The 44,748-nt window shown below is 73.8% G+C and carries 45 protein-coding genes, 2 pseudogenes and 1 riboswitch; of the genes and pseudogenes, 25 read left to right on the forward strand and 22 right to left on the reverse strand.

All coding sequences use genetic code 11. The features are described from left to right. The first annotated feature begins 165 nt into the window (after positions 1-165). Positions 166-1,467 carry a ricin-type beta-trefoil lectin domain protein gene (locus tag ACRWND_RS20815; protein ID WP_431951561.1) on the forward strand — a complete coding sequence of 434 codons (1,302 nt, stop codon included), beginning with the start codon at positions 166-168 and terminating at the stop codon, positions 1,465-1,467. A 98-nt stretch (positions 1,468-1,565) separates the two neighbouring features. On the opposite strand, the gene ACRWND_RS20820 is transcribed toward ACRWND_RS20815, so the two are convergent. The 5 genes from ACRWND_RS20820 to ACRWND_RS20840 form a co-directional block, all read right to left on the reverse strand. Next, the gene (locus ACRWND_RS20820) at positions 1,566-2,156 is read right to left on the reverse strand and encodes a lytic polysaccharide monooxygenase auxiliary activity family 9 protein (protein ID WP_431951563.1); all 591 of its coding nucleotides are present in this window, start codon (positions 2,154-2,156) and stop codon (positions 1,566-1,568) included. A 268-nt stretch (positions 2,157-2,424) separates the two neighbouring features. Further along, entirely contained in the window at positions 2,425-3,438 is a 1,014-nt protein-coding gene (locus ACRWND_RS20825; protein ID WP_431951565.1) for an N-acetyltransferase family protein, read from the reverse strand. A gap of 50 nt (positions 3,439-3,488) precedes the next feature. After that, complete coding sequence (locus tag ACRWND_RS20830; protein WP_431951567.1) at positions 3,489-4,121, reverse strand: uridine kinase; 633 nt, start codon at positions 4,119-4,121, stop codon at positions 3,489-3,491. A 48-nt stretch (positions 4,122-4,169) separates the two neighbouring features. Beyond that, positions 4,170-5,228, reverse strand: coding sequence for a sensor histidine kinase (locus tag ACRWND_RS20835; protein WP_431951569.1), 1,059 nt, complete (start codon positions 5,226-5,228; stop codon positions 4,170-4,172). Continuing rightward, positions 5,225-5,896 (reverse strand): response regulator, encoded by a 672-nt coding sequence (locus tag ACRWND_RS20840; RefSeq protein WP_431951571.1) that lies wholly within the window; start codon positions 5,894-5,896, stop codon positions 5,225-5,227. The genes ACRWND_RS20835 and ACRWND_RS20840 overlap by 4 nt, the downstream gene beginning before the upstream one ends. A 203-nt stretch (positions 5,897-6,099) precedes the next feature. On the opposite strand from ACRWND_RS20840, the gene ACRWND_RS20845 reads away from it, so the two are divergent. Then, entirely contained in the window at positions 6,100-7,722 is a 1,623-nt protein-coding gene (locus tag ACRWND_RS20845; RefSeq protein ID WP_431951573.1) for an ATP-binding SpoIIE family protein phosphatase, read from the forward strand. Between the two features lie 69 nt (positions 7,723-7,791). Here the strand turns inward: ACRWND_RS20845 and gndA are convergent, their stop codons facing one another. The 5 genes from gndA to ACRWND_RS20870 form a co-directional block, all read right to left on the reverse strand. After that, complete coding sequence (gene gndA, locus ACRWND_RS20850) at positions 7,792-9,231, reverse strand: NADP-dependent phosphogluconate dehydrogenase (protein WP_431951575.1); 1,440 nt, start codon at positions 9,229-9,231, stop codon at positions 7,792-7,794. A gap of 90 nt (positions 9,232-9,321) precedes the next feature. Next, a complete protein-coding gene (locus ACRWND_RS20855) occupies positions 9,322-9,942 on the reverse strand; it encodes an SRPBCC family protein (RefSeq protein ID WP_431951577.1) in 621 nt (206 codons plus the stop codon). Positions 9,943-10,117: 175 nt separating this feature from the next. Continuing rightward, positions 10,118-12,274 carry a SpoIIE family protein phosphatase gene (locus ACRWND_RS20860; RefSeq protein WP_431951579.1) on the reverse strand — a complete coding sequence of 719 codons (2,157 nt, stop codon included), beginning with the start codon at positions 12,272-12,274 and terminating at the stop codon, positions 10,118-10,120. 173 nt (positions 12,275-12,447) lie between these two features. Next, entirely contained in the window at positions 12,448-13,002 is a 555-nt protein-coding gene (locus ACRWND_RS20865) for a winged helix-turn-helix domain-containing protein (protein ID WP_431951581.1), read from the reverse strand. A 289-nt stretch (positions 13,003-13,291) separates the two neighbouring features. After that, the gene (locus ACRWND_RS20870) at positions 13,292-13,483 is read right to left on the reverse strand and encodes a hypothetical protein (RefSeq protein WP_431951583.1); all 192 of its coding nucleotides are present in this window, start codon (positions 13,481-13,483) and stop codon (positions 13,292-13,294) included. 88 nt (positions 13,484-13,571) lie between these two features. Between ACRWND_RS20870 and ACRWND_RS20875 the strand changes: the two genes are divergently transcribed. Next, entirely contained in the window at positions 13,572-15,650 is a 2,079-nt protein-coding gene (locus tag ACRWND_RS20875) for an FUSC family protein (protein ID WP_431951585.1), read from the forward strand. Positions 15,651-15,699: 49 nt separating this feature from the next. Here ACRWND_RS20875 and ACRWND_RS20880 read toward each other — a convergent pair whose 3' ends face one another. Then, a complete protein-coding gene (locus tag ACRWND_RS20880; protein ID WP_431951587.1) occupies positions 15,700-16,923 on the reverse strand; it encodes an acyl-CoA dehydrogenase family protein in 1,224 nt (407 codons plus the stop codon). 127 nt (positions 16,924-17,050) lie between these two features. Here ACRWND_RS20880 and ACRWND_RS20885 point away from each other — a divergent pair, with 127 nt between their 5' ends. Together ACRWND_RS20885 and ACRWND_RS20890 are read left to right on the forward strand one after the other, a co-directional pair. Continuing rightward, complete coding sequence (locus ACRWND_RS20885) at positions 17,051-17,701, forward strand: TetR family transcriptional regulator (RefSeq protein ID WP_431951589.1); 651 nt, start codon at positions 17,051-17,053, stop codon at positions 17,699-17,701. A 29-nt stretch (positions 17,702-17,730) separates the two neighbouring features. Further along, positions 17,731-17,871: pseudogene (locus tag ACRWND_RS20890) on the forward strand (TetR/AcrR family transcriptional regulator); the annotation flags it as partial. Positions 17,872-17,911: 40 nt separating this feature from the next. On the opposite strand, the gene def reads toward ACRWND_RS20890, so the two are convergent. Beyond that, positions 17,912-18,478 carry a peptide deformylase gene (gene def, locus ACRWND_RS20895; protein ID WP_431951591.1) on the reverse strand — a complete coding sequence of 189 codons (567 nt, stop codon included), beginning with the start codon at positions 18,476-18,478 and terminating at the stop codon, positions 17,912-17,914. A gap of 160 nt (positions 18,479-18,638) precedes the next feature. Between def and ACRWND_RS20900 the strand changes: the two genes are divergently transcribed. The 11 genes and pseudogenes from ACRWND_RS20900 (at position 18,639) to ACRWND_RS20950 (ending at position 28,481) form a co-directional block, all read left to right on the forward strand. Beyond that, a complete protein-coding gene (locus tag ACRWND_RS20900; protein ID WP_431951593.1) occupies positions 18,639-19,877 on the forward strand; it encodes a MurT ligase domain-containing protein in 1,239 nt (412 codons plus the stop codon). 31 nt (positions 19,878-19,908) lie between these two features. Continuing rightward, positions 19,909-20,637: a type 1 glutamine amidotransferase gene (locus ACRWND_RS20905; RefSeq protein ID WP_431951595.1), complete on the forward strand. Its 729-nt coding sequence runs from the start codon at positions 19,909-19,911 to the stop codon at positions 20,635-20,637. Between the two features lie 189 nt (positions 20,638-20,826). Continuing rightward, positions 20,827-21,852, forward strand: coding sequence for a 6-phosphofructokinase (locus ACRWND_RS20910; RefSeq protein ID WP_431951597.1), 1,026 nt, complete (start codon positions 20,827-20,829; stop codon positions 21,850-21,852). 140 nt (positions 21,853-21,992) lie between these two features. Further along, entirely contained in the window at positions 21,993-22,946 is a 954-nt protein-coding gene (locus tag ACRWND_RS20915) for a cytochrome c oxidase assembly protein (protein ID WP_431951599.1), read from the forward strand. 31 nt (positions 22,947-22,977) lie between these two features. Beyond that, entirely contained in the window at positions 22,978-24,030 is a 1,053-nt protein-coding gene (locus ACRWND_RS20920) for a hypothetical protein (protein WP_431951601.1), read from the forward strand. Between the two features lie 72 nt (positions 24,031-24,102). Further along, entirely contained in the window at positions 24,103-24,264 is a 162-nt protein-coding gene (locus ACRWND_RS20925) for a hypothetical protein (protein ID WP_431951603.1), read from the forward strand. A 378-nt stretch (positions 24,265-24,642) separates the two neighbouring features. Next, the gene (locus ACRWND_RS20930) at positions 24,643-25,359 is read left to right on the forward strand and encodes a lysophospholipid acyltransferase family protein (RefSeq protein ID WP_431951605.1); all 717 of its coding nucleotides are present in this window, start codon (positions 24,643-24,645) and stop codon (positions 25,357-25,359) included. Positions 25,360-25,462: 103 nt separating this feature from the next. Beyond that, a pseudogene (locus tag ACRWND_RS20935) lies at positions 25,463-26,512 on the forward strand (NAD-dependent epimerase/dehydratase family protein); the annotation flags it as partial. 26 nt (positions 26,513-26,538) lie between these two features. Next, the gene (locus ACRWND_RS20940; protein ID WP_431951607.1) at positions 26,539-27,369 is read left to right on the forward strand and encodes a TIGR02452 family protein; all 831 of its coding nucleotides are present in this window, start codon (positions 26,539-26,541) and stop codon (positions 27,367-27,369) included. A 9-nt stretch (positions 27,370-27,378) separates the two neighbouring features. After that, the gene (locus ACRWND_RS20945) at positions 27,379-27,741 is read left to right on the forward strand and encodes a cupin domain-containing protein (protein ID WP_431951609.1); all 363 of its coding nucleotides are present in this window, start codon (positions 27,379-27,381) and stop codon (positions 27,739-27,741) included. A 428-nt stretch (positions 27,742-28,169) separates the two neighbouring features. After that, a complete protein-coding gene (locus tag ACRWND_RS20950; protein WP_431951611.1) occupies positions 28,170-28,481 on the forward strand; it encodes an antibiotic biosynthesis monooxygenase family protein in 312 nt (103 codons plus the stop codon). 66 nt (positions 28,482-28,547) lie between these two features. Here ACRWND_RS20950 and ACRWND_RS20955 read toward each other — a convergent pair whose 3' ends face one another. The 8 genes from ACRWND_RS20955 to ACRWND_RS20990 all read right to left on the reverse strand — a co-directional run bounded on the left by ACRWND_RS20955 (position 28,548) and on the right by ACRWND_RS20990 (position 35,046). After that, positions 28,548-28,991, reverse strand: coding sequence for a type II toxin-antitoxin system PemK/MazF family toxin (locus tag ACRWND_RS20955; RefSeq protein ID WP_431951613.1), 444 nt, complete (start codon positions 28,989-28,991; stop codon positions 28,548-28,550). After that, entirely contained in the window at positions 28,988-29,752 is a 765-nt protein-coding gene (locus ACRWND_RS20960) for an urease accessory protein UreD (protein ID WP_431951615.1), read from the reverse strand. Before ACRWND_RS20960 ends, ACRWND_RS20955 begins: the two co-directional genes overlap by 4 nt. Beyond that, entirely contained in the window at positions 29,749-30,444 is a 696-nt protein-coding gene (gene ureG / locus ACRWND_RS20965; protein ID WP_431951617.1) for an urease accessory protein UreG, read from the reverse strand. Before ureG ends, ACRWND_RS20960 begins: the two co-directional genes overlap by 4 nt. 11 nt (positions 30,445-30,455) lie before the next feature. Beyond that, the gene (locus ACRWND_RS20970) at positions 30,456-31,130 is read right to left on the reverse strand and encodes an urease accessory protein UreF (RefSeq protein WP_431951619.1); all 675 of its coding nucleotides are present in this window, start codon (positions 31,128-31,130) and stop codon (positions 30,456-30,458) included. A 15-nt stretch (positions 31,131-31,145) separates the two neighbouring features. Beyond that, positions 31,146-32,867, reverse strand: a complete 1,722-nt coding sequence (locus tag ACRWND_RS20975; RefSeq protein ID WP_431951621.1) for an urease subunit alpha — start codon at positions 32,865-32,867, stop codon at positions 31,146-31,148. After that, positions 32,860-33,261 carry an urease subunit beta gene (locus ACRWND_RS20980; protein ID WP_431951623.1) on the reverse strand — a complete coding sequence of 134 codons (402 nt, stop codon included), beginning with the start codon at positions 33,259-33,261 and terminating at the stop codon, positions 32,860-32,862. The genes ACRWND_RS20975 and ACRWND_RS20980 overlap by 8 nt, the downstream gene beginning before the upstream one ends. Before the next feature lie 10 nt (positions 33,262-33,271). After that, complete coding sequence (locus tag ACRWND_RS20985; RefSeq protein WP_431951625.1) at positions 33,272-33,574, reverse strand: urease subunit gamma; 303 nt, start codon at positions 33,572-33,574, stop codon at positions 33,272-33,274. 1,178 nt (positions 33,575-34,752) lie between these two features. Next, positions 34,753-35,046 (reverse strand): type II toxin-antitoxin system Phd/YefM family antitoxin, encoded by a 294-nt coding sequence (locus ACRWND_RS20990; RefSeq protein WP_431951627.1) that lies wholly within the window; start codon positions 35,044-35,046, stop codon positions 34,753-34,755. An 84-nt stretch (positions 35,047-35,130) separates the two neighbouring features. On the opposite strand from ACRWND_RS20990, the gene ACRWND_RS20995 reads away from it, so the two are divergent. From ACRWND_RS20995 to ACRWND_RS21010, 4 genes are all read left to right on the forward strand, one after another. Next, on the forward strand, positions 35,131-35,772 hold the full coding sequence (locus tag ACRWND_RS20995; RefSeq protein WP_431951629.1) for an ATP-dependent Clp protease proteolytic subunit: 642 nt from the start codon (positions 35,131-35,133) through the stop codon (positions 35,770-35,772). 5 nt (positions 35,773-35,777) lie between these two features. Then, positions 35,778-36,083: a hypothetical protein gene (locus ACRWND_RS21000; RefSeq protein WP_431951631.1), complete on the forward strand. Its 306-nt coding sequence runs from the start codon at positions 35,778-35,780 to the stop codon at positions 36,081-36,083. Between the two features lie 363 nt (positions 36,084-36,446). Beyond that, positions 36,447-36,600, forward strand: a riboswitch (cyclic di-AMP (ydaO/yuaA leader). A gap of 3 nt (positions 36,601-36,603) precedes the next feature. Next, entirely contained in the window at positions 36,604-37,077 is a 474-nt protein-coding gene (locus ACRWND_RS21005; RefSeq protein ID WP_431951633.1) for a C40 family peptidase, read from the forward strand. Positions 37,078-37,180: 103 nt separating this feature from the next. Beyond that, positions 37,181-37,810 carry a GNAT family N-acetyltransferase gene (locus tag ACRWND_RS21010; protein WP_431951648.1) on the forward strand — a complete coding sequence of 210 codons (630 nt, stop codon included), beginning with the start codon at positions 37,181-37,183 and terminating at the stop codon, positions 37,808-37,810. Between the two features lie 42 nt (positions 37,811-37,852). On the opposite strand, the gene ACRWND_RS21015 is transcribed toward ACRWND_RS21010, so the two are convergent. Continuing rightward, the gene (locus ACRWND_RS21015) at positions 37,853-38,284 is read right to left on the reverse strand and encodes an ATP-binding protein (protein WP_431951635.1); all 432 of its coding nucleotides are present in this window, start codon (positions 38,282-38,284) and stop codon (positions 37,853-37,855) included. 284 nt (positions 38,285-38,568) lie between these two features. On the opposite strand from ACRWND_RS21015, the gene ACRWND_RS21020 reads away from it, so the two are divergent. Both ACRWND_RS21020 and ACRWND_RS21025 read left to right on the forward strand, forming a co-directional pair. Next, a complete protein-coding gene (locus ACRWND_RS21020) occupies positions 38,569-39,432 on the forward strand; it encodes a helix-turn-helix domain-containing protein (protein WP_431951637.1) in 864 nt (287 codons plus the stop codon). Between the two features lie 14 nt (positions 39,433-39,446). Next, on the forward strand, positions 39,447-39,698 hold the full coding sequence (locus tag ACRWND_RS21025) for a DUF397 domain-containing protein (RefSeq protein ID WP_431951638.1): 252 nt from the start codon (positions 39,447-39,449) through the stop codon (positions 39,696-39,698). Positions 39,699-39,700: 2 nt separating this feature from the next. Here the strand turns inward: ACRWND_RS21025 and ACRWND_RS21030 are convergent, their stop codons facing one another. After that, positions 39,701-40,855 carry an 8-amino-7-oxononanoate synthase gene (locus ACRWND_RS21030; RefSeq protein ID WP_431951640.1) on the reverse strand — a complete coding sequence of 385 codons (1,155 nt, stop codon included), beginning with the start codon at positions 40,853-40,855 and terminating at the stop codon, positions 39,701-39,703. 145 nt (positions 40,856-41,000) lie between these two features. Between ACRWND_RS21030 and bioB the strand changes: the two genes are divergently transcribed. Genes bioB through bioD form a run of 3 tightly spaced genes read left to right on the forward strand, consistent with a single transcriptional unit; the run spans position 41,001 to position 44,249 of the window. Further along, complete coding sequence (bioB, locus tag ACRWND_RS21035; RefSeq protein WP_431951642.1) at positions 41,001-42,245, forward strand: biotin synthase BioB; 1,245 nt, start codon at positions 41,001-41,003, stop codon at positions 42,243-42,245. Continuing rightward, on the forward strand, positions 42,238-43,530 hold the full coding sequence (locus ACRWND_RS21040) for an adenosylmethionine--8-amino-7-oxononanoate transaminase (RefSeq protein ID WP_431951644.1): 1,293 nt from the start codon (positions 42,238-42,240) through the stop codon (positions 43,528-43,530). Before bioB ends, ACRWND_RS21040 begins: the two co-directional genes overlap by 8 nt. Next, on the forward strand, positions 43,527-44,249 hold the full coding sequence (gene bioD / locus ACRWND_RS21045; protein WP_431951646.1) for a dethiobiotin synthase: 723 nt from the start codon (positions 43,527-43,529) through the stop codon (positions 44,247-44,249). The genes ACRWND_RS21040 and bioD overlap by 4 nt, the downstream gene beginning before the upstream one ends. The last annotated feature ends 499 nt before the right edge of the window (positions 44,250-44,748 follow it).

Genomic DNA, 44,748 nt, shown 5'->3' on the forward strand with positions numbered 1-44,748 from the left:
GTCCAGACCTCTTGACGGGATCGGGGGGCGGCAGTTCAATCACGGCGTGAACAAAGCCTTCGACGAAGGCGGGCAGGAACCCTGCGCCCTCACATGAGAATTGTCAGGTTCACGCCAATCCTTTGTCGGTCCGCCCCCACAACCGCCCCGAAAGGCAGCGCCCTTGTGAAGGCACTCCCCCCACCCCCGCGCCCGCACCGGCTCCCGCGCGCCCGCGGCCTGCTCGCCGCCGGCGTCGCCGGACTCCTCGCCCTCGCCGCTCTCACCACCGCCGGCCCCACCGAACCCCCGCTTCCCGCCACCCCCGCCGCCGCGGCCGCCGTCACCACCTTCGCCGACGAGTTCGACGGCCCGGCCGGCGGCGCCGTCGACGGCGGCAAGTGGCAGATCGAGACCGGCGACAACGTCAACAACCACGAACGGCAGTACTACACCGCCGGGAACCGCAACGCGGCCCTCGACGGCCAGGGCCACCTCGTCATCACCGCCCGCAAGGAGAACCCGGCGAACTACCAGTGCTGGTACGGCACGTGCCAGTACACCTCCGCCCGGCTCAACACCGCCGGCCGTTTCAGCACCACGTACGGCCACGTCGAGGCCCGCATGAAGATCCCGCGCGGCCAGGGCATGTGGCCCGCGTTCTGGATGCTGGGCAACGACATCGGCAGCGGATGGCCCGCCAGCGGCGAGATCGACATCATGGAGAACGTCGGCTTCGAGCCCGGCACCGTCCACGGCACCATCCACGGCCCGGACTACTTCGGCTCCGGCGGCATCGGGGCCGGGTACACCCTGCCGGGCGGCCAGGCCTTCGCCGACGCGTTCCACACCTTCGCCGTCGACTGGGGTCCCGACTCCATCAGCTGGTCCGTCGACGGCACCGTCTACCAGCGGCGCACCCCGGCCGACCTCGGCGGACGCCGATGGGTGTTCAACAAACCGTTCTTCATCATCCTCAATCTCGCGGTGGGCGGTTACTGGCCGGGCGATCCCGACGGCAGCACCGCCTTCCCGCAGCAACTGGTCGTCGACTACGTCCGCGTCACCACCTCCGACGACGGCGGGGGCGGGGGCGGGGACGGTACGACCGGCCGCATCACGGGCCTGGCCGGCAAGTGCGTCGACGTCGCCGGCGCCAACCCCGCCAACGGCACCCCCGTCCAGCTCTACGACTGCAACGGCACCGCCGCACAGCAGTGGACCGCGGCCTCCGACGGCACCCTGCGCGCCCTGGGCAAGTGCCTGGACGTCAAGGACTTCGGCACGGCCGACGGCTCGCAGCTGCAGCTGTGGGACTGCGCGGGCAGCACCAACCAGAAGTGGGTCATCACCGGTGCGCGCGACATCGTCAACCCCCAGGCGGACAAGTGCCTGGACGTCACCGGCAACAGTTCCGCCAACGGCACCAGGCTCCAGCTGTGGACCTGCACCGGCGCGGCCAACCAGAAGTGGACGCACACGCCCTGAGCCTTCGGGGCACCGGCCCCGCACCGCACCCGTACCGCACCACACCGACGGCTCGTCGGCGGGACCGCCTCACGGCGGTCCCGCCCCTTCGCCGAAGGTCAGAACTGCACGTCGGAACAGGCGTAGAAGGCGTTGCCGGTGTCCGCGACGGACCAGACGGCCAGGATGATGTGCCGCCCGGACCGAGTGGGCATGGTGCCCTGGTGGGTGACGGTGGCGGGCGGCCTCGCACCGTTGTAGGGGACGGTGAGAAACGGCGTGAGGGTGAGCGCGGAGCGGGTGAGCGGGCGGCTGGGGTCGAAGCCCTGCTTGGTGATGTAGTAACGGAAGTCGCTGGTGGCGTGCGAGGCGGTGAACTGCCAGCGGAAGCTGTAGGCCTGACTGGCAGTCACCTTGGTGGCGGGCCAGCCGGTGCCGCCGCGCGGGTCGTCGAGCTGGGCGAACCGGCTGTTGCCGCCGGCGCAGAGCGTGCCGTCGGACGGGCCGGAGGACGGGAAGCCCTTGGGGCCCTCGACGCTCTGCGGCTCCCACTGGATGTCGCCGCAGCCCGTGACGGTGCCGTTGGCGCAGAGCTTCTGACGGCTGATGGGGGCGTCGGTGTAGCCGTGGCTCCAGGCGCTGCCGGTGCCGAGCGCGCAGAGCCCGACGAGGCCAAGGCCGATGACGGCGGCGCCGATTTTCCTGTGCATGCTTCGCTCCTCGGAGAACGTGGGGGAGTTCTGAGATGCGCAGCCCGCGAGCCGAGGTCTAGACCACAAGTGACGATACTCCCGACAAAATGGTCATGTCCATACCAAGAATGCGCCGAAAGCAAGAAGCCCCGGCCGGGACGGGGGGATCCAGCCGGGGCAGACAGAGAAGGCCGCCGCGGACACTCCTGGTCCGCGCAACCGACAGAATGATTTTAACAGCGGTCGAGTGGTGCTCCGCGCCGCTCACATGTGCTCCTCACACGTGTCAACGGTGTGCTGTCACAGAGATGCGCGGGTCCAGTATCCGCTGCAAGCGGTACGCCACCGGACGGAAGCCCACCGCCGGCCAGTGCCCGGCCGACACCGGTGAAGCGGCCGGCCAACTGGCCGTGATGTGCCGGTAGCCGCTGTCGTACGCCCAAGCCAGCGCAGTCGCGAGCAGCACCCGGCTGATGCCCTCGCCCCGGGCGGCCTGCGTCACGTACGCCTCGGCCAGTTCCACGCACCCGTCGGGCACGACCGGGCCCGACGCCGCCGGCGTCAGGACCACCATGCCGATCTCCTCACCGCGGCGGGCCGCGATCCACGCGCCGCTGCGCGCGTCGGCCAAGGCGTCCGCGTAGTGGGTCCGCAGCGCCGCGAGCGCCCGCTCGGGCTGCGGCCGGAACACCGCCGTACCGCGGTCCGCCCGTGCCGCCTCCACCGCCATCCGCCCGATCCGGTCCAGGTCGCCGGGGCCCGCACGGCGCACCGAGAGCGCCTCCACCCCGCGCGGCTGCCGCCCGCGCGGCCGCACCGCCATCAGGCCCCGCACCCGCTCCAGGCCGAAGCCACCCCTGAACCATGCGGCGGCCACCGCCTCGTCGGCCGGCAGGTCCACGTAGTGCACATGGCGGCGCTGCGCGACCAGGCGCTCGGCCACCGCCGCGTACAGCGCGCGCAGCACGTCCTCCCCGTCCCGGCCGCCGCGCAGCGCGTGAGCCCCGTACGGGACGAGCGCGGAGCGCGGGTGGGCGCGCAACGCGGCCAGGTCGTCGTCCGCCACGTCGAGCGGGGTGGCGACGAGATAACCGGCGAGCGTCCCGCCGCCGCGCGCGAGGACGGCCTCCGCTCCCGGCGCGGCCAGGACCCCGCCGAGCAGCCCCTCCCCCGCCGGCGGCGCGGTGGTTCGGCCCGACTGGTGGGGCAGCGACTTGCGGGCCCTGGCGTACCAGCGGTCGAGGAGGGCCGCCGACTCGGGGACGTGCTCGGTGGTCAGCGGGGAGATGGCGACAGTCATGGTGGTCCGCGACGGTAACGGTCCGGCGGGGCCGCGGCAAGGCCGGCGGGTCACCCGCTCCAGGCCGGATGCCGCGGGTCGTCGGTGTGCACCAGCACGTCGGCGGTGGCGCCGGGCGCGCACTCCTGCTCGTAGCGTGCGTACGCCGGGAGCGTCCAGCGCTCGTCCTGGGGCGTGCGGCGGGCCAGGGCCGCCTCCGACATCCGCAGGTGGACGCAGAGGTCGACGGGGAAGCCGTAGCCCTGCAGGAGCGCCCCCTCCAGCAACAGAACGCCCCCGGGCGGCAGTTCCTCATACGCGGTCCGCGTCGCGCGGTCGGTCGCCGGGTCGTACCGGGAGGGCAGCACCCGCCCGGTGCCGCCGGGCGCGAGCGGGTCGAAGACCTCACGCCACAGCGCCCCGCTGTCCAGCCAGCGCTCGTAGTAGGCGTCGGCGTCGTGGCGTCCCAGCTCGTAGCGCTGCGAGGCGGGCCGCCAGTAATTGCGCGCCTGTACCCGGACGACCGGCCGGCCCCTCAGCCGCAGCGCCTCGGCCAGCGCCTCGCCCAACACGTCCGGGCGCGTGGCCGGTGCTCCGTCCAACGCCACCCGGGGGCGCTCGCCGCCGTCGTCAGGCGTCAGGTCCAGCACGCGGTCCGCGACGGCGTCGGTCAGCCGTTCCCAGGTCACAGGCGTCAGTCGCACGCCCCCATACTGCCCGTCGCGGTCCGCGCCCGCGCAGGCGGCCCGTGCTCACCCCTCGTCGGAGACCTGGCCCGGTTCCCACGGCATCCCGAGGTCGACGGTCGTGCCCTCCCCCGGCGCGCTGCGGACGGTGAGCCGGGCGTCGATGAGGTCGGCGCGCTCGCGCATCGCGGACAGGCCCATGCCGGCCGGTGGCGACGACGGCCGCGTGGCGCGGCGGTCGTCCCGCCCGGCGGCGGTCGCCACGGCCATGCCGTGCCCGTTGTCGCTGATCGCCACGTGCACGCCCCGCTCGTCGCTGTCGAGGCTGACCACCACCCGGGTCGGGTCGGCGTGCTTCATCGCGTTGGTGACCGCCTCCTGGACGATCCGGTACAGGTGTGCCTTCGTCTCGACGCTGAGCCGGCCGCAGGCGGCGTCCGCCCGCGCGCCGATCCGCAACTCCGTGCGGATGCCGTACGTCTCGTAGAAGCGCCGGCACAGCGCCTGCAGGGCCGGACGCAGCCCGAGTTCGTCCAGGACCACGGGCCGCAGGTCGACGATCAGGTGCCGCAGCGAGGCGATCTGGTTGCCGACCAGGCCGCGCGCCTGGTCGATGGCCTCCCGCATCGCCTCCGGGCGGCCGTCCGCGGCGGCGGAGGACAGCACCACCTGCACCGCCCCCAGTTCCTGCAGGGTGTCGTCGTGCAGTTCGCGCGCCCAGCGGCGGCGCTCGCGCTCCGCACCGTCGTGCTGGGCCCGTACGCGCTCCCGGCGCAGTCTGGCCTCCCGGTGCGTCGAGGACCGGACGGCGTACAAGGCGTAGGCGACCAGCAGCAGGGGGAGCACGTGCAGCACGTTCAGCAGGGGCTGCTGGGCCACGCGCACCGTCCCGGCCACCGTCAGCATCAGCGCGAAGGCGATGGCCACCACCAGCCACAGCCGCTGCCGCGGCGCCACCAGCGGGGTGAGCAGCAGGTAGCACACGGCCGATGCCAGGGCCAGGTAGAGCTCCACGGTCTGGGAGCGGTCGGTCACCTCCATGACGGTCGCCGCGGCGAGCAGCAGAGTGCCCAGCCCCTCTAGGGCCAGGCGCGTCCCGGTCCTTCCGTGGCCGGACGGGGTCATGCCACCAGCCCGCGCTCTCTGGCCGCGGCGATCAGCTCGGCCCGGCTCTCCTTGCCGAGCTTGTCCCGCAGCCGCGACCGATGGGTCTCCACGGTCCGGATGGACACGAAGAGGCGCCGGGCGATCTCCTGGTTGGTGTGCCCCAGCGCCAGCAGGGTCAGCACCTGGGCCTCCCGGTCGGTGAGCGGCTCCTCGTGGTGCCGCTCCGCCAGGTCCAGGTCCTCGACGGCCAGCCGTGCCCCCAGCGAGGGCTGGACGTAGGTGGCGCCGCCGGCGACCTGGTGGGCGGCGGCGAGCAGTTCGTCCGCGGCGGCCTCCTTCAGCAGGTAGCCGGCCGCGCCGGTGCGCAGTGCCTCACGGGCGAACGCCGGGTCCTCCTGCATGGTCAGGACCAGGATGCGCGTCCTGGGCGACTCGGTCAGCAGGGCGGGGATCGTCGGCAGACTGGATCTGCCGGACATCGTCAGGTCCAGGACGAGTACCCTCGGGCGGTGGCGCCGTACGGCCTCCATGGTCTCGACGACCGTGGCCGTCTCGGCGACGATCTCGAAGGCCGGATCGGCGGCCATCAGCAGCCGCATGCCCGCGCGCACCACCAGGTGGTCGTCGGCCAGTACGACCGGGATGGCCTGGTGATGCCTGCCGTCTGGGCGGCTGCGCACGTCCATACCACACACGGTAGATCGCGCGCGCGCGAGGGGCAGCCCGTCGCGGCCGGGCTGCGGTAAACCCGCAGTCACATCTGCGGGCGAATCCTGATGTCCTCTGCGGACCCGAAGGGATGTCGCCGCCTCGGTGCGGAGGCAGGCTCGGTGCGAGTGCTGATGAGCCAGCCGACCGCCCACCCCGAACCTCATCCGAGGCGACCGCCATGCTTTGTGCCACCCTCCCGCCCCAGGCTGCCGACCACGCGGACCGGCCGTGGTCCTACGACACGGCCGAGCAGCTCGTGAACTCCGCCGTGCCGGCACTGGCCGACTTCGCCGCCGTCGAGGTGTCCGAGGCCACCGTCTCGGAGAGGGCCGCCGTCTCGGGGCTGCCGGCGACCGGGCTCGTCTTCCGCCGCGGGGCCTTCAAGGCGGCCCCGGGCACCGCGATCCCGCGTGCCTACGAGGTCGGTGAGATCAGCAGCGTGCCGGCCAGGACGCCGTACCACGCCTCGCTGACCGACCTGCGGCCGCACCTGGTGATGAACCTGCGCCCGCAGACGGGGTGGCTGACCCGCGACCCGGTGCGCGCCCCCCTGATGCGGATCACCGACGCCCACTCCCTGCTCGTGACACCGCTGGAGGTCGGCGGTGTCGTCCTCGGCATCGCGTCCTTCTACCGCAGGGGGGACTCCGCCGCCTTCTCCCGGTGCGACCTGCTGGCGGCCGGCCGGCTGGCGCGCGAGGCCGCCCGGCTGCTCGACGCCGCCCGCCGGCGCCTGGTCGAGTACGCCACCGGGCGGATCCTGCAGGAGGCCCTGCTCTCGACGCAGGGGCCGAGGATCAGCGCGATCGAGGACCCCCGCGGGCATGTGCCGCCGTCGGCGGCCCCAGGCGCCTGGGTGGACGTCATCCCGCTGTCCAGTGCCCGGGTGGCCCTGGTGGCCGGATCGGTGCGGGGGCGCGGTGTCTCCGCGGCGACCGCGATGAGCCAGCTCAGGGCCGCCGTCCGGGCGCTCGTCATGCTCGACATGAGCCCCGGCGAGGTACTCGCGCGGCTCCACCGGCCCACGGCCGCTCCGACGGGCGGCGAGGAAGACCAGTGCCTGATCGCCGTCTACGACCCGGTGGCCTGCCACTGCACGGTGGCGTGCGGCGGCTACGCCGCCTCGACCCCTCCGGTGCCCCCGCGGGCGCTGGACGAGGGCTTCCACGCCTCCGGCGAGCCGGAGGTCTCCGAGTGCGACGTGCCGCCCGGCTCCGTGCTGCTGCTGAGCTGCAGCACGGACGGTGTCCCGGCCGGCGCGGAGGCCGCCGGCCAGGTGACGGGGCTGCGGGTGCTGCCCGCCGACGACGCGGTCGACGTGGACCCGGCGGCGGTCCTCGACGGCGTCCTGCGCGGTGCCGCGTCCGGCACGGATCCGGTGCTCCTCGCCGCCCGGACCCGCGCCCTGGACGCCGCCGCCGTCGCCACCCGCGAGGTGCCCAACGACCCGCGGGCGGTGGCCGAGGCACGGACCTGGACCGAGCGGCTGCTGACCGAGTGGAAACTCCCTGAGCTGGTCTCCACCACCACCCTGGTCGTCAGCGAACTGGTCACCAACGCCATCCGGTACTCCACGGGGCCCATCCGGCTGCGCCTCATCCACGACCAGGTCCTGGTCTGCGAGGTCTCGGACTCCTGCAGCGCCGCCCCGCACCCACGGCACGCCGAGCCCAGCGACCAGTACGGCCGCGGCCTGACCATCGTCGCCCAGCTCACCGACGCCCAGGGCACCCGCTACACCAAGACCGGCAAGACGGTCTGGGCCGAACAAGCCATCGCCCCGCCGTTCGCCGCCGCATAGACCCACCCGGCCGGGACCCCGCACCGGACCCGCGGTGCGGTGGGGGCGCCGGCCGCCCCGGTGCGGGCGTCAGCCGGCCGGATGCTCGGAGCGGTCACCGCCCCACACCGTGTGGAAGGAACCGGGCCTGTCCACCCGCTGATAGGTGTGGGCGCCGAAGAAGTCGCGCTGGCCCTGGACGAGCGCGGCGGGCAGCCGCTCGGCGCGCAGGGCGTCGTAGTAGGCGAGCGCCGCCGAGAAACCGGGCGCCGGCACGCCGAGCTCGGCCGCCGTGGAGACGACCCGCCGCCAGGCGGCCTGCGCGGTGCCGAGGGCGTCGGCGAAGTGCGCGTCGGTCAGCAGGGTGGGACGGCCGGGCTCCGCGTCGAAGGCCTCCTTGATGCGGTTGAGGAAGCGCGCCCGGATGATGCAGCCGCCGCGCCAGATCGTCGCCATCGCGCCCGCGTCGATGTCCCAGCCGAACTCCGCGCTGCCCGCCTGGATGAGGTTGAAGCCCTGGGCGTAGGCGACGATCTTCGAGGCGTACAGCGCCTGCTCGACCTCGTCGGCGAAGCGGTCGCTCGCCGCGCTGTCCAGCCAGGTCTCCGCCGGTCCGGGCAGCCCTCGTGAGGCGGCGCGCAGCTGCGCGCTGCCGGACAGCGACCGCGCGAAGACGGCCTCGGCGATGCCGGAGACCGGGACGCCGAACTCCAGGGCGTTCTGCACCGTCCAGCTGCCGGTGCCCTTCTGCCCGGCCTGGTCCAGCACGACGTCGACGAACGGCTTGCCGGTGGCGGCGTCCGTGTGGGCCAGCACCTCGGCGGTGATCTCGACCAGATAGGACTCCAGGCGGCCCGCGTTCCAGGTGCGGAAGATCTCCGCGATCTCGCCCGGCCGCTTGCCGGCGGCGTGCCGCAGCAGGTCGTAGGCCTCGGCGATGAGCTGCATGTCGGAGTACTCGATGCCGTTGTGGACCATCTTGACGAAGTGCCCGGCACCGTCCGGGCCGACGTGGGTGCAGCAGGGCACTCCGTCGACCTTGGCGGCGATGTCCTCGAGGCTCGGGCCCAGGGACGCGTACGACTCCGCCGAGCCGCCCGGCATGATCGAAGGGCCGTTGAGGGCGCCCTCCTCGCCGCCGGAGATCCCGGTGCCGACGAAGTGCAGGCCCTGGTCGCGCAGCGCCTTCTCCCGGCGGCGGGTGTCGCGGTAGTCGGCGTTGCCGCCGTCGACGACCATGTCGCCGGGCTCCAGAAGCGGCGTCAGCTCGTCGATCACGGCGTCGGTGGGTGCACCGGCCTTGACCATGACGATGATGCGCCTGGGTCGTTCCAGGGAGTCCACGAAGTCCCTCAGGGTCTCCGCCGGATGGAACTCGCCCTCGCCGCCGAACTCCTCCACCAGGGAGCGCGTCCTGGCCGGGGTGCGGTTGTACAAGGCCACGGGGTGGCCGTGCCGCGCGAGGTTCCGGGCCAGGTTGCGGCCCATGACCGCGAGTCCGGTGACGCCGATGCGGGCCTGCTCCGCCATCTGCGGTTCCTCTCTGTGCTGTGTGCGGGGGCACGTACGGCGTCCAGCCTCTCAGCGGAACGGCTCTGCGGCCGGTATGCGCGGCGGTCCTCAGCTGCCCGCGCCGATCCGGTGCTGACCCGCCACCCGCGCCATCGCACGGCGCAGCCCCCTGGCCGGCGGCGCGGGGACGGCCCCGACGACCTCGGCCGCCGGCACCCGGGCCTGGCCGGCGCGCAGGGGTCCCGTCGCCGAAGGGGGCGGTGGCGGCGGAGGGGGTGGCAGCGGTGGCGGCGCCGCGCTGTGGTCGCCGAGCGCCTCGCGCAGCCGGCGCGCGTCCTCCGGCAGGTCGCGGCGCCAGGCCCAGCCCAGGAAGGGACCCAGCAGCAGCATGCCGCCGCCGAGCTGGCAGGTGACCTGCACGTGCAGGAACGTGCCCCGCGAGTGCGGCAGCATCCGAAAGGCGAACTCGGGCGTCTGGGTGCCCAGCGGACTCCACATCCGCCGGCCCTGGTAGGTGATGCGCCGGCAGGGCTGGAAGACCGAGCACACCAGCCAGTGCTCCCGGTGGCGGCCCGGATAGTGATAGCGGTAGACGGCCCGCTCGCCGGGGGACACGGCGTCGGCCGCCACGGCGGCGACACCGGAGTTCCACGACGCGAGGTTGCGGGCGTCGGCAAGGAAGGCGAAGACCTCTTCCACGGTACGGGTGACGATCACGCTCGTAGACACCGTCGGCATCGCAGACCTCCCCGGTGCCGGCGCGGCCAGCATGTGAGCAGAGTGGCTTCTTGGCTCCTCACCGACAGCCTGCGGCCAAACGGGCGGTGTGTCGTGGCGGGTGAGCCGTCCGGGTGAATCCGGGGTGCGTGACCGGCGCGAACGGGGTGCGGGAGCACCCTCGCGGTCAGTGCCGGACGGGTTCCGCCACGGCTGTCCGGTCGCGGAATTCGCACCACACTGCCTTGCCGGAACCATGCGGCTCCACACCCCACGCGTCCGCGAGCCGCTCGACCAGCAGCAGTCCGCGTCCGCACACCTCGCGGTCGCCGGGCCGGCGGCGGCGCGGCCAGTTCGCCGCCGTGTCGTGCACCTCGATGCGCAGCCGCCGGGTGGCGTCCGGCGCGGCGGTGGCCGGGGACGGGCCGGGGAGCACGCGCAGGGTGAGCACGGCGCCGCCGTCGGTGTGCACCAGCGCGTTGGTGATCAGCTCGCCGGCGGCGAGTTCGGCCTCGTCGACCCGGTCGCTCAACCCCCAGCCCGCCATGGTGTCGCGGACCATGGCACGGGCCTCGGAGAGCGCCCCGGGGTCGCCGGGGGCGACATCCCGGTGCAGCAGGCGCGGTGGATGCGGGGCGGCGTCGCTGTCCCGCCGGAGCAGCAGCAGCGCCATGTCGTCGTCGGTGGCCTGCTCGCCCATGACGGCGGTGAGGTGGTCGGCGAGGTCGGTGACGTCCCGGGGGCCGGCGGCCAGCGCCGCGGACAGCCGCCGCACGCCGACGTCGAGGTCGGCGCTCGGCCGCTCGACGAGTCCGTCACTGAACATCAGAAGCGTGTCGCCGGGGCCGAGTTCGGCGGCGGTGACCGGGTAGTCCGCGGGCCTGCCGAACTGGGCGGAGAGGCCGAGCGGCAGACCGCCCGCGGTGGGCAGCCCCCGGACGGCGCCGTCGGACTGCCGCACCAGCGGATCGATGTGGCCGGCCCGCACCAGCAGGGCGGAACCGGTGGCCGGGTCGACCTCGGCGTACAGGCAGGTGGCGAAGCGGTCGGTGTCCAGCTCGTAGAGGAAGGCCGAGGCCCGCGCCATGACGCTGGCGGGCGGGTGGCCCTCGCCGGCGTAGGCGCGCAGCGCGATCCGCAACTGGCCCATGACGGCGGCGGCGTGGGTGTCATGGCCCTGGACGTCGCCGACGACGACGGCGACCCGCCCGCCCGGCAGCGCCACGACGTCGTACCAGTCGCCGCCGATGTCCGAGGCCTGCCGGGCGGAGCGGTAGCGGACCGCGATCTGCGTGCCGGGGACGCGCGGGATGGTGCGGGGCAGCATCGCGGTCTGCAGGCCCTGCGCGATGTCGTGCTCCTGGTCGAAGAGGATGGCGCGCTGCAGGCTCTGCGCGATGCTGCCGCTGAGCGCGATCAGCAGATGGCGCTCCTGCGGGGAGAAGCCCTGCCGGCACCGGTACAGCAGGCCCAGGGCGCCGATCGGCCTGCCCTGCGCGATCAACGGCAGGTAGGCGGCCGAGGAGGCGCCGAGCGGCTCGATGTGCGGCCACAGCGCGGGGTAGCGCCGGGCGAACTCCTCGCCGGAGGTGATGAAGCGCGGGGCGAGGGTGCGGACGACCTCGCTCATGGGGAAGTCGTCCTCGATCCGGGTGTACTGCAGCGACGGCACCCAGCTGTCGGCGTTGGCGTCGCTCACGATGTGCACCCGGCCGGCCTCGACCTGGCCGAGGAACAGGCTGGCGATGCCCAGCCGGTCCATCCGGCGGTTCCCGGTGAGGGCCGCGGTCACGTCCCGCACGGTCACCGCCCGGGCCAGCGACGCGGTGACCTCCAGGACCAGGTCGCTCTCGGCCGGGCGGTCCGCGTCCTCGCGCAGCCGCTGTGCGGCCTGGGCGAGTTCGTCGGTGGCGTCGCTGAGGACGCCTATCACCCGGTTCGCCCGGCCGGCGCCGTCCCGGACGACGCGGCCCTGGAGACGGACCCAGCCGCGTCGGCCGTCGCGGCGGGTGAGCCGGCCGAGGGCCCGGAAGGAGGAGTGGCCGTCACCGAGGGCCCGGGCGATCGTCTCGGCGACGCCGCCGGCCTCGTCCCGCTCGCCCGACGCGCCCGGCCCGTGCGGCTCGTCCGGCTCGAGCCGGGAGAACAGCGCCTTCGGGTCGCCGTCGAAGTCCTCCGGACGCAGGTCGACCGTCCGCAGGGCGTGCTCGTCCAGGTGCATGCGGTCGCGGTCGAGGTCCCAGTCGAAGCCGCCGATGCCGTTGAGCGACATCCGGGCGTCGGCGGGGGCCGGCCAGGCCACCGTCGCGGGCGCAGGGGGCGCCCACTCCCGAGACTCAGCCATACGTCCTCCGGACCCGCTCCCCGCTGCGCCGAGCCGCATCGGAACGGCAACAGCGTACCCATAGTCCAGTGGGGGACATGCCACGGATGCGGCATGTGAGAACGCCGGGCTTTCCCATGGTCCCGGAAGGTGCACGCGGCTTCCGGGGAGGTCCGGGAAGAGGTCCGGACGGCTCAGCCGGCCGCCGGCGGCGCGTACGCGTAGCCGACCCGGCGCACCGTGACGATGCTGCCCCGGTACTCGGGGCCCAGCTTCCGCCGCAGCCGCGCGATGTGCACATCGACGGTACGCCCGTCCCCCACATGGCCGTACCCCCAGACGGTGGTCACCAGCTGGTCGCGCGTGTGCACCCGGTGCGGATGCGCCACCAGATGCGCGAGGAGCTCGAACTCCAGGTAGGTGAGGTCGAGCGTGCGGCCCGGCACCTGCGCGACGCGGCGCTCGACGTCGACGGCCACCGGCCGGTCGGCGGTCGGCGCGGGCCGGGGCGGCGCCTGGCCTGCGGCGGGGACGAGGACGAGGTAGCCGACCATCGGCGTCCCGCCCGCCGCCGCTGGCATCAGGTGGCCGGGGGCGGGCTGCCAGGTCGCCCCGGGCGGAAGGAAGCCGAGCACGGGCGGGACGTCCGCGGCCTGGACGGCGCGCAGGTGCTGACGGCCCGCGGCGGACGGCGGCAGCGACGGGGGGCTGGTGCGGACGCTGGTGCTGGTGCTGGTGATCGAGGACATGTGGGTCTCGGCTCTCGCGCGAAGGGTCGTCGGACGACGTATTGCGCGGGACCGCCGGGAGGCCGGCAGCGGGCGGTGACGAAGGGCGGCGTCAGCTGCGGTCCGGGGTCCGCGCGGGGACCGCGCGACAACACTCCCGGTCGAACTGGTACCGCTGCCTGGACGGCCAGAACGGCTCGAGGTCGCTGCGACCTGTCGCGGTGTCAGTGAGGCCGACCATGGCACCCATTGAACCAGACACGGTGCCCGCCGGAACAGGGAGCACCCTGCCCGGGCTTCTGGCCGGGCCCTACAGCGGTTGCGGTTCGGGCTGGGGCTCGGGGCCGGGCTCCGGCTGCGGGGGCGGCGCGGGCACCGGGTCGGGGGCCGGACCGGGGACGGGGTGCGGGGCGGGCGGCACGGGGTCGGGCGGCACGGGCGGCACCGGGCTGGGCGCGGGCGGCACAGGCGGCACCGTGGCGCGGTGCGGTGAGGCGGTCATGGCGGTCTGCCTCCTCGAAGTCGCCGGAACGCATCGTGCGCTCCGCTTACCCGGCCCGCCCCTTCCTACCCGTCCTATCCTCGGCCTCATGACCTGGTTCCGTGCTCTGCGCGGCAGCGCCCGCGAGGGACTGCGGATCGAACGCACCAGGCTGGAGCCGCTGGTCGCGCTGCGTGCCGCCGCGGGTGTCGCCGTCGTCATCGGCCTGTCACTGTGGCTGGCCACGCCCTCGGTCGCAGCCTCCTCGGCCTTCGGCGCCTTCGCCTCCGGCATGGCCACCTTCCAGCGCAGTTGGCGGCCGCGGCCGGTGCTGGCCCTGGTCGCCGGCGCGGGGCTGGCCGTCAGCACGTTCCTCGGCTATCTGGCGGGGGCGCACTGGGGCGCGTTCGTGGCGCTGCTGGCGGTGTGGGCGTTCCTGGCGGGCATGGCCTGGGCGCTGGGGCCCACCGCGGGCATCGTCTCGTCCCTGACCGTCGCGGTCATGCTGGTCGTGGTCACGCTGCCGACCTCTGTGTACGGCGCCTTCGGGCACGCCCTGGTCATCGCGGCGGGCGGGGTCGTGCAGGCGGCGCTGATCCTGCTGTTCCCCGTGCGCCGCTGGGGTGCGCAGCGCGACGCGCTGGCCGACGCACTCGCGGCGGAGGCGGACTACGCGCGCAGACTGCGGCACGATCCCGTGGCGCCCTTCGACCCCGGGCCGCTGATGACGGCACGCAGCGCGGCGGTGATCACCGATCGGCAGGCGCGGCGGCGCCCTGCGGCGCTGCGCGGCACGCGGGTGCTGGCCGAGCGCATCCGCCCGGTGCTGGCCTCCCTCGCCGATCCTGCTGTCGGCGCCGCCGCCGAGGGACCCGAGCGCGACCGGGCCCGCGAGCTGCTGGCCGCGGCGGCCTCGGTGCTGGACGCGGTGGCGAGCGCGGTGCGCGAGGCCCGGCCGGTGTGCGTGCCGCCGCAGGCGGAGTCCGTGGTGCTGGTCGACCCCGCTCCCGAGGAGAAGCTGACCGGGCCCGCCCGGCGTACCTCCCTGCGGCTCGTCGCGCTGCTGAGCGAGGCGGTCTCCGCCGCCGGCGGCAGCGGCGGCTCGGTGGGCGGCGACCACGCCCATCTGCGCCGCCCGAGCGTCGCTGAACTCGTGCCGCTCACCGCGCGCACGGTGCGACGCGAGATGCGCTTCGACTCCCCCGTCTTCCGGCACGCCGTCCGGCTGGCCGCCGTCACCCCCGCGGGCTACGTCCTGGGCGCGGCCCTGCACTCCGGTCACGGCTACTGGGCGCCGCTGACCTCGGTCCTGGTGATGCGGCCCGACTTCTCGCAGACGTACGGCCGCAGCGTGGCCCGCTTCGTCGGCACCGTCGCGGGCGTCGCCCTGGCGACGGCGGTGATGCAGTCCTTCACACCAGAGCCCTATCCGTGCGCCGCGCTGGCGGTGGTGGCGATCACCCTGATGTACGGGCTCATGCGCACCGGCTACCTCGTCTCCCAGGTGGCCGCGTCGGCGTACGTCGTGTTCCTGCTGGGCATGGCCGGCTCCAGCTGGACGCAGACGGTGCCCGAGCGCGTGCTGCTCACGATGCTGGGCGGCGTGCTCGCCATGGCCGCGTACGCGTTGTTCCCGGCCTGGGAGACGCCTCGGCTGCGGGATCGGCTGGCCGACCGCATCAAGACCACCGGGCGGTACGCCGCCGCCGCGATGGAGGCGCACGCGGCTCCCGCCCAGGAACGGCGCGAGGCGGTGCGCGCGGCGCTGCTGGACGCGCGGGCGGCCGCGCTCGCCTGGGACCAGGCGGTCGCCCGCGCCGACGCCGAACCCGTCCGGGGCCGGGGGCTCTCGCGCCGCGCCGCCGACGGCGCCGACGCGGCCCTGTCGGCCATGGGCCGCGTGCCCATGCTGATGGAGGCCCACCTCCCGCCCTCCGACGCCGACCCCGTCCCGGACGCCGCCCCCTTCGCCCACCGACTGCGCACGGCCACGGCGGACGCGGCGGACGCCGTGCGCGAGCGGCGCGCCCCGGACTTCGCGCCGGTCCGCGCCACGCTCGACGCCTGGCCCGCCTCGGACGCCGAACGCATCGTGCGCCGCAGCGCCGAACTGCTGGTGGAAACCCTCGACGACCTTCAGACCGCCTTGCGCCCGCGCCCCCGCACCCGCCCCTCGCGGCGCCGCTGACACCCGTACGGGGCCGGGCCGGTCGAGACCGCTCGGGGTGGTCGTCGGGTCAGCGGATCGGCATGCCCGACAGGGTGCGCGCGATGACCAGGCGCTGGATCTCGCTCGTGCCCTCGAAGATGGTGTAGATGGCGGCGTCCCGGTGCATGCGTTCCACGGGGTACTCGCGGGTGAAGCCGTTGCCACCGAGGATCTGCACGGCCTGCGCGGTGACCTTCTTGGCCGTCTCGCTCGCGTACAGCTTGGACATCGAGCCCTCGGCCGAGGTGAAGGGCTTGCCCGAGGCCGCCGTCCAGGAGGCGCGCCAGACCAGCAGGCGGGCCGCGTCGACCTGCGTGCGCATGTCGGCGAGCTGGAAGGCGACGCCCTGGTTGTCGATGATCGGGCGGCCGAACTGGGTGCGGTTCATGGCGTAGTCCAGGGCGACCTCGTACGCGGCCCGGGCCGTGCCCACCGCCATCGCGCCGACCGCCGGGCGGGATGCCTCGAAGGTCGCCATGGCGGCGTTCTTCACGCGCTCGCCGCCCTTGGCCCGCTCACGCGCCCGGGCGAGGCGCTCGTCGAGCTTCTCCTTCCCTCCGAGCAGGCAGCTTCCCGGGACGCGGACGTCGTCGAGGACGACCTCGGCGGTGTGCGAGGCGCGGATTCCGTGCTTCTTGAACTTCTGCCCCTGGGTGAGGCCAGGGGTGTTCGGCGGCACGATGAAGGAGGCGTGGCCCTTGGAACCGAGGTCCGGGTCGACCACGGCGGTGACGACGTGGACGCCCGCGATGCCGCCGTTGGTGACCCAGGTCTTGGTGCCGCTCAGGACCCATTCGTCCTTGACGGCGTCGTACACGGCTAAGGTGCGCATCGAGCCGACGTCGGAGCCCGCGTCGGGTTCGGAGGAGCAGAAGGCGGCGACCTTCACGTCGTCGGCGTCGCCGTACATCTGGGGGATCCAGGTGCCGATCTGCTCGTCCGTGCCGTTGGCCAGCACACCGACGGCGGCCAGACCGGTGCCGACGATGGACAGGCCGATGCCGGCGTCGCCCCAGAAGAGCTCCTCCATGGCGATCGGGATGCCGAGACCGGTGGGGTCGAAGTACTGCTGGGCGTAGAAGTCGAGCGAGTAGAGTCCGATCTTCGCGGCCTCCTGGATCACCGGCCAGGGGGTCTCCTCGCGTTCGTCCCACTCCGCCGCGGCCGGGCGCATGACGTCGGCCGCGAAGCCGTGGATCCAGTCGCGCACCGACTTCTGATCATCGCTGAGTTCGAGCGAGAAGTCGCCCATCGTCCCCTCCACCTGCCCATTACCTGCGGTAACTGCCAGTGTGTTACCGGTTGGTAAGGGATGTCAACCGGACCTGGGGTGTTACGTTGCGCAGGCGCGAGGACATTCGAACAGGCGGGGAGGCCTGGTGGACACCAGCCGACGGCAGGAGCAGCGGGCGAGCTCCGCGGCGAAGCAGCGGCGCAGAGAGCTGCTCGAGGCCGCGGACCGGGTCGTGCTGCGGGACGGCCCCGAGGCTTCCATGAACGCCATCGCCGCCGAGGCGGGCATCACCAAGCCCATCCTGTACCGCCACTTCGGCGACAAGAGCGGCCTGTACCGTGCCCTGGCCAAGCGGCACACCGACGCCCTGCTCGCCGGCCTGCGCGCCGCCCTCGACGCCCCCAATGAGCGGCGCGACCGCGTGGCGGCCACCCTTGACGCGTACCTCGCGGCCATCGAGGCCCGGCCGCAGGTCTACCGCTTCCTGATGCACCCCGCCGAGAACCCTCCGGACGCGGACCGCGGTTTCGACATCGGCCGCCACGCGGCGCCCGTGCTGCGCCGCATGGGCGAGGAACTGGCCGACGTCGTCGCCGAGCGGCTCGACCTGGGCCCGGAGGGCCAGGTCGCGGCCCGGGTGTGGGGACACGGCATCGTCGGGATGATGCACGCCGCCGGTGACTGGTGGCTGGGCGAGCGCCCCGTCGCCCGCGACGTCCTCGTCCGCCACCTCACCGACCTGCTCTGGGGCCGCCTCGCCGCCGTCGGCGACCGCCCCGGCGCCCCCCGCCTCTGACGCACCCGCCCGCCCGAGCCGCGCCCGGGATGCGGGGCGCCCTCGTCCCCGGGACGACGCACACGGCCGGGGACCGGTGGCCGGGCGAGCGCCCCGTCGCCCGCGACGCCCTCGTCCGCCACCTCACCGACCTGCTCCGGGGCCGCCTCGCCGCCGTCGGCGACCGCCCCGGCGCCCCCCGCCTCCGACGCACCCGCCCGCCGCAGGACCTCAGGTCTGCGGGACCAAGCCCCCCGCACCGGGCGCCCAGGCGGCCCGGCGCACCGCGCGCAGCGCGCGGCGGCGGCGCAGGCCCGTCAGCCGGTCCACGAACAGGCCGCCACCGAGGTGGTCGCACTCGTGCTGCAGGCACCGGGCGAAGAACCCGGTGCCCTCCACGCGCACCGGCGCGCCGTCCTTGTCGACGCCCTCGACGACGGTCTCGTCGTACCGGGCGGTGCCCGCGTGCACACCCGGCAGGGACAGGCAGCCCTCGTGCCCGGTCACCACGACCCCCTCGTTGTGCACGACGCGGGGGTTGACCACGTGCCCGAGGTGCCGGACGTCCTCGTCGTCGGGGCAGTCGAAGACGAACACCCGCAGCGGGACGCCGATCTGGTTCGCCGCCAGACCCACCCCTTGGTGCGCGTACATCGTGGTGAACAAGTCCTCCACCAGGGCGTCGAGTTCGGCACCGAAGACGGTCACGTCGCGGCAGGGTTCCCGGAGCCCGGGGTCACCCAGCAGCCGCATCGGGCGGACGGTCCCGGAGCTGCCGGGGATGGGGGCGTGTCGCATGCCGGTCAGCGTACGGGGATGGCTCGTTTCAACGCCGGTGGCGGAAGTGGATAGGCTGATCGGCGACCGATACCTTTCCGGCCGGTGCACCGGGCGGGGCGCGCACCCCGGCCGACCGCCGGGGGTGGGCGGGGCCGGACGCGAGGAGGATGTGGAGACGATGGCAGGCAACGCGGAGCCACTGTCGCCGCGGGCGAAGCTGGCCGTGACGGCGGGCAAGGCCGCGGCGGCGGTGTCGCGGGCGGCGGGGCGCGGCAGCGGATCGGTGATCGGCGGCCGGGTGGCACTCAAACTCGACCCTGATCTGCTGGCCCGGCTGGCGACCCATCTCGACGTCGTGCTCGTTTCGGCCACCAACGGCAAGACGACCACCACCCGGCTGATCGCCGAGGCGCTGCGCGCCAACGGAGAGGTCGTCTCCAACGCGCTGGGCGCCAACATGCCGGCCGGCATCACCTCGGCGCTGGCCGGCGGCTCCGAGGCGCGGTACGGCGTGATCGAGGTGGACGAGAAGTACCTGGCCGGTGTGGCCCGGGACGTCAAGCCCAAGGCGATCGCCCTGCTCAACCTCTCCCGGGACCAGCTGGACCGCGCAGCCGAGACGCGCATGCTCGCCGAGAAGTGGCGCGAGGGACTGGCGGGCTCGGACGCGATCATCATCGCCAACGCCGACGATCCGCTGATCACCTGGGCCGCCTCCTCGTGCCCGACCGTCGTCTGGGTCGCCGCGGGCCAGGAGTGGAAGGACGACGCCTGGTCCTGCCCCTCGTGCGGCGGCGTTCTGCAGCGGCCGGCGGAGGACTGGTTCTGCGGGGAGTGCGGTTTCCGCCGCCCGACGCCGACCTGGGCGCTCTCCGGCGACCACGTGATCGATCCGTACGGGTCCGCGTGGCCGATCCAGCTCCAGCTGCCCGGCCGGGCCAACAAGTCCAACGCCGCCGTGTCGGCCGCCGCGGCGGCCGCCTTCGGGGTCGACCCCAAGGTCGCCCTGGAGCGGATGTACAAGGTGCAGGCCGTCGCGGGCCGCTACGACGTGGTGCAGTTCCAGGGCCGCGACGTACGGCTGCTGCTGGCGAAGAACCCGGCCGGCTGGCTGGAGACCTTCTCGCTGATCGACGGGCCGCCCACCCCGGTGATCCTCTCCGTGAACGCCCGCTCGGCGGACGGCACGGACACCTCCTGGCTCTGGGACGTGGACTACACCCGCCTGGCAGGGCACCCGATCCGGGTCGTCGGCGACCGCAAGCTGGACCTGGCGGTCCGCCTGGAGGTCGCGGGCCTGGACTTCCAGGTGTGCCGCGACTTCGACGAGGCCGTGGCCACCTCGCCGGCCGGCCGGATCGAGGCCATCGCGAACTACACCGCCTTCCAGGACCTCCGCCGCCGCGTCGGCAACTGACCGAAGACCCGTTTCGACAGGAGAACACGCTGTGAGCGACTCCAGCCTGCGTCTGGTGTGGGTCTACCCCGACCTGCTGAGCACCTACGGCGACCAGGGCAACGTCCTGGTCACCGAGCGCCGGGCCCGCCAGCGGCGGGTGCCGGTCACCCGGATCGACGTACGGTCCGACCAGCCGATCCCGACCTCGGGCGACATCTACCTCATCGGCGGCGGCGAGGACCGGCCGCAGCGGCTGGCCGCCGAGCGGCTGCGCCGCGACGGCGGGCTGAACCGGGCGGTCGACAACGGGGCGATCGTCTTCTCGGTGTGCGCCGGCTACCAGATCATCGGCCACGAGTTCGTCAACGACCTCGGCCGTCCCGAGCCGGGCCTGGGCCTGCTGGACGTCGTCAGCGTCCGCGGCGAGGGCGCGCGCTGCGTCGGCGACGTGCTGGCCGACATCGACCCCGCGCTGGGTCTGCCTCCGCTGACCGGTTTCGAGAACCACCAGGGCGTCACGCACGTGGGCAAGAACGCCCGCCCGTTGGCCCGGACCCGCTTCGGCAACGGCAACGGCACCGGCGACGGGACCGAGGGCGCGTACAACGACACCGTCTTCGGCACGTACATGCACGGCCCCGTCATGGCCCGCAACCCGCAGATCGCGGACATGCTGATCAAGCTGGCGATGGACGTCAGGGCGCTGCCGCCGGTCGACGACCAGTGGTACGAGGCGCTGCGCGCGGAGCGCATCGCCGCGGCGACCCAGCCCGCCTGACGCCCGCAGTGCCGCGGGACGGGGCGGGGGGACGGCGGGGCCGCAGCCGGGGTGGTGTCCGCACTGCGGGCGGCGTTTCCGCCGCCCGCGCCCGGCTCGATAACGTAGGTGCAGCGGTGCGCGTGGCCGCGGGTCCATCCGGACGACGAGGTCCGGCGCCCGGATCGATCATTCAGGAGTAACGAGCAAATGCGTATTGGTGTGCTGACGAGCGGCGGCGACTGCCCCGGCCTCAACGCCGTCATCCGGTCGGTCGTGCACCGCGCGGTCGTCGACCACGGGGACGAGGTCATAGGCTTCCACGACGGGTGGAAGGGCCTCCTCGAATGCGACTACCGCAAGCTCGACCTCGACGCGGTCGGCGGCATCCTGGCCCGTGGCGGCACCATCCTCGGCTCCTCCCGGGTCCGCCCCGAGCACCTGCGGGACGGTGTCGAGCGGGCCAGGGGCCACGTCGCCGACCTGGGTCTGGACGCGATCATCCCGATCGGCGGCGAGGGGACCCTCAAGGCCGCCCGGCTGCTGTCCGACAACGGCCTGCCGATCGTGGGCGTGCCCAAGACGATCGACAACGACATCGCCTCCACCGACGTCACCTTCGGCTTCGACACCGCCGTCACGGTGGCCACCGAGGCGCTGGACCGCCTGAAGACGACCGCCGAGTCGCACCAGCGCGTGCTGATCGTCGAGGTCATGGGCCGGCACACCGGCTGGATCGCGCTGCACTCCGGCATGGCGGCCGGCGCGCACGCCATCGTCGTGCCGGAGCGGCCGTTCGACATCGAGGAGCTGACCAAGCGGGTCGGCGAACGCTTCTCCGCGGGCAAGAAGTTCGCGATCGTCGTGGTCTCCGAGGGCGCCAAGCCGCTCGAGGGCACGATGGAGTTCGAGACGGGCGTCAAGGACGTCTACGGGCACGAGCGTTTCACCGGCATCGCCACCCGGCTCTCGATCGAGATGGAGGAGCGGCTGGGCAAGGAGGCCCGCCCCGTCATCCTCGGCCATGTGCAGCGCGGCGGCACCCCCACGGCCTACGACCGGGTGCTGGCCACCCGTTTCGGCTGGCACGCGGTCGAGGCCGCCCACAACGGCGACTTCGGCATGATGACGGCGCTGCGCGGCACCGACATCACCCTGGTGCCGCTGGCCGAGGCCGTCGAGCACCTCAAGACCGTCCCGGCCGAGCGCTATGTCGAGGCCGAGTGCGTGCTGTGACGCGCTGATCACCTCCCAGAGCCGCCCCCGGTCGCGAACGCGGCCGGGGGCGGCTCTAGTCTGGTGCGGGCGCACCCGCCCCAACCGGCACATTGCCGACGGCGCGGCGCGGTGCGGCAGGCGCGACAGGAGAGTGACGGATGGACCACGGCGGACACGGGATGACGACGGAGCTCCCGCCGTTCACCCTCGGCCGGGGGCTCGAGTTCAGCGGGGACCCGGTCTTCCTGGCCGGCTGTGTGCTGGCACTCGTCCTCTACGGCTGGGGCGTCGTAAGGCTGCTGCGGCGCGGCGACCGCTGGCCGGCCGGGCGGATCGTCGCCTTCGTCGCCGGGGTGCTCTCCATCGCCCTGGTGATGTGCACCGCCCTGAACGACTACGGCATGGCCATGTTCAGCGTCCACATGGTGCAGCACATGGTCGTCAGCATGGTCTCGCCCATCCTCCTGCTGCTGGGAGCCCCGGTGACACTGACGCTGCGGGCGCTGCCGACCGCCGCACGCGGCCGCAAGGGGCCGCGGGAGCTGCTCGTGGCACTGCTGCACAGCCGCTACATGCGGGTGATCACGCACCCGGCGTTCACCATCCCGCTGTTCATCGCCAGCCTGTACGGGCTCTACTTCACCCCGCTGTTCGACACCCTCATGGGCAGCCGTACCGGGCACATCGCGATGATGGTCCACTTCCTCGCCGTGGGCCTGGTGTTCTTCTGGCCCATCATGGGCGTGGATCCAGGTCCGAACCGGCCGAGCCATGTGATGCGCATCCTGGAGCTCTTCGCCGGGATGCCGTTCCACGCCTTCTTCGGCATCGCGCTGATGATGGCGAGCGAACCGATGATCGGCGCCTTCCAGCACCCGCCCGCCTCGCTGGGGATCGACGCGCTGGACGACCAGACCGCGGCCGGCGGCATCGCGTGGGCGTTCAGCGAGATCCCGTCAGTGATCGTCCTCGTGGCGCTGCTGATCCAGTGGTACACCTCCGACCAGCGCCAGGCCCGCCGCAAGGACCGCGCCGCGGACCGCGACGGCGACGCGGAACTGGCAGCCTACAACGCGTACTTGGCATCCTTGGAGGCGCGGGGTCGCGGCTGACCGGGGCCGCCCGCCACGAAAGGAGGGCCCCATGGGCGACCAGGTACGGATCAAGGGTGACGCGCTGTGCCTGCCGGGGGGTGTGACGGTGCGCTTCATGCGCACCTTGCGGCTGCCGGAGACGGGGACGCATCCGCTGCCACCCGGGCTCGGCGCCTTCCCGCTGCGGCGGGTCGCGGATCACCCCGACACCGTGCCCCCGGAGTGGCTCGCGCGGGGCGGCGTCATGCTGCCCGTCTACCAGCGCGAAGCCATGTGGCTCAGTTTCTCGGCCGCCGCTCCGGCCGCGCTGCAGGTGGGCGTCGGCAAGGTGTGCGCCGTGTCGGGGCGGCCGTGGAGCGATCGGCTGTCGCAGGACCCGCAGAACTACCTCGTGGTGCCGCGGCAGCCGTGGCTGGACGGCATCAACTCGGGCTCCGGGACGATCCGGCAGTTCGTGGCCGTGCCGCTGGGCCTGGGCGCCACCGTCGAGGGCCAGGTCAGCGGGGAGGAGGTCTGGGGCGGGGTGCAGTTGCAGGTGTTCGAGCTCGGCGAGGAGCGGCTCGCCGCGTGGCAGGACGAGCAGCGGCGCCGGCCGAGCATCCGTCCCACCGCCTTCGGCGGCTACGGCGGCGCTCCTGGGGCGATGCCGATGGCCGCCCCGTCGGCCGTCCCGCCGGCGGCCCCCGGAGGCGCGCCGCGGGCCGCGAGGGCCGCGGGACGCTCGCCGGTCACCATGGGGCTGGGGGCGGGCGGCCGGATGCGGCAGGAGGTCTACCGCGACGACCGCGCGCCCTCGGACTGGCGTGACAAGCCCTCGGGCCGGGTCTTCGTGCACCTCACGACGGTGCCGGAATGGCGCCGCATCACCGGCGAGCCGGCTCCCCCCTCGCCGGTCGACCGCGCCGCGTACACCGCTGCGGGTCTGCCCTGGTTCGACTACTACGACGCCGACGCCGAGGACCTGGCGGCGCCCGGCGCGCTCAGCCGGGTCGAGCCGGTCGGCGACTGGCTCGGCGAGGACGAGTCGCCCTGGGTGGCGCCTCATCCCGGTCAGGTGAAGCACCTCAAGGACGGGGACCAGGTCACCGACGGCGACTGGTAGCGCACAGCGGGCGGCGGCGGGACCATGGAAGCCGGGCCGCCGCCTCGCGGCCCCTCGGGGAGGAGGCCGAAGATGCCCACACCTGCCAAGGCGATGATCACCTGCACGGTCGCAGGCCTGATCGCCGCGACGGCGTACACGGTCGCGCTCGGCCCCAGCGGCTGGCTCTGGTTCGCCTGGGTCGTCCTCACGCTGTCCACGATCGGCATGCTCGCGGTCCGCACGCCCCGCTGAGGCCCCCGCCAGGGCGGTGCGGGTCCTCCCCCCGCCCACAGCGATGCCGCCGACCTCGCCGCCTTCCCGGTGTCGTCAGGTCAGCCGGCGCCGCGGCGGGCCAGGCCGGAGACGAGCAGGTCGAGGACGAACTCGAAGCGCTCGTCGCCCTCGTCGCGCGTGAGCGCCTCCACCATGCCGACCGGGGGCCGCCGGCGCCGGCCCCCTGGTGGCGCCCTCGCTACCCGTCGGCCACCGGTCGCGAAAGCGCCGCGGCGCACTCGTGCCGGCCCGGTGACGCCAGGCGCCCGCCGCGCCTAGACTGACCATCCTCGCACCACGTTGTGACCTGGCAGAACGCCGCCCCGGAGCCGACCGGCGCCAGTAGGGAGACCGTCAGTGTTCTACTACGTGCTCAAGTACGTGGTCCTCGGCCCGCTGCTGCGGGTGCTGTTCCGCCCGAGGATCGAGGGCATGGAGAACATCCCGGAGGAAGGCGCGGCGATCGTCGCGGGCAACCACCTGTCGTTCTCGGACCACTTCCTGATGCCCGCGATCCTGCCGCGCCGCATCACCTTCCTGGCGAAGGCCGAGTACTTCACCGGCACCGGCCTCAAGGGGCGGCTGACGGCGGCGTTCTTCCACAGCATCGGGCAGATCCCGGTCGACCGCTCCGGCGGCAAGGCGGGCGAGTCGGCGATCCGCGAGGGCCTGAAGGTGCTCGCCAAGGGCGAACTGCTGGGCATCTACCCCGAGGGCACGCGCTCCCACGACGGACGCCTCTACAAGGGCAAGGTCGGGGTCGCCACCATGGCCATCCGCGCCGGCGTCCCGGTGGTCCCCTGCGCGATGATCGGCACGTACGAGATCCAGCCCACCGGCCGTCGGCTGCCGCGCATCAAACCGGTGACCATCCGTTTCGGCGAGCCGCTGGACTTCTCCCGCTTCGAGGGGATGGACAACGAGCGCTATGTGGTGCGTTCGGCCACCGACGAGATCATGTACGCCATCCTCGCCCTGTCCGGCCAGGAGTACGTCGACCGCTACGCCGCCGAGGTCAAGGCGGAGCAGCAGGGCCAGACCGGCATCGGCTCCCGGCTGCGGCGCAGCGCCTGACCTTTCGCCCGTTCGCCGTGCGCGGATCCGCGCACGGCGAACCGGTCTGGTCCACGTGTCTTCCTGCCGCTAGCGTCACCGCCATGACGGGAACCGCGTTCGTCTCGGGGCAACGGGACAGATCGGCCGGGCGGCGGTGCGCGCCCTCGCCGAGGACGGCTGGGAGGTGAGAGCCGCCTCCCGCGGGGGCGGCGGCGATGTGCGCTGGCCCGACGGGGTGCGGCCGGTGGCCGTGGACCGCGAGGACACCGCGGCTCTGGCGGCGGCGCTCGGCGAGGGCTGCGACGTGCTGCTGGACTGCGTCGCCTACGGGCCGGAGCACGCACGGCAGTTGACGGATCTCGCGGACCGGGTCGGCTCCGCGGTCGTCGTGTCCACCTGCTCCGTCTACGCGGACGACCGGGGCCGCAGCCTGGACACCGGCGGGGAGCCGGGCGGCGCGCCCGTCCTCCCGGTGCCGATCCCGGAGACGCAGCCGGTGCTGGCCCCCGGCGAGGGCGGCTACTCGGCGCGCAAAGTGGCGCTGGAGCGCCATCTGCTGGCGGCAAAGGGGCGGTTGCCCGTCACTCTGCTGCGCGCCGGGGCCGTCCACGGACTGCACAGCCTGCGGCCGCGGGAGCTGTACTTCGTCAAGCGGGCCGTGGACCGGCGGCCCTTCCACGTCCTCGCGTACAACGGCGCCAGCCGCTTCCACCCGGTGCACGCGTCGAACCTCGCGGAACTGGTGCGCCTCGCCGCCCGCCGCCCCGGCACCCGCGTGCTCAACGCCGGTGACCCGTACGCCCCGACGGTCGCGGAGATCGCCGACGCCATCGCGGCGGTACTGGGCCACGAGGCGGAGACGTACACCGTGGACGGCCCTCCCCCTGCGAAGAACGTCGGCGACACGCCCTGGACCACGGCGCACCCCTTCGTCCTGGACATGTCGGCCGCGGAGCGCGAGCTGGGCTACCGCGCCGTGACCGGTTACGCGGAGTCCTTGCCGGAGACCGTGGCCTGGCTGGTGGAACGGCTCGGCGACCGCGACTGGCGCGAGGGCTTCCCCTACCTGGCGTCGACGTACGACCGCTTCGGCGACCTGTTCGACTACGAGGCCGAGGACCGCTGGCTGGCCGCCGGAAAACCGCTCGCCGCGCACCGGGAGGCTCACTAGCCTCGGGGCGTGACAGAGGACGGGACATGAGTGCGCGGCTGCGGGCCCTCGCCAAGGAGACGGAAGGCTTCGTCGCGGACGGCCGCTACCGCACAGCCCGGGGCGTGGAGGTGGCGATCGGCGAGGCCGTCGCCCGGGCCGTGCGAGGGACGCGGATCCACGGCCCCGGGCCCGTCGATCCCGGCCCCGGCGTGGAGGGCATCGGTCCCACGGTCTTCGAGGTGACCGGCGAGGACAGCCTGCAGGCGGCACGCCGGCTGGTGGGGAGGGTCCGGGAGGCCCCGGTCGCCGTGCTGAACTTCGCCTCGGCGCGCAACCCCGGCGGTGGCTACCTGAACGGGGCGCAGGCGCAGGAGGAGGCACTGTGCCGCGCTTCGGCGCTCTACACCACGCTGCTCGCGGCGCGGGAGTTCTACGACTGGCACCGCGAGGACCGCAGCCCCTTCTACAGCGACCGGGTGATCCACTCCCCCGCCGTCCCGGTCTTCCGCGACGAGCGCGGCGCCGTGCTGGACGAGCCCTTCGACGTCGGCTTCCTCACCTCCCCCGCGCCCAACGCGGGGGTGATCGCCCGTCAGGAGCCGGAGGCAGTGGACCGGGTGCCCGCCGCCCTGTCGTCGCGGGCGGGCCGGGTCCTCGAGGTCGCGGCGGCGCACGGCTATCCCTCCTTGGTGCTGGGCGCCTGGGGCTGCGGGGTGTTCCGCAACGACCCGGCGGCCGTCGCCGCCGCCTTCCGCGAGCACCTCGGGCCGGGCGGCCGGTTCTCGGACCGCTTCGCCCGGGTCGTCTTCGCCGTACTGGACCGGCGCGCGGACTCGCCCACCCGCACGGCCTTCGCCGCCGCCTTCCCCGGGTAGAGGAGTCACATGAGCGACAAGCGCAACATCGACACCGTGATGGACGCCGTGGACCAGAAGTGGATGCCGCACGTCCTCGCCGAGGTCAACGACTACGACGTGAAGGTCGCCGACGTCGAGGGCGACTTCGCCGAGCACGCGCACGCGGACACCGACGAGTTCTTCCTCGTCCTCGCCGGCCGTCTGCACCTGGAGCTGCCGGACCGCACGGTGACCCTCGGCCCGCACGACGTGTTCACCGTGCCCCGCGGCGTCCCGCACCGGCCGCGCGCCGAGGAGGGCACCCGCATCCTGATGTTCGAGCCCCGCGGCACGGTCAACACCGGAGACAGCGACGAGGGCACGGGCACGGCCGGCGTACGGCTCGGATAGCCGCCCCGGCCGCGGGGGCGCCGCCCAGTCGGGGCTCCGGCGCACGTGCCGGGAACGGAAGGGCGTCCGGTGTCGTCGCCGCAGTACCGGGCCACGCCTTCGCGCGCCGGCCGCCCCGCGCCACCCCGTGCCCCGGGGCGGTGCTCACCCGTCTGGCGCAGTGTTTGTTTGCCCCGCCCGGGTGAGGGCCGCACAGTCGAGGAATGGCGGTGACCGGGCGCCCCATCCCCGGCGATGGACGAGGCGAGCTCCCGGGCGACCGCCCCGGGTCCCGCGCTCGACGGCCCCTGCCACGCGGTCCCGCACCGCCCCGTGCGCTCCAGCGGCCCTCCCGGGCCCACGCCACCGCCCGAAGCGCGGCCACGGGCCCCGCCCGGCGCGGTCGCGGCGGACGCACGGTCCCCGCGCCCCGAAGGATCGAGGTCTCCATGGACAGCACCCAGAAGACACGCGTCGTGCTGCGGCTCCGGCTCCACGAGGGCACGGGCGATCAGTATGCGCAGGCATACGACCTCGTGCACCGCGGCATCGTCAACGCCGACGGCTTCATCAGCTCCCAGGTCTGCCGGTCCCTCACCGACCCGGACAGCTGGATCGTGACCAGCGAGTGGCGGTCGCTCGAGCAGTACCTCGCGTACCTGTCGAGCGAGGACTTCAAGGCGCGCCGCGTCGGACTGCGCGAGTGCGTCCTGGAACACGAGTCGACGCAGTACGCGGTCGTGGCCGACGTCCGGTCGTGATGCCGTGACGGCGTGCTCCGGCCCCCGGGACGGTCCGTCCGCCCCGGGGGCCGGTCCGCGGGCGCGTCAGCTCCAGCGGTACAGCTCCTTGAGCCGGTTCACGACGATGTTGAAGCGGCCCCGGTCGAGCGCGCAGGCCTCCCGGCGCATGCCGTCCGGGTGGACGCGCATCACCCGGTCGACATTCACCCAGGACGGGCGGTTCTCCTTGTCCCACGGGCCGGAACCGATGGCGACCCACTCGCGGTCGTCGTTGTGCTCCTTGCTGGACAGCTGCACCGCGAGCAGAGTGTCGCCGGCCTCGCGCGCGACGATGAGGACCGGCCGGTCCTTGCCGCGGCCGTCGTTCTCCTCGAAGGGCACCCAGGTCCAGACGATCTCGCCGGGGTCGGGGTCGCCGTCGTGGGCCGGCGCGTACTCGGTGCGGACGGGACCGACCTGCTCGGGCTCTGCCTCGGTGGTCGCGGTGGGGCCGTAGCGGCCCGGGGTCTCGGTGTCTATCGACGTCACGGGAGTACGCTAGCCGACAGCATACGCCGCAGGCACAACCCGTCCGGGGCAACTGCCGTCAGCAGCGCGGCGGGACCGGCGAGCGGGGCCAGCACGGACTGCCCCTGTTCCGCGTCCGGTGCCGACGACGCTCGCGCCTGTATCGGTGTGTCCTCGAAGGCCGGGTCCACCACGAGGAGTTGACCGACGGCCCGATAGGTGTGCAGGACGGCGGGCCCGGCCCACCCCTGCGCGCCCGGCCCGAAGGCGAGCTCCTGGTCCAGCAGCGGACGGCCGCCGATCCGCGCCGTCAGGCGGGTGGTGAGGCGGCCGGGCCGCTCCCCCGCCCGGCCGAGGATCTGCTCCTCGCGCAGGACGAGGCGGGCCCCCGGAGCGAGTTCCGCCGTGGTGGCCATCAGCAGGTCACTGCCCTGCGCTGCGATCAACGGCTCCGGCAGCCAGTGCAGTTCCGCTCCCTCGCCGACCACGAGCCGCACGGTGTACCGCGCTCGGCCGCCGTCACGACCCGGCAGCGCCACGGTGGCCGCCGCCGCGTCCACGTGCAGCACCGCGCCCGGTGCCGCCGTGACGTGCACGGCCAGCCGGTCGCCGCCCAGCGGCGCGGTCATGGCCCCGACGACCGTCACCCGGGCGGCTCGTCCGTCCGCGGACCGCGTACGGCGCAGCGCGAGCGGTCCCTCACCGGCGAGTTCGGGCAGCGCGGTGCCGCCGCGGCCGTCCGGGACGGCGGTGATCCGCGCAGTGGCGTGGACACCGCTCACGCGGCGACCGCCGCCCAGGCCGCCAGCCGGTCGCGGACCCACTCGGCGACGGGGCCGACGCCGTTCTCGGCGACGAGGGAGGTGAAGACCACCGGCAGTTCGCCGCGCTGCCGCTGCGCGTCGCGCGCCATGCGGCCGAGGTCGGAGCCGACGTACGGGGCGAGGTCGGTCTTGTTGACCACCAGCAGGTCGGCTGTGGTGACCCCGGGACCGCCTTTGCGCGGGATGTCGTCGCCTCCGGCCACGTCGATGACGAAGACCTGCGCGTCGACCAGGCCCTTGGAGAAGGTGGCGGTGAGGTTGTCGCCGCCGGACTCCACCAGGACGAGGTCCAGGGGCCCCACGGCGTCCTCCAGTTCCTCGACGGCCTCGAGGTTGGCCGAGATGTCGTCGCGGATCGCGGTGTGCGGGCAGGCGCCGGTCTCCACGGCGGCGATGCGCTCCGCCGGCAGGACGGCGTTGCGCAGCAGGAAGTCGGCGTCCTCGCGCGTGTAGATGTCGTTGGTGACGACGGCGATGGACAGCTCGTCGCGCAGCGCCCTGCACAGCGCGGCGACGGTGGCGGTCTTGCCCGAGCCGACCGGGCCGCCGAGCCCGACGCGCAGGGCGCGGCGGCTGCCGTCGGGGCGGGCGGTGGGAGCGGCCCAGGTGTGGCGCTGCGGGAAGACGGTGTGGTCGTGGTCGAGGTGCATGTCGGGTCCCCCTAGGAGGCGAAGAGGCGGACGGGCCACCCGGCGTGGGCCTCGGCGTACACGTCGAGAAGCGGCGCGGAGGCGGCGGGCAGGGCGTCGGTGCCCTCGGTGAGGCAGCGGTGGGCGGCGTCGGCGGCCCGGGCGGCGACGTCGTCCAGGTCCGGGGCGAGCCGTGCGAGCACGGCGGTCACGGCGAACGGGTCGAGGCTCAGCAGGCGTACGGCGGCGGTCGCCGGGCCGGTCACCGCCTCGTACGCCGCCGCGTGGGCGGCGTCGAGCGGCGCGAGGCCGGCGGCCCGGGCGGTGAGGCCGAGCACCACGGGCTGGTGGGCGCCCCGCGGCCGGGCGTCGGCGAGCGCGTCGAGATCGGGTGACGGCCAGGCGGCGCGGGCCGCGCGCGTCATCTGGCGGCCGAGGCGGCGGGCGGTCTGCCGCAGGGCCGGCGAGGGGGTGCGGGCGTCGGCGGCCTCGTCCAGCGCGAGCGGGTCGGCGCCCGCGGTGGCCGCGGCGGCGAGCGCCGCGGCCACCAGGCCGGTGGTGTGGAGCCTGCCGCGGCAGAACTCCTCGAGCGTGCCGGGGCCGGTGATCCGGCCCGCGGCGACCGCCGCCTCGGCCCCGCCGGAGTGGGCGTGGCCGCCGGCGGGGAAGCGTCCGTCGGCGAGCAGCAGCAGCGCGGCGCGGTTCATCGTCCCCCTGCCCGCTCAGAACAGGAAGTACCGCTGGGCCATGGGGAGTTCCGAGGCCGGAGCGGGTTCGACGACGTCTCCGTCGATGCGGACGGTGAAGGTGTCGGGGTCCACCTCGACCCGCGGCATGGCGTCGTTCTCGCGCATGTCCGCCTTGGTGACCCTCCGTGTGTCGCGGATCGGGAGGAAGCGCTTGCCGAGGGCGAGTCGTTCGGCGAGGCCGTCCTCGAGTGCGGTGTGCGTGACGAAGGTGAAGGAGTTGGCGGCGGGGGCGGCGCCGATCGCGCCGAACATCGGCCGGGGCATGACCGGCTGGGGGGTCGGGATGGAGGCGTTGGCGTCGCCCATCTGCGCGTAGGCGATCTGGCCGGCCTTGAGGACGAGGTGCGGTTTGACGCCGAAGAACGCCGGGTCCCACAGCACCAGGTCGGCGAGCTTGCCGCCCTCGACCGAGCCGATCTCTCCGTCGAGGCCCTGGGCGACGGCCGGGTTGATGGTGTATTTGGCGACATAGCGACGTGCCCGCAGGTTGTCGGCCCGCCCGTCGCCGGGCAGGGCGCCGCGCCGCCGCTTCATGACGTGCGCGGTCTGCCAAGTGCGCAGCACGACCTCGCCGATCCGGCCCATGGCCTGGGAGTCCGAGGAGATGATCGAGATGGCCCCCATGTCGTGCAGCACGTCCTCGGCCGCGATCGTGCCGGGCCGGATCCGCGACTCGGCGAAGGCGAGGTCCTCCGGCACGGCGGGGTTGAGGTGGTGGCAGACCATCAGCATGTCGAGGTGCTCCTCGACGGTGTTGACGGTGTGCGGTCGGGTCGGGTTGGTCGAGGACGGCAGGACGTTGGGGTGGGCGACGACGGTCATGATGTCCGGCGCGTGCCCGCCGCCCGCTCCCTCGGTGTGGTAGGCGTGGATGCCCCGTCCGGCGATGGCGGCGAGGGTGTCCTCGACGAAGCCGGCCTCGTTGAGGGTGTCGGTGTGGACGGCGAGCTGCGCGCCGGTCGCCTCGCACACCGTCAGGCAGGCGTCGATGGCGGCCGGGGTGGCGCCCCAGTCCTCGTGGATCTTGAACCCCACGGCTCCGCCGCGCAGTTGGGAGAGCATCGCCTCGTGCGAGACGGTGTTGCCCTTGCCGAGCAGGCCGATGTTGACCGGGTAGTGCTCCAGTGCGGCGAACATCCTGGCCAGGTGCCAGGGGCCGGGCGTGATGGTGGTGGCCTTGGTGCCCTCGGCCGGGCCGGTGCCGCCGCCGATGAGCGTGGTGACGCCGGAGGCCAGGGCCTCGTCCACGATCGTCGGGGAGATGAAGTGGACGTGCGCGTCGACGCCGCCGGCGGTGACGATCTTGCCGTTGCCGGCGATGACCTCCGTCTCGGGCCCGATGACCAGGTCCGGGTGGACGCCGTCCATGGTGTCGGGGTTGCCGGCCTTGCCCAGCGCCGCGATCCGCCCGTCGCGGATGCCGATGTCCGCCTTGACCACACCCCAGTGGTCCAGGACGATGGCGCCGGTGATGACCGTGTCGGGGGTGCCCTCGGCCCGGGTGGCGCGGGCCTGCCCCATCGACTCGCGGATCACCTTGCCGCCGCCGAAGACGACCTCGTCGCCCGAGCCGTCGGCGCCTCCCGACAGGTCCCGCTCGACCTCGATGAGCAGGTCGGTGTCGGCGAGCCGTACCCGGTCCCCGGTGGTGGGCCCGAACAGGTCGGCGTAGACGGCTCGCGAAAGCTCAGACACCGTGCTCTCCCCTCGTGTCCGTGTCCGCCCGGCGCACGCCGGCCCCGTCCCTCGTGTGCGACCCGCCGGCCTCGTGCGCGTCGTCCCGGTCGAGGGCGCCGCCGGTCTCGCCGCGCAGCCCCACGACGATCCGCGCGCCGCCGAGTGGCACGAGATCGACCTCGGCGGGGATGCCGGGCTCGAAGCGCACGGCCGTCCCCGCGGCGACGGCCAGGCGCTTGCCGCGGGCGGCGGCACGGTCGAAGTCCAGGCCCGGGTTGGCCTCGGCGAAGTGGTAGTGCGAGCCGACCTGGATCGGCCGGTCGGCGCGGTTCAGCACCCTCAGCCGGGTCACCGGCCTGCCCGCGTTGAGCACGACCGGTTCGGCCGCGTGCAGGATCTCTCCGGGAATCACGCGGCGCCCCCTAGACGATCGGCTCGTGGACGGTGACGAGCTTGGTGCCGTCCGGGAAGGTTGCCTCGACCTGCACGTCGTGGATCATCTCCGGCACGCCTTCCATGACGTCGTCCCGGGTGAGCACCTTGCGGCCCGATGCCATGAGTTCGGCGACGGTGCGGCCGTCCCTGGCCCCCTCCAGGAGGTGAGAGGTGATCAGCGCGACCGCCTCCGGATGGTTGAGCCTCAGGCCTCTGGCCCGGCGCCTCTCCGCCACGTCGGCGGCGACGTGGACGAGCAGGCGTTCCTGTTCATGGGGGGTCAGTTGCATGGCAACACCTCGCAGTCGTCCCGGGTGAAGGGACCCGCGGGGGCGTGTACGGCCTGCGGATCCGCTCTGCCGTTGTCCGGACGCCGCAGGTTAGTTCGGCGGCGTTTCGTCCGCGTTAACTTCCCTACTCGCTGTCGCCCTTACCCGGTGGCCCCGGCGGGCGCGCGGTCAGCGGCAGGTGGTGGCGGCCGCGGCCCTTGTGCGCCGGAGCGCCCTGCGCGCTCAGGCATGGGCCGTCCTCCCCCTGCCGTCAGGGGCGCCGGCCAGGGAGCGGGTGACCCGTGGGCCTCGGCGTCCTTGCGCAGCATGCCATGGCGCTCCTGGCTCCTCGCCGTACGACACGAAGGCGGCGACCGCCATGGCGTACCGCATCCTTCGCAGGCGACGCGACGGTCTTCCCGGCCGCAAAGCCTGTGCCGTCCGCGCCCTTCGACCGGGCCGATCTTTCGGCCGGCCGCTCACCGGACAGCGGGGCTCCGCCGACCTCACCGGGGAGCCGCCACCCGGCGCTACGAGCGCCGCCGCGCCACCGCGCGAAAGGCCGCATACAGGAGGGCATCCATCAGGAACCCTCGGAATCCCGGCATGGCGCAGGCGGGAAGCGGGCGGAGTGCCGGCACACTCGGCTGGTCCGTGCGGTGCCGCCACTCGGCGGGCCGGACCATGGCGACGCGACGGCCCTCCGGCCGCAATGCCTGTGCCGCCTTCGACCGGGCCGATCTTCCGGCCGGCCGCTCGCCGGACAGCGGGGCTCCGCCGACCTCACCGGGGAGCCGCCGCCCGGCGCTACGAGCGCCGCCGCGCCACCGCGCGAAAGGCCGCACGTGATCAGCCACGCCGGCACGGCCCTCGCGCCGGAAGCGGACAGGGCTCCATCGCCCCCGACGATCCACGCGGCGCGGCCGCCTCGACCCCGGTGTCCCTCCACCGGGGGATCCCTCGGGCCGCTCTTCCGGCTCATCCGCTGTCCGGGACGGCGGGGCTCCGTCGCCCTCCTCGGGCCGCTCGTCGGGCGCCGGCGGTGGCGACTGGTGGGCGACCGCGGGACGGGCCGGGCGCCCCGGCGCACGGCCGACACCGCCGCGCGCAGGACCGGTACGGGCAACCGGGGCACGCCGCGCCGCCCGGCCCCTGTCCCAGGCCCGCTCGGGCTTGGGGAGGGCCCGCCCGGGGGCCGCTCAGGCCCCGTCGTGGCGGGCGTTCGCCGTCCCGCGGTGCTCCGCGGCGATGCCGAAGCGGCGGCGTTCGCCTGTGGCGGACACCGCTCCGCGCACCGAGGAGACGGTGCTGACCACCGTCTCCTCGGGAGCGGCGTCCAGTTCTTGGAGTCGTTGCAGGTCAGCGGCAGAGACCAGGGCGACCAGCGGCTTGCCGTGACGTGTCACGACCACCCGCTCACCGCCGTAGACGACGCGGTTGATCAGCTCCGCCAGCTCCGCACGCGCTTGTGTCACCGGGACTTCATGGGCCATGCTCCCCATCATAACGAGATGTACGTCCTGTACATTTTTTACAGCTATGGATCACCCCTGCCCGGGTGCCCACGGAGGTACGCGATGCTTCGACCGACCGCCCGCTACGTCCTCCCCGAGTTCACCGAGCGCACCAGTGAGGGCGTCCGCTCGATGGACCCGTACTCCAAGCTGCTCCAGGAGCGGATCGTCCTGCTCGGGACGCCCATCGACGACACCTCGGCCAACGACGTGATGGCACAGCTCATCCATCTCGAGGCCGCCGCCCCGGAGCAGGACATCTCGCTCTACATCAACTCCCCCGGCGGGTCCTTCACCGCGATGACCGCGATCTACGACACCATGCAGTTCGTCAGCTGCGACGTGTCGACGGTGTGCGTGGGCCAGGCCGCCTCAGCGGCGGCCGTCCTGCTCGCCGCCGGCGCGCCCGGCAAGCGGCTGGCGACCCCCGGCTCACGGGTCCTGATCCACCAGCCGTCGTTCGCGGAGGCGGTCCAGGGCACCACGTCCGACCTGGAGATCCAGGCCCGGGAACTGCTCCGTCGCCGTGATCAGTTGGAGGAGCTGCTGGTACGTCACACGGGGCGGGAACCGGAGCGGATCCGGGCCGACATCGACCGGGACACCATTCTTGACGCCCCGTCGGCCCTGGCCTACGGCCTGGTCGACCGGCTGACGCTGAGCCGCAAGGACGGCGCCGGCCGCGCCCCGCGCGCCCTGCGGTGATCGCGGTGGTGCCCGAACTGCCCCCGCTTCCGGCCCTGACACGGGCCGAGGGCGGGCTGGTCGACGCCTATCTGGAGGTGGTGGATCTGCTCGGCCGGACCAACCCCTCCCGTTGCCGGGACACCTACGGGGCGCTGCGCGCCGCGCAGGCCCTGGTGGTGCGGGCCGCGGAGCTGCGTGACGCGCTGGCGCTGATGCACACGCGCGGGGAGAGCGAGGTGCACACCGCGACGATGGAGCGGGCGCTACGGGTGCTGGACGGCGAACGGCGGACGGGCCAGGTCACCTTGCCCTCACCCCCGCCCCGTTGACGGAACGTCACGCGTTGACGATCCGGCTGGTCCGTTCGGGGGACGCGAACTCGAACCGAATGGACTCGCCCGATCGTTGTATCCGCCGCGTGCGGCCGGGCAGCCCCGAGTTGCGCGCGAAGCCCTCCGGGCAGGCGATCTGACGTCTCGGCCCTGGCGTTCCGTTAGCTTTTAGGGCGTCAGGCGTCGCCGTGTGTCGCGGAATCCACCCGGATAGGTGAGTCGTGAACATACTCACATTCGACCGGTTGCGCTGTGAATCGACCGCTTCGCTGAGTGATGATCCCTTCGACGACAAGCCCCCGTCATCCCGGCGGGGCGGTCCGCGCGGACGCCGAATCCTGCCGCCGCGCGGGTGCCAGGTCGACGACGACGCCACGGCAGGAGCGGAGGACCCGAGCAGGGCGGGCCCGGTGCAGGTCGCCGGACCCTTGGGGTGAAGCCGCAGCCGCGGCCGGGCATCTTCGCCTGTCCGAACCCGACAGGTCATCCTTCGCAGGCGGACGACGAAGGGGTGCGCATGAGTGCGCCGACAGCCATGTCAGGGGTCCTGGGCCGGCTGGGTGCGGTATCGGCCCTCACGGCCGCCGCCGTGGCCGGTCCCGCGGTACTGCCGGATGCCTCCCAGCAGGCGGAGGCGACATCCGTCTCCGCCAAGGCGCTGAAGATCGCGGCGTCCAAGAAGGGCGCGCCGTACCGGTACGGGGCGGCCGGTCCCGGCAGCTTCGACTGCTCCGGGCTCACCTTCTACTCCTTCAAGAAGGTGGGCCGTAAGCTGCCGCGTACCGCCGCGGCCCAGTACAACAGCGTCCGGCACATCCGGTCGTCCGCACGCACCCGTGGCGACCTGGTCTTCTTCCACTACGGGAGCAACGTCTACCACGTGGGGATGTACGCCGGGCACGGGAAGATCTGGCACTCCCCCAAGCCCGGCGGACGGGTGCGGCTGGAGAAGATCTGGAGCCGCAGCGTCTGGTACGGCCGGGTGAAGTGACCGCGGCCTGGTGGCCCGGGAGCCGGGGCTCGCGGGCCACGCCCTCGGCGGCGTCGACATGCCGGCGGCGTGCCGGTAGCGTGCGCGCGTGACCCTCGCTCGCATGCTCGCCGACGCCGCCGAGGGCGTCTTCCCGCCCCCGGACGGCTCGGTGACGGTGGTGCCGCAGCCCGCGCCGCGCGACGCCGGGGTGGTCGCCTTCACCGCCCACTGCGTGGTCTTCGCCGACGCCGACCCCGAGGTCGTCCGCGGGCTGCTGCCCCCCGGCGACCTTTCGGCGCCGCTCGGTCCGCCCTTCCTCACCGCGCTGTGCGGGGTGCTGGACCGCACGGTGGACACCGTGGACCTGCTGACCGCCGCGCCCGCTCTCCCCGGACCGCCACCGGCCGCCCTGGGACTGTCCCTGCGGGAGACCACCGACCGTGACCATCCCCGGATCGCGAGGGCCCTGCGGCACCGCGACGAGGTGCGGGCCTGGACGGTGCCCGGAGGCACGGTCCTGACCGGACGGGGCGTGGCGGGCCGCTGGGAGGTGGCCGTGGAGGTCGATCCGGTGGCGCGCGGCGCGGGCCTCGGGCGCCGGCTGGCGCTGGCGGCGCGTCACCTCGTGCCCGAGGGCGCGACGGCGTGGGCGCAGATCGCCCCGGGCAACGCAGCGAGCGGGCGGGCGTTCAACGCGGCAGGCTTCGTGCCGATGGGCGCCGAGGCGCTGCTGCTCACCCGGGACGACTGAGAGGCCGACCCGCACAGCCGTGCGGCCTCCGTGCGCCCGGCGTCACTCGACGGCGGCGGTGGCCCAGGGCAGGCTGATCCACACCGTCTTGCCGCCGTCGGCGGTGGGGGTGACGCTCAGGGTGCCGCCCGCCTCCGCGGTGAGGTGACGGATGATCAATATGCCGCGCCCGTTGTCCTGCTGCACGGCGGCGGGCAACCGCTGGGGCCATCGGGGGTGGCTGTCGGTGACTCCGATCCGCAGCTGCTCGTCCCGGTCGAGCCGGACGTCGAGGGTGAAGGTCGGCGATGTGCCGAGGGTGTGCAGCACCGCGTTGGTCGCGAGCTCGGAGACGATGAGCCGGACGGAGTCGGCGGGATCCGAGTCCTCGGGCATGCCCCACTCCGCCAGCAGGTCGCTCACATAGCGGCGTACCGCGGGGACCGAGGCAGGGTCGCTCGGCAGGGTGACGGATGCTTCCTGGTGATCTGCCATGACGACGCTGTCCCTTTCCCGCCGTGACCAGGACGCCGGCGCCTGCCGCACCCGTGGCCGCGCGCGTGGCAGCCGACGGCGCCGTGCCCGCTTTCGTACGGCACGGCCCCGTACGGCACTCACGCGCCAGAGTGTCATTCATCGTGCCCTTCATCAGGGTCTCACCACGGCTATATGCATATATCTGTCCCCCAAAACGGTGAACTCTGCTACGAGAGCACGTATATGCGCGGCAGACTTCGCTCCGGAAGTGGGGGAGACGCCCAACGGGAGGTGCACACACCATGCAGCAGGTGCCGGCGGTACGCCGCCGCAAGATCGGCTCGGAACTGCGCCGACTGCGCGACGCGGCGCGCCTCACGAGCGGTGAGGCCGCCCAGCGCCTGGGATGGCACCAGTCCAAGGTGAGCCGGATCGAGACCGGCCGCAGCGGGGTGCGCCCGGAGGACGTCGCGGCGATGCTGGACGTGTACGGGGTGCGGGACGCGCGGCTGCGCGAGATGCTCGCCGCTCTCGCGGGTGAGGGCGACCGGCGCGGCTGGTGGCACGAGTTCCGGGAGGAACTCCCCACGGCGTACCGGGACTTCATCTCGCTGGAGACGGATGCCTGCCGGGCTCGCACCTTGGAGACGACGGTGGTACCGGGGCTGCTGCAGACCCCGGACTACGCGCGCGAGCTCACCCGCTCCGTCATCCCGCAGCTCGGTCCCCGGCAGATCGCGACCCTGGTGCAGGTGCGCATCGCCCGCCAGGCGGTGCTGCGCGCCGATCCGCCGCTGGAGCTGTGGGCGGTGCTGGACGAGGCGGTGCTGCGCCGGGAGGTCGGGGGCCCCGGGGTGATGGCGGCGCAATTGAGCCATCTTGTGGAACTGGGTTCACTGCCTCATGTGCATCTGCAGGTGCTGCCCTTCTCGGCCGGTGGGCATATAGGCGTCACGGGGCCTTTCGTCGTCTTCTCATTTCCGCGCATTGCTGATCTGGACGTGGTTGTTATCGACCATTTGACGAGTAGTCTCTATCTGGATCAGCGCGAGGACGTCAGGGCGTACGCTGCCGCCTTCAACCGGTTGCGCTCCCACGCCCTGTCGGCCGAGCAGTCGTTGTCCTACATCTCCGGCATCGGCAAAGGCATCGACAAAGGCGCGTAAGGAGGCATTCCCCCATGTCCGACGCATCGCCTCAGTACGTCACCTCCAGTGCGTCCCTCTCCGGCGTGCACTGGCGACGCAGCAGCCACAGCACAGCGGCGAACAACTGCGTCGAGGCGGCCCTCATCGGCAGCGGGCCGCTCTCGGGACAGCTCGCCGTACGCGACTCCAAGGATGTGCGCGGCCCCGCCCTGCTCTTCACCCCCGCGGCCTGGGCGGAGTTCCTCGCCGCCGTGACGGAGGGCGGTCTGACCGAACGTCCCTGAGGTCAGGGGCAGGTGGGCATCGGCGCCGTGCGGACGACCGTCCGCACGGCGTCGCCGATCTCCCGGTCCGTCAGGTCGGCCCGCGCGGTGAGCCGCAGCCGCGAGATCCCGTCCGGCACGGACGGGGGCCGGAAGCAGCCCACCGCCACACCCGCCGCGCGGCACGCGGCGGCCCACTCGACCGCCGCCCCGGGCGACGGCGCCCGCACCGACACCACGCAGGCGTCCGGCACGGCGGCCTCCAGTCCGGCCTCCACCAGCCGCTCGTACAGCTCGCGGGCGACGGCGCGGGCCCGTGCGGCACGCTCCGGCTCGCGCCGGAGCAGGCGCAGCGCGCCCAGCGCCGCGCCCGTCGCCGCCGGGGCGAGGCCCGTGTCGAAGATGAACGTCCGCGCGGTGTTGACCAGGTGCTCGATGACGCGGGCCGGACCGAGCACCACGCCGCCCTGGCTGCCCAGGGACTTGGAGAGGGTGGCGGTGCACACGACGGCGGGCGCGCCCGCGAGACCCGCCTGCGCGGCCGCCCCCCGGCCCCCGGGGCCGAGCACCCCGAGTCCGTGGGCGTCGTCCACCAGCAGCGCGGCACCGTGGTCGCCGCAGGCGCCGGCCAGCGCCCCGAGCGGGGCGGCGTCGCCGTCCACCGAGAAGACCGAGTCGGTGACGGCGACGGCGGGCCCGTCGTGGCCGGCGAGCGCCTTGCGGAAGGCCTGCGGATCGGCGTGCGCCACGACCTCGGTGGTGGCGCGGGAGAGCCGGCAGCCGTCGATGAGCGAGGCGTGGTTGCCGCTGTCCGACACGATGAGCGTGCCCGGCTCCGTGCTGAGGGCGGTGACGGCGGCGAGGTTGGCGGCGTAGCCCGAGGCGAGGACCAGCGCCGCCTCGAAGCCGCAGAAGGCGGCGAGCTCGGACTCCAGTTCGGCGTGCAGCTCGGTGCTGCCCGTGACCAGCCTGGAACCGGTCGCACCGGCTCCCCAGCGCAGGCAGGCGTCCGCGCCGGCCCGGGTCACCTCGGGGTGGCGGGCGAGCCCCAGGTAGTCGTTGGATGCGAGGTCCAGCAGGGGCGAGCGCGCGGGCCGGGGCCGCAGGGTGCGCACGAGCCCGGCGGCGCGCCGCCGTTCGGCGTGCGCGTCGATCCAGTCGAACGGGTCGCGTGTCATGGTCGTCCCTGGGGTCGGCGGAGGGTCGGGCAGCACCGTAGTGTGCCGGACCGGCTCGTACGGTGCGGTGACGTACACACCTGGGCGGGCGGTCTTGTGGCATGCCCCATTGGCCCGGGCACGCGCGGTACGCCAGGATCGCGACATGGATCTGCTGAATGCTCTGGTGGACAAGGGTCTGCGCCGCGAGCTGCCCACCCGCGAGGAGGCGCTGGCCGTACTGGCGACCTCCGACGACGAACTGCTCGACGTGGTGGCGGCGGCCGGCAAGGTGCGCCGCGCGTGGTTCGGCCGCCGGGTGAAGCTGAACTACCTGGTCAACCTCAAGTCGGGACTGTGTCCTGAGGACTGCTCCTACTGCTCGCAGCGGCTCGGCTCGGAGGCCGGGATCCTCAAGTACACCTGGCTGAAGCCGGACGAGGCGGCGGCCGCGGCCACGGCGGGGGTCGCCGGCGGCGCCAAGCGGGTCTGCCTGGTGGCGAGCGGGCGCGGCCCGACCGACCGCGACGTGGACCGGGTCTCCGCGACCATCGAGGCCATCAAGGAGCGGCACGAGGACGTCGAGGTCTGCGCGTGCCTCGGCCTGCTCTCCGCCGGGCAGGCCGAGCGGCTGCGCGGCGCGGGCGCCGACGCGTACAACCACAACCTCAACACCTCCGAGGCCGTCTACGGGGACATCACCACCACCCACACCTACGCGGACCGGGTCGACACGGTGCAGCAGGCCCAGGCGGCCGGCCTGTCGGCCTGCTCCGGACTCATCGCGGGCATGGGCGAGAGCGACGAGGACCTGGTCGACGTGGTCTTCGCGCTCCGCGAGCTGGACCCGGACTCCGTCCCGGTGAACTTCCTCATCCCCTTCGAGGGCACCCCGCTGGCGAACGAGTGGAACCTCACCCCGCAGCGGTGCCTGAGGATCCTGTCGATGGTGCGGTTCGTCTGTCCCGACGTGGAGGTCCGCATCGCGGGCGGCCGCGAGGTGCATCTGAGGAGCATGCAGCCGCTCGCGCTGCACCTGGCGAACTCCATCTTCCTGGGCGACTACCTCACCAGTGAGGGCCAGGCGGGCAAGGCCGACCTCGACATGATCGCGGACGCCGGCTTCGAGGTGGAGGGCGCCGGCGAGACGACTCTGCCCGTCCACCGGATGGACGCGGCGGCGGCCGCGGCGGGGGCGTGCGGCGGCCACGCCGGCGCGGGCTGCGGCTCGCACGGCGAGGGCCGGGAGGAGGCCGGCGGCTGCGGTCCCTGCGGCGGCCGCACGCGGGCGGGCGCCGCCACGGACGATCCCGCGGACGCCGGGCAGCCGGCGCCCGCCGGTGCCGCCCGAACCGACCTGGTGGCCGTGCGCCGCCGCGGCGCCGGCACGGATCTGCCGCCCAATGCCTGAGCCGCTCACCCCCGGCGAGCTGCTGGCTCTGGACCGGGAGCACGTCTGGCACCCGTACGGGCCCATGCCGGGCCGTCAGGAACCGCTCGTCGTGGAGTCCGCGGCCGGGGTCCGACTGCGGCTCGCCGAGCCCTTCGAGGGTGTGACCGACCTCGTCGACGGCATGTCGTCCTGGTGGTCGGCCATCCACGGCTACAACCACCCGGTGCTCAACGAGGCGGCTCGCGGCCAGTTGGACCGGATGAGCCATGTGATGTTCGGCGGGCTCACCCACGAGCCGGCCGTGCGGCTCGCGGCCCGCCTGGTCGAGATCACCCCCGAGCCGCTGCGGCACGTCTTCCTCGCCGACTCCGGCTCGGTGTCGGTCGAGGTCGCTTTCAAGATGTGCCTGCAGTACTGGCGTTCGCTCGGACGGCCGGAGAAGCAGCGGCTGATGACGTGGCGCGGCGGCTACCACGGCGACACGTGGCAGCCGATGTCCGTCTGCGACCCCGAGGGCGGCATGCACGGGCTGTGGTCCGGCGTCCTGCCCCGGCAGGTCTTCGCGGACGCGCCGCCGGCCGCGTACGAGGAGGCGTACGCCGGCCACCTGCGGGAGATGATCGCGCGTCACGCGCACGAGCTCGCGGCGGTCGTGGTGGAGCCCGTCGTGCAGGGCGCGGGCGGCATGGCCTTCCACTCCCCCGCCTATCTGCGCGTGTTGCGCGAGGCGTGCGACGAGCACGACGTGCTGCTGGTCTTCGACGAGATCGCCACCGGGTTCGGACGCACCGGGACGCTGTTCGCCGCCGGCCAGGCCGGGGTCAGCCCGGACGTGATGTGCGTCGGCAAGGCACTGACCGGCGGCTACCTCACGATGGCCGCCACCTTGTGCACCGCGCGGGTCGCCGAGGGGATCTCCCGGGGAGAGGTGCCGGTGCTCGCCCACGGCCCGACCTTCATGGGCAACCCGCTGGCCGCCGCCGTCGCCTGCGCCTCCCTCGACCTGCTGCTGGGCCAGGACTGGGCGCAGGAGGTCAAGCGGATCGAGGCCGGGCTGCGCGAGGGGCTGGCGCCCGCCGCCGGGCTCCCCGGGGTGCGTGACGTGCGGGTGCTGGGCGCGATCGGCGTCGTCCAGCTCGACCACGAGGTCGACCTGGCCGCCGCGACGAGGGCCGCCGTCCGCAAGGGCGTATGGTTGCGGCCGTTCAGGGACCTGATCTACACGATGCCCCCGTACGTCACGGGGGACGAGGACGTCGCGCGCATCTGCGCGGCGGTGCGCGCGGCGGCGGAGGCGGCATGACGGTGTTGTTCGTGACCGGTACGGGCACGGAGATCGGCAAGACGGTGACCACGGCGGCGATCGCGGCCACCGCGCTGTCCGGCCAGTACAGCGTGGCCTACCTCAAGCCCGCGCAGACCGGGGTCGGGCCCGGCGAACCGGGCGACGCCGCCGAGGTCACCCGGCTCGCCGGGCCCGAGGTCACGAGTGTCGAACTGGCCCGGTACCCCGAGCCGCTGGCCCCGGCCACGGCCGCACGGCGCTCCGGGATCCCCGCGGTGGGGCCGACGGATGTCGCCGAGGCGGCTGCGAAGCTGGCGGCCGTGCACGACATCGTGCTCGTCGAGGGGGCGGGCGGTCTGCTCGTCCGTCTCGACGACGCGGGCTCGACGCTGGCGGACGCCGCACGGATGCTGGGAGCCCCGGTGCTCGTGGTGGCCCCGGCGGGGCTCGGCACGCTGAACGGCGCCGCGCTGACGGCGCAGGTGCTCACGGCGCGCAAGCTGCAGTGCGCGGGCTTCGTCATCGGGAGCTGGCCGCAGGACGCGGACCTGGCCGCCCGCTGCAACCTCTCCGACCTGCCGGAGGTCACCGGCGCCCCGCTGCTGGGCGCCCTGCCCGCCGGTGCCGCCGCCCTCGCCCCCGACGCCTTCCGCGAGGCGGCGCCCGGCTGGCTCTCCCCCCGGATCGGCGGCACGTGGGACGCGTCGGCCTTCACCGCGCACTGGGCGCCGCGCTAGACCGGCGATCTTTGCCAGGTGCCGGGTTCCTGCGGGGCGGGCGTCCGTTGGGTGCGGCGAGGCTGCCGTCGGCGCCGGGCTGGGCCCGGTCGGCCAGAGCGAGACTGCCGAGGCGGACGCACGAGGTGGGGCGCACCAGCGCGACCAGGTCCGTGGCGGGGGCCGGACCTGCAGCGGCGATCACCCTCTCAGGTGACGATCGGCCTCGTCACTCCCTTCAAGCAGCGTGTGCAGGTCCAACTCGGCAGCAGAGGTGATCACTGCGGCTCCCCGGCGGAAGAGTTGAGACGTCGGGCATCTCGCTCGACCGCCGGGGAGCCTCGCGTGGCCCGCACCGACCAGCGGCCAGTCGGCGCGCGGCCCTGTCCAGCGTGCGATGCCAGGCAGCACGGAGAGCACCGAACCCGCGAGTTCTCCGCCGTCCGCGCGCCGGGAAACCGGCGACGCGGCGAAAGCGCCGTGCCCGGCGTCGACCCGCGTAGGTCGGCCGATCCGGGTG

It is taken from the genome of Actinacidiphila sp. bgisy167 (genome assembly GCF_965342175.1).
Classification (GTDB): domain Bacteria; phylum Actinomycetota; class Actinomycetes; order Streptomycetales; family Streptomycetaceae; genus Actinacidiphila.

Excerpts from the sequence above, each read along its gene's own strand:
- ACRWND_RS21005 (WP_431951633.1), top strand. The coding sequence starts at position 36,604 with ATGAGTGCGCCGACAGCCATGTCAGGGGTCCTGGGCCGGCTGGGTGCG.
- ACRWND_RS20860 (WP_431951579.1), bottom strand. The coding sequence starts at position 12,274 with ATGGCTGAGTCTCGGGAGTGGGCGCCCCCTGCGCCCGCGACGGTGGCC.
- ACRWND_RS20875 (WP_431951585.1), top strand. The coding sequence starts at position 13,572 with ATGACCTGGTTCCGTGCTCTGCGCGGCAGCGCCCGCGAGGGACTGCGG.
- def (WP_431951591.1), bottom strand. The coding sequence starts at position 18,478 with ATGCGACACGCCCCCATCCCCGGCAGCTCCGGGACCGTCCGCCCGATG.
- ACRWND_RS20845 (WP_431951573.1), top strand. The coding sequence starts at position 6,100 with ATGCTTTGTGCCACCCTCCCGCCCCAGGCTGCCGACCACGCGGACCGG.
- ACRWND_RS21030 (WP_431951640.1), bottom strand. The coding sequence starts at position 40,855 with ATGACACGCGACCCGTTCGACTGGATCGACGCGCACGCCGAACGGCGG.
- ACRWND_RS20945 (WP_431951609.1), top strand. The coding sequence starts at position 27,379 with ATGAGCGACAAGCGCAACATCGACACCGTGATGGACGCCGTGGACCAG.
- ACRWND_RS20880 (WP_431951587.1), bottom strand. The coding sequence starts at position 16,923 with ATGGGCGACTTCTCGCTCGAACTCAGCGATGATCAGAAGTCGGTGCGC.
- ACRWND_RS21040 (WP_431951644.1), top strand. The coding sequence starts at position 42,238 with ATGCCTGAGCCGCTCACCCCCGGCGAGCTGCTGGCTCTGGACCGGGAG.
- ACRWND_RS20940 (WP_431951607.1), top strand. The coding sequence starts at position 26,539 with ATGAGTGCGCGGCTGCGGGCCCTCGCCAAGGAGACGGAAGGCTTCGTC.
- ACRWND_RS20825 (WP_431951565.1), bottom strand. The coding sequence starts at position 3,438 with ATGACTGTCGCCATCTCCCCGCTGACCACCGAGCACGTCCCCGAGTCG.
- ACRWND_RS20950 (WP_431951611.1), top strand. The coding sequence starts at position 28,170 with ATGGACAGCACCCAGAAGACACGCGTCGTGCTGCGGCTCCGGCTCCAC.
- ACRWND_RS20925 (WP_431951603.1), top strand. The coding sequence starts at position 24,103 with ATGCCCACACCTGCCAAGGCGATGATCACCTGCACGGTCGCAGGCCTG.
- ACRWND_RS20820 (WP_431951563.1), bottom strand. The coding sequence starts at position 2,156 with ATGCACAGGAAAATCGGCGCCGCCGTCATCGGCCTTGGCCTCGTCGGG.
- ACRWND_RS21025 (WP_431951638.1), top strand. The coding sequence starts at position 39,447 with ATGTCCGACGCATCGCCTCAGTACGTCACCTCCAGTGCGTCCCTCTCC.
- ACRWND_RS20840 (WP_431951571.1), bottom strand. The coding sequence starts at position 5,896 with ATGGACGTGCGCAGCCGCCCAGACGGCAGGCATCACCAGGCCATCCCG.
- ACRWND_RS20920 (WP_431951601.1), top strand. The coding sequence starts at position 22,978 with ATGGGCGACCAGGTACGGATCAAGGGTGACGCGCTGTGCCTGCCGGGG.
- ACRWND_RS21010 (WP_431951648.1), top strand. The coding sequence starts at position 37,181 with ATGCTCGCCGACGCCGCCGAGGGCGTCTTCCCGCCCCCGGACGGCTCG.
- ACRWND_RS20995 (WP_431951629.1), top strand. The coding sequence starts at position 35,131 with ATGCTTCGACCGACCGCCCGCTACGTCCTCCCCGAGTTCACCGAGCGC.
- bioB (WP_431951642.1), top strand. The coding sequence starts at position 41,001 with ATGGATCTGCTGAATGCTCTGGTGGACAAGGGTCTGCGCCGCGAGCTG.
- gndA (WP_431951575.1), bottom strand. The coding sequence starts at position 9,231 with ATGGCGGAGCAGGCCCGCATCGGCGTCACCGGACTCGCGGTCATGGGC.
- ACRWND_RS20990 (WP_431951627.1), bottom strand. The coding sequence starts at position 35,046 with ATGGCCCATGAAGTCCCGGTGACACAAGCGCGTGCGGAGCTGGCGGAG.
- ureG (WP_431951617.1), bottom strand. The coding sequence starts at position 30,444 with ATGCACCTCGACCACGACCACACCGTCTTCCCGCAGCGCCACACCTGG.
- ACRWND_RS21015 (WP_431951635.1), bottom strand. The coding sequence starts at position 38,284 with ATGGCAGATCACCAGGAAGCATCCGTCACCCTGCCGAGCGACCCTGCC.
- ACRWND_RS20835 (WP_431951569.1), bottom strand. The coding sequence starts at position 5,228 with ATGACCCCGTCCGGCCACGGAAGGACCGGGACGCGCCTGGCCCTAGAG.
- bioD (WP_431951646.1), top strand. The coding sequence starts at position 43,527 with ATGACGGTGTTGTTCGTGACCGGTACGGGCACGGAGATCGGCAAGACG.
- ACRWND_RS20870 (WP_431951583.1), bottom strand. The coding sequence starts at position 13,483 with ATGACCGCCTCACCGCACCGCGCCACGGTGCCGCCTGTGCCGCCCGCG.
- ACRWND_RS20865 (WP_431951581.1), bottom strand. The coding sequence starts at position 13,002 with ATGTCCTCGATCACCAGCACCAGCACCAGCGTCCGCACCAGCCCCCCG.
- ACRWND_RS20970 (WP_431951619.1), bottom strand. The coding sequence starts at position 31,130 with ATGAACCGCGCCGCGCTGCTGCTGCTCGCCGACGGACGCTTCCCCGCC.
- ACRWND_RS20910 (WP_431951597.1), top strand. The coding sequence starts at position 20,827 with ATGCGTATTGGTGTGCTGACGAGCGGCGGCGACTGCCCCGGCCTCAAC.
- ACRWND_RS21020 (WP_431951637.1), top strand. The coding sequence starts at position 38,569 with ATGCAGCAGGTGCCGGCGGTACGCCGCCGCAAGATCGGCTCGGAACTG.
- ACRWND_RS20915 (WP_431951599.1), top strand. The coding sequence starts at position 21,993 with ATGGACCACGGCGGACACGGGATGACGACGGAGCTCCCGCCGTTCACC.
- ACRWND_RS20985 (WP_431951625.1), bottom strand. The coding sequence starts at position 33,574 with ATGCAACTGACCCCCCATGAACAGGAACGCCTGCTCGTCCACGTCGCC.
- ACRWND_RS20900 (WP_431951593.1), top strand. The coding sequence starts at position 18,639 with ATGGCAGGCAACGCGGAGCCACTGTCGCCGCGGGCGAAGCTGGCCGTG.